Source organism: Metabacillus niabensis (genome assembly GCF_902829255.1).
Classification (GTDB): Bacteria; Bacillota; Bacilli; order Bacillales; family Bacillaceae; genus Metabacillus; species Metabacillus niabensis.
In genome coordinates, this window is record NZ_CADEPK010000299.1 from 1 (window position 1) to 41,394 (window position 41,394).

The window sequence follows — 41,394 nt, forward strand, 5'->3', positions numbered from 1 at the left end:
ATCAGATGATTACTAGAAATTCTTTCTATTAGTTGATTTTGTTTGTTTTGCATTTTAAAATTCATGGTAAGGGTTCCTCCTAGGATTTTGAGTTAGAGTGGTGTCTATACTCATATCTTACTGAGGAACCCTATTTTTATCAAAGCTTAAAAATAACGATCTACAGGAATGCTAAAGGAGCAGAGAGGTTAAACGGGAAATCATAAATAAACTTAGTAAAGGAACACTATACTGAGGTGGTTAAATGAAAAAGAAATTATTAAATATAATAATTTTAGGTTTTATACTTTCTGTATCCTCGTATTACTGTAATGCTTATGAATTACCTAATAATTTATTAAAGGAGGAATTAATTAAGCAATTGCAGGGACAAATTCCTGAAGTTGTAGGATTGAACTACGGGTAGCTTTAGTTAAATAGGACATAAGAGTTTTCAAAGCATGTTTAGCATACTTAATACTTTTGTGTTCAATTAGAGTACACCCTGTTAGTACATAGCAAAATATGATTATATCAACCTATTTGTCACCTCAGGAGTTATTTTTCATAAGTTTAGGTGATATTTTTCACTTTCAACATTAAATTCTTAGCTAGTTCCAATATAAAAGCATGTTTTGAAATATTAATTCAAAACATGCTCTAAAAAATAAACTCTTATTGTAACTGGGCCAGAGAGGAGAATTACATGTTTGGAGTTGTGTACTTTGAAGTCTTTTTACTCTCAGCTCTTTAGTTATCCTTACACCATTATTGATGATTTTAAAATGTATTTATTTTAAATGTTCTACATTTTTTATAAGCCTTGGTAAATGTCCGTAAGATGTATCTTATCAATAGATACAAAAGACTACTCAGAAAAAAGTTATAACCATGAATATCAACTAGGTAAGCATGATAAAAGTAACTAACTACCACTTCACATATTTATCAAAAAGTTGATCATTAAATTGATCTGCTCCATCTACATTCGAGCTTCTAAAAACTGGAGGTTGAAATCCTTCTTTAACTAATTGCTGTAGGGTTTCAACAATGAGTGCCTGGGCTAGAAAACATCCAATCGCATCAGATGTTGCTCCAGAATAAATATCAGTGTCTAAAATACGGAATCCTGCATCACCAATAACAGCACCATTATCGAGTACAACATCAGCAAGTTCATATAGTTTTTTTCCACTACTGTGTCTAGAGGTAACATCTTTCGAATGTTTCATGCTGGTCATGGCAATGATTTTCGCACCAATATTACGGGACTCTATGGCCATCTCTACCGGAACGATATTTCTCCCTGAATTTGAAACAATCATAATTACATCCTTGTCGGTTACTTGGTGCAAATTTAAATATGATTTACTTAGCCCTTCGATTCGCTCAAGGTAAGTACTTTTATTTGGACGTTCATGCAGCATCAGTTCAGGAGGTAAAATCGCTGTAACGAATGCGAGCCCGCCTGCCCGATTATAAATTTCTTCAGCAATCATATGGGAGTGCCCTGAGCCAAATACATAAAACCTGCCCCCATTCAAAATAGCTGTAGATATAACGTTTGCCCCCTCAATAATCGCTTGTTCTTGCGTCTCTTGAACTTCGAACAGAATATTATTAAAAAACCTGCAGTAATCGTTAAATTGTGATGTCATTGTTTATTTCCTCCTTAAATGGTATATAAATTTATTCAATAAAACCTGCTAAACTCTTTTTACAGCTTGGTCTCTAACCGTGAAATAATAAATTAAATTTACCATCCATAACGATGAGGACCCCATTTTTTTTCAATAATGGTTTGTTCGGCATATAGTAAAGTCTTTGAAGGTACATCTCTCTCAACTGCAACTCCAGATCCAATGATACAATTACTGCCTACCTTAATTCCTGGCATATATAAGCTTAAAATACCTGTACGTGTAAAATCCCCAAAGTAGACGGCATTTCCAAATTTCTCAGGAATTTCTTTACGACTGTTAACATTTTGAGTTTGAAGCTGGTCATCAAAACGAGTAATTCCTACAGTAACTCCCGCAGCTATATCTGTAGATTCACCAATAATTCCGAAAACTTCACCAAAATGAATGAAACTAACGTTATCAAAAGTAACGCCCTTGAACTCTGCACAATGTCCAATCCGATTTTTATGTCCAATTACGCTGTCTGGTCCAATCCGACAAAAGTTTTCTATCCGGCAATGGGAACCAATTACTACATTTCCTTCGATAACAACACCGTTATCTAGTGTGGTATAATCACCAATTATGGCATTTCCTTTAATCGTTACATATTTACCTATTTTTACATGCTTTCCAAGCTTTACATATCCCTGGATATCGGCTGTCTCATGAATTTCACACGTCTCATGAATTTCATTTTTATCGAGGACTTTTGTTATTTCGGATAAAGCTAAATGATTTGCCTGCATAAGGTGCCATGGTTTATCAATATCAATGGCTCCGTTTGTTATCGGATAAGATAAAACTTTGTATCCTTCTTCGACTAACCATTGCAAGCATTGCTCTAACTCAACTTCCTGCTGTGGCATAACTCCAGTAGGCACACTTTTCATGAAGCCTGGATTATGGATCAGCATTCTTTTAAGTGCAATAGTATTTAAAGCAAAAGCCCCCATTACTCTTTCTTGTACATAATGTGGACGAGGGTGTCCAAAAATATTATTAATTCGATGATCCTCTCCAATAGAGATTCCGAACCAATCCTGTGCGTGCTCGTTTTCTATTGGTTTTGATAATATAAGGGCATCCAAAGTGTCTGATTGCATTTGATAAGCATCAATAAAACTACTTAATCGTTCTTGGGTAATAAATAAGTCTCCATAAAAAATAAAGAGGTTGGGTTCCTGGAGATCTTGCACAACCTTTTCTAAAGAGTCTGCGGTCCCCTCCGTAGTAGAAAGTTCAATTATTTCAATCCCTTCAATCTCACAAAGAAGGGATTTAATCCTCCGCCCTAAATAACTTGTAGTAACAATAATTCGTTCAAACTCTAAACTCTTAAGATTATTTACTAAATGGACAATGTTTCCTTGGTTTGCTATTGGTAAGGCTGCTTTAGGCCAATATTCATTATATGGCCACATTTTTTTACCTTTTCCTGCAGCAAGTATAATGGCTGTTTTCAAAGTAATCACTCCAATTTTATTTAATAAATCGATCTTATTTAAAATAACCCTTTATAACGATTAACTAAAATACGTAAATACCACCTCCTAAAATTGGTATGTATCAATTCACTTTAAATATTATGAGTTTTTGGTTATAATGTCAATAGAGTGATTTAAAATATGGAGGAATGAAATTAAATGAACTTAAAAAAAATACCATTATATAAACAGCTTAAACAGAAAATAATCCATAAGATTGAAAGGGGGGAGTTGAAACCTGGTGATGCGTTACCCCCTGAAAGGGAGCTTGCGGAATTGTTTGAAATGAGTCGTGTGACCGTTAGACAAGCAATTTCAGAGCTTGTTAATGAATATGTTCTCGTTCGGAGGCATGGAAGTGGAACTTACGTAGCTGAAAATAAAATTCCGCATGGAAAAAAATTAAAAAGTTTTAGTGAAGATATGAGTTTAAGAGGAATGATGCCTGGGTCTAAGATTTGCGAGAAAAATATCATTACAAACCCCTCGGCAAATATGGCTGCTGAACTAAAGTCAGAGGGGAATTTGCTCATATTAAAACGTCTGCGATTAGCAGATCTCGAGCCCCTTGCGATTGAAACTACTATGCTGCCGATTGTTCGGTTCCCTGGAATTGAAAAAAGGGATTTTCAGAATGAGTCACTTTATCAAATTTTGGAAGATGAGTATAATATAAAAATTATAAAGGCTCAACAAAAAATTGTGGTAGGAATGCCTACCCCTCAGGAATCAGAATTACTTCAGATAAATTACACGACACCAGTTCTACGTTTAAGACAGGTAACTTTCGATCAAAATGATACTATTATTGAAATTGCTCATTCCGTTTATAGAGGAGATAGATATGATATTGAGACGGAAATTTATCGTTAATTACGGATTATTTATTGATCTGTTCAGATTGAAGACAAAAGGCATTTGGGAAAGCTCTCTTTCCAGAATGCCTTTTTGATTTTTGGATTTTTTCTTAAAATCTATCTTAAAGATAATTGTATATTCCATATTATTATATTCATGTTTACACATGAACCTTTCCTTTGTTTTTGGTCAAGTATATATAAGAAAGAGAAGGAGTAATACCATTCTCTATAAGAAAATTACAAATCATAGGATCTTTTAAGCCACGTCTGCGGCAACAGTTAAAGGTTTCTTTTCGTTATCTATACTCTCCTGATTTAATTCAGTTGAAGCTTGGCTTCATAAGCTCAAGTTTCTTTTCTTACCGTGTTCTTTTCAATTTTTTTATTAGTTCACCTCATGGCTCGTATACCAAATACATATTAAATGAAAATCAATTTAATCAATACAAGTATTGTTTCTTGTCATCATAATCCATCACCTCTAAATATCTCTTAATAAATATTGTAAATTAAATAGGGCTGTACGAATCATTTATTGATCCGTTTTTTTTTGAAAATTAATTGACAAAATTTTTAGATTACTATAAAGTTTAAATAAATTGGTATCTACCTCTATTTATAATGGTATTTACCAAAAAAATGGAGGTGATTTCTTATGTCAAATCAACTAAAGAAAAATGCAATTAGTCTTCCCGGTGCAATTGCCATGTCAATTGCAATAATGGCACCTGCTTCCGGAATGATGTTTGTTCCTCAAGTTGTAGCTCAGTCGGCAGGATCATCTGTTCCCCTGGTATATATTATCGCATTGATTGGTTCAATTTTCGTCGCTAATACTATCGTCCAATTTTCTAGGCGTATATCCCATGCTGGATCTTTCTTTGCCTACAATTCTGCCGGGCTAGGTCAAACTGTAGGATTTTTATCAGGCTGGTTACTTTTGAGTGGATACTTTGTTTTTTACCCTCAGAACATATTAGTCGCATCGTTTTTTAGTTCAAGGGTTTTAACTGAACATCTTGGAATTAATATTCATTGGGGAGTATTTTCAATCCTTTTCATCTTGATTATTTGGTATTTATCAACAAGGGGAATAAGTAGTTCCATGAAAGCTGATTTATATTTCGTTGGCGCGGAAATGTTTATCATCTTACTGGTGGTATTGGCTATTATTTTCCAGGGAGGGGCTGAAGGGAATACTTTTGATGTTTTAACGATTAAAGGGTCTCCTACTGGATGGAGCGGCATCTTTTTTGGAATGATTTTCGCCATGATGACATTCATAGGTTTTGAGTCAGCTGCTACAGTTGCAGAAGAAACCGCAAATCCTAAGAAAAACATCCCAAGGGCTATCTGGGGTTCGGTAATCGGCATGGGCCTGTTTTATATTCTAGTCACTTACGGAATGGCCATTGGATTTGGTCCCAATAACGGAGAGAAGTTTGCGCAATCTGTATTAGCTTTGAATTATTTAGCTGAAACATATGTCGGGGATTGGTTAAGAATAGCAGTTGATCTCGCTGGAATTGTGAGTGCTTTTGCCATAAGCCTTGCTCTAAATAATGCGACTGTTCGCGTAATTTATGCAATGGGCCGAGAAAATGTCCTTCCAAAGAAATTAGGAAAAACCCATGAACGATTTTCAACCCCAATTCATGCGATTAATGCTGTTGGTATATTCGCAACTCTTATTGCATTGACTATAGGATTTATTTTTGGTCCATATCCTGTTGGATATGGAGTATTGGGGTCTTTTGCAACCTTGCCTATTTTACTTCTTTATGTTCTTGCATCCGTTTCCTTGATGTGCTTTGTAAGAAAAAATCATCCTCTTGAATTTAGCTGGTGGTCACATGGAATCGCACCTTTAATCGGCGCTCTTTTGATGCTATTGCCGATTTATGGTTCTATATTTCCAATACCACCATGGCCCTATAATTTAATTCTATTGCTGGTTTTTATCTATATCCTTGTTGGGATTTTTATAGGATTAGTTCTTAATCGAAAAACAAAAAGTCTTTTAAACAATGTCGGTAAAGCTATTAGTTCAGAAGAATCTTAAAATTTAGAAAAGGTGATATAAATGACAACATTATATGGGGTAGTAGATATTGGTGGAACTAAAACATTAATAGGTATTGCTACTGAAAATGAGATTATTGAAACCATTTATTTAAAGACAAGTGATTTAAAATCGCCCGAAATGCTAATAGATACTCTAGTGGAAGAATTCGATAAATTAATATCCCAATCAAATTATAAAGATGAGGTTTTAAAATCTGTAGGTATTAGTGTTCCTGGGCCATTAAATAGAGAAGAAGGAATCATTCACTTCACAGGTAATCTAAATTGGTCTAATTTTCCGATTATTGAATATCTCCAAAAGAAGATGAATCAAATACCTGTAATTATTGATGATGATGCCAACGCTGCCGGTATTGGGGAAGCAGTTTACGGTGCTGGGAGAAGCTATAAGAATCAAATATATGTGACAATCAGTACTGGTATTGGAGGAGCTATCGTTATAGATGGACAAATTTATCGTGGAAGTCGGGATCTTGCTGGTGAAATAGGACATATGACAGTCGTACCAGACGGACCTCCGTGTTCCTGCGGAAATTTTGGATGTCTGGAAGCTCTAGCGTCTGGGACTGCAATTACACAAAAAGGACAGCAAATATTAATTCAGGAACAATCGAAAATTTTATCTAAAATAGTCGGTCAAAAAACATTAACGGCCGAAATGATTTTTGAAGCTGTAAGGCAAGGGGATAAAGCTTGCTACTCGATAATCCAACAAGTTTGTAGGTACTTAGGTATTGGACTAGCTAATCTAGTTCAAATTTTCAATCCTGAAACTATCATTTTAGGAGGGGGTATTATGAATCAATCTAGCCTTTTGATTCCTAAAATTGAAACCGAAATGAATAACCATCTATTTAAAGTACAACGAGGGCATGTAAATATTGAATTAGCTTCTCTTAATGGACAAAGTGGTTTATGGGGAGCTTTGCATCTTGCTAAAAATCATATTGCCTCTAAAGAGAGAGAATAGACATGTCATATTTAATCGTTAATGCCGATGACTTTGGTCTTTCAAGAGGGGTAAATTATGGTATTATCGAATCCCATAAAAACGGGATCGTAACATCTACAACATTGATGGTTAACATGCCAGCTGCGAAACATGCAGTAAGTTTGGCAAAAAAATTTCGCACTTTGGCGGTTGGAATTCACCTTAACCTTACAGTAGGTAAACCTATTCACCCAAATGTTCCATCATTAGTTAATGATAAAGGCTACTTCCATAGCAAGAAAGATATTTTAAATAAAGCCAATGTATTTGAAATTGAAAATGAATTTAGAGCTCAAATTAACGAGTTTTACCGCCTTGGATTGGACCCTACTCATTTAGACACTCACCATAATTTACATGGAACGGAACCGGTTAATTCTATTGTAAAGGTTTTGGCTGATGAGTATAAGTTGCCAGTTCGTCAATTATATAAAGATAAAAAATCCATGAATAAACTAGAGTTTTGTTCTAAATTTCATGGTGATGACGCTACTTATGAAACCTTATTGGATATTGTAGAGTGCGCAAGAATCAACCCTATAGAAATGATGTGTCATCCTGGATTTGTTGATCACCATCTATTAAAACACAGTTCTTACAACATACAAAGAATAAAGGAATTAGACATACTAACTAATTCATTGACAATAACTACAATTCAAAAAGCTAACATCAAGTTAAGAACCTTTAAGGATTTAGGATTCATATAATATAAGCAATGCAGTAACTCTTTAAATTACAAATATATTATTGTAAGTAGGGGTAGTACCAGCGAAGCTGTCACTACCCGCAATAAGGAAATGTCAAGGTTATAATAAGTTGTTTAAGTTTTAATACTTCCAACACACATACCCCCGTCCTATTTTGGATGGAGGTAAAATAAAGTTGTTAAATAACAATACTTTAGCAATACAGTCATTTAAAGATATTAATTTTATTTCATAATCGCGCCCGATTGCGGAATAGAGTAACTGGAGCTTTTAACTTTACTGCTTTTTATAAAGGGGTACAGCCAACATTTCGGAAATTTTGTACGCTAAGCAAATTTCAACCTAAAAAAGTCGGATTCTAGCACGCTAAGGAACCGACTTTTTATTTGGCTTGTTAAGCTGAAGCCTCCGTTAGTTGAATACCACACTATTCTTTAAAGGCACTTCCTGAGATATTGACTCTCTTTGATACAAAGAAATATACAAATACATAAACAAATAAACTTACAATTACAAGATTGAATAAATTAGCAGTAGAAGTATGCATGAACATTGCGAAATATAGAATAAAAAATTGTGCATACAGTATGACCAAGACAAACTTTAAGAAAGAATCTTTTATCTGAGATTTTGAAATAGGATAAAGTAATACACTTTGTTTCATTTCATGTTGTAAAGGAATTACCTGAAATCCAGTCATAAATAAAATAAGGAAATTAAAGATCCAACCACTTGCTGGCATAGCATAATTAACCAATATGCCAATTACAGTTAGTCTTAAATAAAGATAAAAGTAATTATTATATCTTACAAACAAGTGTGAGTATAAATATACGAATGTACTACTTTGACTATATGGGATACACCTTTTCAGAATCATAGTAAGCAAACATCTTTTCCGAAAAGAACGTTTCAGATTAGGGACATCCATGAAAATATTAATAAATTTAAAGTTACTTAATAAGGCACTTTCTTCTTCAACTATTAGCCACTGCCAATTCAGATTTCTTTTTTTTTCTATAAAATAAATTAAATAGACGAAATTTATACTCATTAAAACAAGCTCAAAAATCCAGTCATTATTAAACAAAAAGTAACTCATTAAATATATTGAAAAAAACCTATTTAGCCTATGTAACACAAATTGTACATGGTTCTTTAACCATTGTTCAATCCACTTCATTAAAATGTTATAAGCAGCAATCCCCACTATAAAAAAAAGAAAGAGAAGATTTATATTAGTTGTGTGCAAAAATAGGGATAAAAAAACAGTTATGAAACTTACCAATTTAATAGTATCAATAACAAAACTATATATAAGTGATTTAATAAAATACGGCTTTAATCCCCATTCTAATGGCAAAAAAAAGATTATATCTGCCCTTTTAACAAAAGTACGGACTTTTGTCTGTTTTAAAATGAAGGTTATAAATAGTGATAAGATTACTTCAACAGATATTTGAGGAGGTACCCACTGAAGAAATAAATTAAAATAATAAATAAAGATACTACTAATAATCAGAAAAAAATAAACAACATTCGCACCAATTATTGAATAGTACCTGAACATTTTTCTATAATATTCCTGAACCCTTAAACCCCATAATGTTTTTCTATCCATTAATACACCCATACCTTTATTGAATAATATCCCAATCTTTTATTAAAGTTAACATAAATATCCATTTCCCTTTCTACATAAAGATACCACAAACGACCGTTTATGGTACCGAAAAATATTTTTAAAAAAAACAACCTATTTCTATTAATTTATAGAACCAAAACTCATTCCCAAAATCAAAGTAACATTTTTAATAATCTAATACCGTTTTTGGTGCTAATATAGGGTTATAAACTACTTTTGCATGTGATGAATGGTGATATTTGGTTATGCACGTGTAAGTACGGAGGAACAAAACAACTTAGATATGCAAGTTGATGCCCTTACAAAATTGGAGTAGAAAAAATTTATAAAGAAAAATTGACCGGAGCTAGAAAAGATAGACCCCAACTAGAAGAACTTCTTAAAGTCTTACGCAGTGGCGACAAAATTGTTGGATATAAACTTGATCGTATTTCACGTTCTACAAAACATCTAATTGAACTTAGTGAATTATTCAATGATATGGACGTAGATTTTGTCTCTATTAATGACAGTATTGATACTTCAACTGCAATGGGGAAGTTTTTCTTTCGTACAATGGCAAATATTGCAGAGTTAGAACGAGATATTATTAGCGAGAGGACAAAATCAGGGCTTCAAGCAGCAAGATTCAAAGGAAGGAAAGGTGGCAGACCATCGCAGAAAAGGGACAAAGTTGAAATGGCGATAAAAATGTATAAAAGTAATAGAAGCAACGGGAATCGGCAAAACTTCACTGTATAGATATTTAGAAAAAGTAAATTAGACTCATACAAAAAGTATTTATAAGGATTGGTATAACTTGAGTGTGAAAGAACTGCTGACACCAGAACAGCGAAGGGAAATTTTAAACCTTAAGAATTTATCGGAATATGAATTTACTTCTTATTACAGTCTATCGGACTATGATATTGATGTTATAATTCGTCATAGAAGAGATCATAATCTATTGGGGTTCGCATTCAATTATGCATTCTTAGAAACCCCGGCTGCACGTTAATTAATATATTAGAAATACCCGATAACCTTATTAAATATGTAGTTAATCAAATTAATGTAGATCCTTAGGTTTACTCTTCATATGCTCAACGTGATACAACAAGGCGTGAGCATTTAGAAGAAATACGTCAAGTATATGGTTATAGAAAGTAAATAATTCTTACTCTTTTGTTGAATTTGGTTCATTTCTATATGCTTCAATTCTATGTTTGTATCACCAATATTTTTAATGTCCATACTGTACAAATTATATAAATCTGGATTTGTAGACTTTTAAATCCAGTATTATCTGGTTTCCCGATTACAACTTTCCATTGATTTGATGATGCTCCTTTTAACTATTGCACCCTATAGAGAAAATCGTATTAAACTGAGGGAGTTTAAGTGTATTACTTCACAATTGAATAAACCTTATATAAATATTTAGTGCAAAGTATCGATTAAAAAGATGCAAAATAACTTCAAAAGTGCCACTAAAGCATCTCATCTTGGAGATTTTTTAAAGTTGAGGTGTTTTTTTAATTGGATAAATATGTTAATCGCATAGGAGATTGTGAATAAATAAACATAAACTTATTAGTAGAATAGGTTAAAGGGGAGTTGTAGATGAAAATTATAAGAAATACTTTTCATGTTTTATTAATAGTCACTGCTGTTGTTGGATTAAATGCTTGCGGTGCCAAAGATCCAGTAAGTGAATTACAATCTAAAAAGTGGAATGTAGTTGCTACCAATGGGGAATCATATACTGCTGAGTTTGGTCCACTTGTATATGAGCTTGAAAAAAATGGCCATGAGTATAACCTTAAAGCAACAACCGAAACTATTAAAGAGAAAACTGGAGATTTGACGTTATCACCAAGCAAGGAATAAATGGCTACTTACAGAGTAAACAACTGCGTTTGCTCTTTATTATGGATATATAGTGAAAAAGAAAACAGTAGTTTTTGAAAATAGTTTTGTTCAAATTACGGTTTCTATTTTATAGGTGTCATAACTTAAAAGTTTTGATACTCTTTTTGTTGAACAGTTGTCATATCTAAGTGTCGTTAATAAGACTATTTTAAGGATTTTTTCCATAATGAAATACGGATATGTAAAGGTAACCACAACTTCACAAGATTTGGATTGAAAATGAAGGGAGCGATAAAATAATCTCTTAGAAGTTTATTGGAACGAAAGCAGAAGTCCAAAATTTAGTTCTGTCTTTACATGCATTGGTGCTATCCTTTTTAAGGAGAAGTGATAAACAGCTTTATAACAATAAAAATCCCATTTCACTAAATGCGAAATGGGATATGATTCAATATGCGCGCTCTCTATTTTATCTCATAAAGAGAACCCGTTCCTTACCTATATTACCTCTACAACCTCCCCAACTGTGAAGGTAGCATCTGGATCGAATGATTCAACGCATCAAGCTTGCTCTCAATTCGATTCAACAAATACAACGTCACCACAATTGGAAAGCCAACCTCGCCAATCACTGACAACCACTGCTCCATGTTTTCACCTCTTTTCATTGTTTTTGAGGGAGAGGGGACAGTCCCCCAACGTTAACCGTTGGGGACTGTCCCCACCACCACAAAAAGGCATGGGGGACTGTCCCCACCTCAAACAAACCTACTCATACCAAGGCTCCATCCCCACAACAGCTGAAAATTGCCGCAAAATGGGGACTGTCCCCATTAAATTGTGTCCCCATTAAATTGACCGCATTACATTAACGCGATATCTGTTACGTTGCGTTCAACAATTCTTGCGCCTTTTTTTGTTACGTAGTCGCCGTCTTTTGAAACGAAGACGTTTGAGGCGAGAATTTCGTCCATTGCGGTGTTTAAGGCTGCTTGGTCAACGGGTTCAGCTGGGGAGTCAATGCTGATTTTGACTGTTTTTCCAGCTGTGTTTAAAAATTGAAGTTCAAGAGTTTTTGCCATTGATGTTCCCTCCTTTCCTTATTTGAATTTCTTCATTTCCATTACGCATTGATTTGATTTGAATCATTGCGTTCCACATATAGAAGTGGTGCTGATTGTAAGCTTGCAATCGCTTGTGCAGCTTGCAGTAATTGGTCTGGAGTTGCACTTGTTTTCACATTGCTGTAGCTTTTGCGCTTTGTTTTCGCCTTTCCGTTCTCATCCACTCCCATATCGAAGACAAGGCTTAACTGAGTTTCTAATAAAGTTTCAATTGCCATTCTCTCTCACCTCCTTCACCTTCTATATATAGAGAAAGTGAACTAGGAGTAGCGGGAAAATAAAAAAAGATTTTAAAAAATTTCTCTTCATTTTAACGCTACTGCTCCCCTCGAAACTCCCTATTTATGAAATGAAGACTATTTTAAAAAAAGGAGCTAGTAAACATGGAAAAACTAAATCTCAAAACAATTAACAAGCATCAATCCTTCCAAACAGTCGAGGAGTTGGATGAAACAGTTCACAGGTTTTTGTCGAGACATGAAGCAAAATTGTCCTCTGGAACAAGGGCTGTTTTGCAATGCATTGTGGAGCACTCACGAAAGGTTATCGGTGTTTCATTTGCCAGCAACGATTACATTGCTGAACAGGCAAAGGTAAGTGTGAGAACAGTTATCCGTGCGGTTAAAATACTGCAGCAAAGGGGCATCATTAAAAAGATTCCGACAGTAAGAGCAAACGGAAAGCGAGCTACAAATATTTTAGTCATCCAGCCCTTCCAATCTTCCGAAAAAAAAACACCAATCAATAAAGAAGTAGACTAGAAACAATTCCTAACAAAATAACACATTCAAACATTTGAAGCTGTCTCAAAAGGGGCTAATGAATTCTTTGAGACAGCTTTATTTTTTTATAAAAAAATTTTAAAAACGACGCTACTCTCCGCTCCTTAACTCCCTATATATAGGTTGATAGAAGCTTTTCAAGTGAAGGACAAGCTACTGCAATTTCAAAAAAGGAGCTAAAGGGTATGGAAAAACTTACTTATGAAACAATCCAAAACTATCAATCTTTCGAAAGCACTGAAGAAATGGACAAGGCTGTACGTGGATTTCTATATAAGCATAAAGGGGAATTATCAGAAGGGGATCTGAAGGTGCTTCAGCAAATTTGGCGACATTCCGTTAAAGTCATTGGTGTTTCCTTTGCAAAATATGAGTATATCGCTGAGCAGGCGAATGTAAGTCGCCGAACTGCAATGCGTGCTGTGAAGAAATTTGTTGAGAAAGGACTCATGAAAAAAATTCCAACCGCGAGAATGAACGGCAAGCAAGGTGTGAATATCCTTGTCATTCAGCCCTTTGCATCTTTTGATTCTCTAAAAAATGATGTGTCACCGCATGCTGTCACTCCAGCTGACACTCCTAATAAAACAGAGAATAAGCAAGACTCACTCTGTGAGAAAGATCTAAAACCTAATAACGTAATAGAGCAAGTAGAGCCGTCATTAGAACAGCTAGATTCAAGCTACTTACCAGAATCTGTATCACCTAAATTTGTCGAAGCAGCAAAACCGTTCTTTCCTGCAATAGAAATTTATCGCCTTTGGCAACGAGTATTAATTGTCTATAGCAAAATGCAGCTGCAAAAGAATCTTGAGGACGTCATTGATAAGGTGATAGATGCTTTTAAACAAACGGTCTTTGCGAAAAAGCTTGGGAAAATCCGCTCAACATTTGCTGGGTATTTTTACACAATTCTCTATGCAAGCCTTGTTGTCGAAAAGCGCAAAGAAACAAAACACTTATTTTATAACTTTTTGAATGAGGGGGAATGATAAAAGTCTCCATGCATTTTTAGCAATTGTAATGAAAGAAGATAGTGTTCAAAGTGAATAGTCAAAGCATCGGAAATGCAAAATACATAATTAAACCGGGATTCAATCGATAAGCAGTCGGAGCTTTTGAGGCAATATACGTTTGCCATACAAACGTTAAAAAGAGAAAGGCTTTTTACCCTTCTCCCTGTGTATCGTCGTTTTTTCGCGGATATAAAATAAATTGCATCGTTGGATAGCTATATGCTTGTTCATATAAATCTTTTAATGTTTTACGCAGGGCATTCATCCTTTTTCTATCGGTTGCTTCAGCGAAGTAGTCTTTAAAAGGTGGCTTGTCCTCACAAATCGTAGCAATCGCGTGGTAATGCTTTTCATACCTTCGAACCTCAACCTCAATTTCATCTCCGCGCTCATTTTTAATTTGCTTAATCTCCCTTGAAAGATAATCCTGCATTTCCATTTGATTTCCCTCCTTCACTTTCTATCATTATGTAAATATTCATTTTCGACAATTTTCTTTCTCACTTATATAGTATTGGCTAAATCTTTTGCATGTCCTTTATGAAATAGATATTTACTTTTGGAAAAATAAAAAATCTCTATCTAGTGAAAACGACCTACCTTCCTAAAATAGGTAAATAGAGTGATTGAGCTTGCATAATAATGGAAGTAACATTTACCTATACCATATTCATGGCAGTTGACATGAAAAGGGAGAGTGTGAATTTATGCAAAATAAGTTTAAGCAACAACTAAAGGACTTAGTCCTGGAAAAGGTTAACCAGATTATTAAGACGTTAGATAAGGAAAAACAAATCGAATGCGGCCTTGTCATAAAGGACTTTTGCGAACGATTTGCCTTAGATGAACCAATCTTTCAACATTTATATGCTGCCTATAAAGAACAGATGACATCACTTGAGCTATATAGTCAGGAAATTGATATTTACTATCATCGTGAACATAACCTTCATACGTTAACATACTTAGAAAAATCTTTTACCTTAAATGACGAAACGTATGTTTACTTCCTTACGAGCTGTATTGAAATCGTACGGGAGGTTTTACCGTTAGGCACTGTTGTAGAGCTTGATGAGAATTACTTTAAACCGAGTCAGGAGCATGGTGTTCCCGCGAAAGTTGTCATAACAGGTAGATTTATTGCGCCAAAGGGCTATAAGACCTACTTCCCTTACTGTGGTGTCCTCTACCCATTCGGTGAAATGAGAAAGGATGCACAAATCCACTTCACCACACCTCTCATAAAAAATGTCATTCACCATGGCTATAAGGATGAGGCTGAGGAAGCACTGGAAATCATCATGAAAAAAGAGTTAATTATTGATAAAAACTTAAAATCTATTGAATTCTCTGTACAAGATATGCGGAAGCTCCAAAAGGAAATCGAATTAAAGCAAAATGCAGGTGAGCGATAATGGCTTTATATACCTATGATTTTTGTCACGATCTTCTATACGGTGGCTGGGATTCCGGCATCATCAATAACCTTGAGGACGCAAAGAGAGAAATTAAACAAAACTTCGAGGACATGGATCTCGAAAACGCCTCTGTCCAGGAGGAAATGCGTCAAATTATTGATGAAATGATCGCGGAACTTGACCAGTTAATTTCTACAATTAAGTCAGTCAATTTTAGATAAATTGAAGCTTCTATAATATAAGTATCTCATTTGTAGATCAAAACCTTAGGCAGTTATCTCCTACTTTACTTTTTACGATTCACATCTGTTTGAGGTGGAGTGGCCTACTGCCTTCCAATATTAAGGAAAGGACGTGCAAGTATTTGGCGAAACCAGATATTAAACTGGATATCAACGAGCTCCAGGCTGCATTGAACTCACTACAAAGCGGCATTGATGACTTTAAAAGCTACACAACAACCTTCCGAGATAGTACAAGAGACCAGTTAAAGAGCTTTAACTCCGACTTCATCGATAAGCTAGACGGTGTATTGGACAACATGAACGATGACATTAATACAAGTCTCTTAGAAAATTTGGAGTCGATTAAAAAGGTCGGAGAAAAGATAATTGAAGAAATGCAAAGTGCCGATGAACAAATAGGTCAGAAGATAAAGAGTGGTACATCATGAAACGTGATTTAAAAATCAATTACGGAATATTGGACGGGATTATTGAACAGCTCCACACATATAAAAATGCCCTCGATACGATGCACTCTTCATTAGAAACTCTAGTAAGCTTTATCCGGAACAACTACGCTGACAGCATCGACGCTTGGGATGATGTTGTCAAAGATTCAAAGAAGCATATAAAGGATTATCAAGGCCAAATCGGTGACCTTCTATCGTTATTTGAAGGCTATGTAGACGACACAACCGCTTATATAACACCACTTGCCCGAAATTCAATGATGCGAGTCGATCGCAATGATATTTGGGCCAACTTGTGCCAAGTAGAATCTGGGGTTACAAATAATGTCCCAAAGGCGATTAATATCACCTATAATACCCCGTTTTCCTTTGCCTTTTGGGAAGACCCAACGGATGAAGAAAAGGAAAGAAGTCGGGCAAATAAGGAAAAGCTTGAGTATATTCGTGGCGAGATTAAAGCATCAAAAAGTATCCTAGAAGGAAAAGTGGACGCCTTATGGAATCTATATGATAACAAAATTGTCCCATTTGAAAACACCGATGATGCCTACAATAACAAAGCCGCAGATGTTAAAGACAAATACACAGACTTCTTTGAAGGAGTAGTAGATGTCCTAAGCGGAATCGGGAATGCGGTATCAAGCTTCGTCGAAGGCTTAGTTGATGGTATCATTGATATTGTCGTTGGACTTGTTACAATTATTGTCGAGGCCGGAATCGTCGCTGTCTCCAATCAAATCCCAGACTTCGTTGAGCCAGACATTCTCAAGGACAAAGCGAACGAAATTAAGGATAAATACAGCGAAATGGTCGTAAATGCGGTTGAAGACCCATTCAGCATATTGGAATCACTCGGCCAAGGTGTTACCGATACAGCGGAAGAAGAAGGCATTATGTACATTGCTGGTAATGTGTCAACTTCGTTTATTCCGTATGTTGGTGTACTTGGGAAGGCCAAGTGGTTGAAGGCTGTTGATAATGGGAACGGACCGAAGACAAAGCCGGTATCAGATGGAATTCAAGCCAAAGTGAAGGACCTTGTAAATAATAACAAGGCGTTTGAAGGGATTAAGAATGGTGCTATCGAATTTGTAAGTGGTGTAAGAAATGGTGCGATTATCTTTTTTAATGGGGTGTTTAGAACTAATAATATAGAAGATAGACTGGCTACTGTAGGTGTACCTTCTGATATGAAAGTACCTTGGAATGTCTTGGATAATAAGACTATTCAGGATGACATAGTTGCCCCATTGAAAATGTTGTTTAGTAAAGAGAATGATGGGGGAAAAGTTAATAAGGATACAGTTCAAGGTGGAACTAATCTCACTGAACCTTCTTTACCTAGTGGAGGTAAACCCAAAGGGAATTATGGAGAAGGAGATTCCCATGGAATAAAGAAGCAAAATGAAACTGCTGATCTCTTGGCTGATGCGGGCTATGACATTGAGATGCTGGATGAAATTGATGGTGGAAATGGATATGGAAAACAAGATGGATCAAATCCAGATTTTCTAATTGAAGGGAACGTATTTGATTGTTATTCACCAAAACCAGATGGAAAGGTACAAAGTATAATAAAAGAAATAGCCGGTAAAACCAAAAAACAAACTGGACGAATCGTTTTATGCCTAGACAATTTTCCAGATGAGAAAGTTGCTGAGGTTACCGAAACAATTTTAAGAAAAGCAACCCCGAATGGAGATTTAAAAAGACTTGAAGAATTAATTCTAGTGAAGGATGGTAAGATTACAAGAGTATTTGGAGGGTAGAAGGATATGGACTGTACACTATTTTTAGTCACAGAATTGGACGAGGAAACACTGAAAAGAAAGATTTATAACATAATGTGTGAAGCAGTTGAAGATAAAGTGACTAACTACGAGAATTTTTCTCGTCTTAGCTGTAAATACTTCACACTTGATATTGAAACAGAGGATATTATTAGTCTTGATTTTTTAAAGGAAGAATACGGAATGGAAATTAATGCAGAGATTGGAATTCAACTATTTGGAAAATCATTTGAGGAAGGATTAGAAGTATTGTTTAAAATATTCGGCAATATTTTGAAGGAATTTAATCCTGACATGGTGTTTGTGGAAAATGGTACAGATCAATTATTTAGAAAAGAAAATGACACGGTGATTATAAATAAAAAATTGGATCAATATCAGGAAAAATATCTATCAAATGAGATAATTAGCTTACTAAAATTCCCATATATTTACCAAGACTTATCAAACTAAAACGAGGTCTTTTGGTGGTTACTCAGTATGGAATAAACCACTTTCCCTTTCATTATTACCAACATAAGCTTTGTTCTATCTGTAGGAATATTTCACCATTTTTTAATGTAGGTATAGAATGTCTAGAATAAATTTAACGGAACAGGACAATTATGGTCAGATATCACCATAATTGTCCTGTTTTTTGTATATAACTACTTAAGATGAAGATTGGCAAGAGGAAGACCATAAATTTTGTCCTTAATTATTAAGGTTGCATCAGAAATAGATCCTAACTTAGCATATACATGAGACACCTTGTTTTTAAAAGTAAAAATGGTGCAGTGGAAATCATAGTTAAAATAATAAGGAGTAGTTTTGATGAAAAACTATGTAGAAAATGTGACTAATAATGCGAAAGTTGCAATAGGATTAGCAGTAGCTGATAAAATGTTTGAACTACTTAATATAAATGATAATTATAAAGAATACAAAATGGGTAGAGAAGCATTAGATAATTGTTGGAAGTGGCTTGAAGGAGGAAATATAGAAGTTGATGTTTTATGTAACTACATAGATAGTGAGGATTATGAGGATATAGCTGAATTTGCCAACAGCGCGGAAAGCACAAAAGAAATATATGCTTGGTACGCTGCTTTATATGCTGTTTCATCTACAACCAGACAAGTCTACAGAAAAGAAGAAAACAACTACCCACCACAAATAGTAGAAAGTGTAGATGATGATACATTAATAACATTTGTTGAAGGTGCGGTTAAGTCTGAATTCTTAAAAATTGGGATTCTAGAGAAAGTGAAAAAATACTTACTAGAAAAGTATCCTGCTGGTAGTGATTTGGAAGATCTCACTATTACAAAAGAAGAAATTATGAAAATGGTAGATGATAATTATTAAAACATGTATTAGATTCGCCGTTGATGATTAAAGGAAAAAGACTAGAGTAAGGAAATAGATTAATTCACAAGGAGAATGCAATGATAAACCAAAAAAAGTTAGAAATGGCTTTTAACAGATATAGCAAAAATTTTGTGGATGGAATCAAATTTGAAGAAGTTAAAGAGAAATATCATGTCAGTAGGAGAAAGATTGAGAAAATTGTTGAACAAAATGATACAGAGAAAGATCACATACTATTAATAAATCTTAATAAAATTTTCTCCTATTACTTGTCACAATGGAAAAATGATGTATTAATCAGCGGTGGAAATAATGCAGAAGGATTAAAGAACATGCAGAAGGTCTTATTTTACCAGTGCATGGGGCAGGAGCTTTATACAACCAAGTATCCTGAGATGATTTTGGGATATACGTTTAGAGAGGTCGTCCTCACATTAGTTCATTTTGCAATGTATGGGTGGGAGAAAGAAGAAAAGATATTATATGATTTTATGGCTCATCACTTCGGTGGACATTTAATAGATGCCAATGAACAGAACAGACATATTTGGTTTCTGCTTGAGCTGTACTTGCAGTATAAAAATAAAACCATCATGGGAACGAATAAAAAATTGCATTTAGCCGTGAAAAATAAGTTTAAAGAAGCTAATCAGCGATGCGGCTCAATCCCTGATGACCTAAACATATATGATGAAGTGCTTGAACGTTGGTCGACTAGTGATTTAGAAGAAATAGAACAATTGATTTTGAAAATGTCTGAGTATCATTCTGTTTTAGCTTCTGAAATCGGAGAGCTAGGTGAATTTGGCGATTTCAGATACGGATTTTATCCTTTTGAAATCTTATTCTTGATCCATGTAAGGAAACAACTAGGGTTACCAGTACCTACTCAAATCGATCATTTTCTGATGAATACTCCAGAAGCGAAAATGGTGTTTGAAGAACGTGAGCCATACCCTGAATGGGACACCGCGCTTCAAATGGTCGATCAATTTTATCGTAAAAACTACCCGGAATATATTCCTAACAAGCATGAAGAGTTGTTTCAATAAAAGGGAGGAAGCTAATATGCCTGATCAAGGGATAGCGCAGGTTATTTTCCCTGATAGCAAGGAGTTGGAAACGTTATTGAATGAGCAAGGAAGTTACGACTTACACGAAGACCTATTAAAATATGGATTGACGACGAAAAAGTTTTTATACGTTGACTATAAAGGTGAGCAATACCAAGAAATTGTCAATTTTATTCTTGATTACGAATTTGCCGACCAAATTGAATTAGCAAAAAAAGAAGAACTCGAGAAATTAGAAGCATTTAATTATGAATATTTACCCGAAAAGATCAGGGAGGCCAACAAAATACTGTCACCTAAGGGGTATGGACTATTTTCATATCCGAATTCGGGCGACTTCTTCGCACTATTCATTGGGAAATTAGAAAACATAACAAAATGGCTGCAAGAAGAAGTGCTTCTCGATGATAGAATCCCTTTTCAAGAAAGGTGTATCAAGTATTACAGATAGATCTAAGATTGTACATCAATTCTTTTTATTTTTAGGCATCGTTATTTGAATTTTGACAAAGAAATAGATTTCTAGCTAAAGGAGTCGGGAAAATACTGCAGACCTTAATTATGGTGATTCTAGCTGCTTCTACTTCATAACAAATAATGATTAGGAAAAAATTGTTTAATTAATAATGATTGTAGTCCGGTTTTACATACTTAGAAAGGTTTTGAAGAGTGGATTACGGATGTTTTAGAAGAGGACTCAATTCTCAGTATTAAGGAGGATATACATGAAACCAGATTTTTTCACAATAACAATGTATCCAACAGTATCTTTTAATAAAGAGGAAGAATTAGGTCGTCTTTTGGATCTATTTGAGTCAAATGAAAAATTTGCTCCTACGCATTGGGGAAACTGTGAAACGGTACGAGTAGAGTATAACCGCCTGGAAATTTTAGAAAAAGTAATTTCGGAGCGTACAGTATCAGAAGTCTATTTATATCGTGATAAATCTGTGAGCTACACAGGACGATTTCAAGTTAACTGGAGTTATCGTTCATTTATGGAATTTGAATTTCATAAATCAATACCTGAAAAATTATGGCCTGCATTTTTTGATTTTTCCGATCAAATTGCAGAAATTGCCAAACCGAGTTACGGGGTAACTCAAATTTTTTGGCCTTTATCATATCCATGGAATACAGAACGTGAGCGATTACAAATGTGGATGGAAATATCCTCGCAACCTATACCAGTTAGGTTTTTTCCAAATGGCCCTTTAGGGGTAGGAGTTAGAACATACTTTAGTAGTCATATTTTAGAAATGTTTGATAGGGGATTTTTACTAAATAGCCCAGCTACAATATCAGAGCTTGATTGGGGAGGCATTGGTATTAATCTTTTACATAATCCATTAGAAGCCGATATTGATACGTTACTGGATAGTTGGTTATCTGTAATGGAATATTTGGAACCAGCTCAAATTATAGCTGTACCAAGTTTTGATGAGGATCGGATGGGTGTAACTTTTTCTCCAAATGTTGCTTGGAAGGATTATCTGAAAAGTTAATTGATAGGAGAGAATAATGAGTGAGAATATGGTGAAATTAGGGTCAAGGCAAAACGAGTTCTGTTAAGTGTTTTTTCACTTAGAAGACTTATCTTAAGGGTGACACAATGATAAAAAATTTTATAGTATTAGGAGTTAAAACTAATAATATTGATGAAGTAACAAATGATTTGGAAGAATTATTGCAAATTAAGTTTACAATACATGAGAGTAGTTATTGGGGTATATATAATCTGGCAAAAATATCTAAATCATCAGATATAAAACTTGGGTATAACTATGTAGATGAGGATTGGCGAGAGGAAGAGCATAAAGATTGTCCTCTACTAGTTGAATTAAATAATCTACAACAATCTGAAGAAACAATGAATGTAATTTGTCGAAAACTACCCTATATTATACCTCTAACTATTACAGTTATTGAACCTAATATTTCATCGAGGAAATACAAATTTATAGATGGAGAAGCAAAACTAGTTTATGAACATTTTTTTAGGTGAGAAAGTAAATACATTATTTTAGTATTCCCTTCGAAAAGGAGCAATTATGGTAAGTTAAAAGAAAACCATGATTGCCCCCTTTTTTATAGAATTTACATTTATTGGTGCTGTTCCATATAAGTAGTCTTTTATGTTTGTTCATTTTATTGTTCTACTTGCCATGGTTTTTGAACAGCATCAAATTGTCTAGGAGGCTTCATTGGAACGTAAGGAAAGAGCAGTAAAAATTTATGATTTAATAAAGAATGGCGATACAGAACAAGCGAAAGAGATAATGCTTACTGATAAGACTATGCTTGATTTTGTCACACCTTATGGAACGTGGCTGCATGTTGCGGCAAGAGCTGGTGAACTGGAAATGATAAAATTTCTTGTTGAATCTGGTATGGATATGAACATCAACGAAGGTGTACCGAAGTCTGCTCCTATTGCTCATGCAGCGAGTGAAGGTGAAATTCATATTGTAGAGTACTTACTTGAGTGCGGCGCAAGTCTTGATGTTAGTGAACCAAATAAAAATCCATTATTCTCAGCCATTTATGGTGGGCATCTCAATATTGTGAAAATGCTCGTTCAGAACGGTATTGATTATTCTGTTAAATACACAGGTGATGGGATGCAAGATATAGGAGCTTATGAATTTGCAATTGAGAGAGGCCAATTAGACATTGCGAATTATTTAAAAGATAAACTCGCGGAATATTAACTTTTTAGTCAAAAAGGGAAAAGTTATTAAATTTGGTACCCTAAATTGGAGGAATTATCATGAATAGTAGTCAGAATAACATCATCGTACTCCTACAGCAGCATCAATTATGGATTGATACAGTTGGAAAGCAAGGGTCTAAGTTAGTGCTTGATGAAGAAGATATGAGGAGCATTGATTTGAAAAATTATCCTTTAGATCAAGGATATATAACAGAATGCATGTTTCATAGTATGGACTTGCAAGGGAAGGACTTTCATTATTCGGTTTTATGCTCATCAAAGTTTATTTCTGCCAATTTAGATGGAGCTAATTTTTATAAATCTGACTTATCATATACAAATTTTTCAGGAGCAAATATGTGTCATACGAAGTTAGCGAAGGCGGATTGCTATGAAGCTAATTTTCAAGAAGCTGACCTTTCAAATTCAAATTTAATAGCATGCTTGTTTCATGATACAAATTTACAAAATGCTATTTTAAAAAATGCGGACCTAAGTGTAGCTTCCTTTAAAAATGTACTCCTAAATGGTGTGAATATGTCAGGTGTAAGGGGAATTGAGGAGGCAATGATAACAAGTATTAATATTGGCACTATTGATAATCCGAGTATTTTAAATAATGAGGAAGCTAAAAATTGGATGAAAGCACAAGCCGTTAAGTAAAATCAGCTGGCAGTATTTATATCAATTCCTAAGGGTGGAGACACAAGGATAGAGAAATATGTAAAAATAGGAATAAAGCAAGATGACATTGACAAAGTAACGAATGATGTTGAAGCATTGTTAAAAGTTCGTTTCACAAAACATGAGAGTAGTTACTGGGGGTTGTATAATTTGGTACAACTATCAGAATCAGAAGAGATAAAACTTGGATATAATTATGTAGATGATGATTGGAGAGAAGAGGATTATAAAGATTGTCCCTTGATATTAGAATTAAATAACTTGCAACAACCAGAAGAGATCGTGGACTCACTTTATAACAATCTTCCATATGTTATTCCTTTGTATATGAGAGTGATTACCCCAGGAGTTTCGTTAAAGAAGTATATTTTTGAAAATGGACATACGAAACTAGTTTATGAATATTTCAAGAAAAAATAAAATGGAAATAATTGGTAGACGATATACTAATTTGAAGAAGTCTTTTTTTAATATAGTCTCCTTTAAGATACCAGTAGAAAGTAATGCAGAGATTGAATTAGACATCATGCTTTTAATTTCAACGAGTGAAGGGTGCTAAACATGTATAAAGATTTAGATAACCTACTATCTGCCGAAACATCAGTAGATTCCTGGTATGACGATGGTTGTATGATTGCAAGTGAAATACTATCAGAGTTTAGCACAGAAGATTGGCAAGAGCTAGCACGAAAGGTCCTTACGAAACCTTTAGAATGGCAAAAGAAGCTAGCTTACTGTCTTGATAGCAATTGCACGAACTATGAACTTCAGATTCTATTATCATTACTAAATATTCAAGATGAAGAGCTATTTGTAATTTGTATTGATACACTAAGAAGCTATACAACACCAGAAAGTATAAAAATAATCGCAGAGAATCATATCATACTAAAACGAGTAAATGAATTAATCCCCAAATCAGGAGTAGCTGTTAAGAAAATTCTCGAAGATTTTCTTGTAAATATTCAACAATAGTTTTACTTACCTTAAGTCTATATAGTTTTTAGTAACCAAGGGTAGCTCGATGATTTCTTTATTAAAAGAGCGAGAAAACTTGTTTTACATTGAAGTTGTTTTAAAATGCTTTCTTTAAAATATAGATAGAAATGAGGAAATCTAATTGGATGCTGACATTAGAGTAAGTTCCTTACCATCTGAGAATCGTAAATTGTTTCAAAAGGTGAAACATCAGACACTATACAAAATGATAAGGTTTAGCTGGTGGGAGAGTCATGAAGCAATGGTGCAATGTGGAATTGCTGAAGAAGACGTATTCTCATTAACTGCAGGACATGTGTTAATGTATTTTCATTCTGGATTAGTTATAGGGGCAGCAAGTGACCCAGAGCGAAATTCAGTTCTTATTTGGGTGGAAAGAAATGACACAGGCTATGTATCTGATGATCCTATCGAAACTGATACTGATTTATTTTCGATTAATGCCTTGGATAAACAATATAGCAGCTCTTATTGGCGTCAAATCGTAGGGCATAGGATTGAAGAGATTAGTATTATTAAGAGTATTCCGCAAAATGCATTGCTTGCTGAATTGGCCAATGAGGTTGGTGTTGAGTTCGTTATGGATAATGGGGAAAAAATTATCCTGTCTCATGGTCTCCACAACAATTCGGACGATTTTTCAGTGATAACAGAGTCATATATAGATAGAAGAATATTAGAGAATTTAAAGTGGGAAAATTAAAGGATCAGAAAATAAATGCTATGGTGGACAACGATAATGATAATGAAAAAAATCGAACAAAAAGAGCTAGATTTATTGATAAGCGATCATAATAAATATATAGATTCTGCACAAAAAAATGAGCTAGAGGGCAAGAGGTTAATTTTAGATGAAATAGATTTCTCACAAAACGATCTATCAAGGTTAAACTTTGTAAATGTATATATAACAGGATGCATCTTTCATAATATGGTATTTGAGAATATCAATTTTGGAGGAGCAAAATTATATGATTGTAAATTAAGTAATATTACCTTTAGAAATGTAAACTTTGGGAAGGCTGTTCTGGATTTTAGTCACATCGAACATTCCACTTTTGAAAATTGTACACTTCGAAAAATAAACTCAAATGAAACGAAGTTTGAAAAGATATATTTTAATAGTTGTAAATTAGATGATGTATTTGCCTATAGTGTACTTAATGATGTGGAATATGAAAATTGTGAGATTAATGGAGTGGAATTTTGGGAATGCATCATTAACAATCTTAAATTTATAAACAGCGAATTTGATGTAAATGATAGTATAAAAAAGATTAACATAGGAACCCTTGAGCAACCAATAATCGTTAATGGAAACGAGGCTGTGAAGCTTTTTAAAGGGGCTGCGGAAGGTATATAGATCTTGACAGAATAGGAGATAATAATCGATTTGTATACAAATATATTCCTAGATTCTCATTTGGAGAAAAAGGAGATTATTGATATCGTTTCTAGGTTCGTTTGACAGAGTCAGTAAAATAGTACCTTTTACCCGACAAAGATATTGGTAAAATTTGTAGAATAAGATTCGATATTGGGGTGTTTTGCTAAGCATAATCATATATTCCCTTATTAAAAGAATTGGAGGATTTACATTTAATGGGTTTTTTTAATCGTTTTTTTAAGAAAGTGGAAGAAGTGAATAAAGGAGAAGCTGCTTTGTCAGAGCTTGAATCTGAGCTTTACATTGAGTCACCAGAGGAAGAAGCTAGGAATTACTGGGTGGAAATGGCACAGAATATTATTGTAAATGTCGTTAAGGCAACTGATAACTCTGTAGAGCGTGCCTTTGTCCTAGTAGATATGAGGGAACAGCCTTCTTTTGATATTTTTTATCAAATTGATGGCAGATTAGTGATGTGGAATCAGCTTGAAGATACTAGTATAAAAGAAAAGCTTGAAAATGAATTATTACCGCAAGCACCTGCTGTCGCTTCTGCTGTAAATGGCAATTTTGAAGAAGCTGAACACGTTAAGATTGCCTACGCTGAGCTGCAATTTGAGTGGGCAACTGGAGCTTGGTTTTCTCATATCATTTGGGAAGATGATGACAATGCAAAGCTAGCAAAGGAAGAAATCCTAAGTCAATGGTTCAATACTTTGAGTGCTGAAATTAAAACTCAACCATTAGATAGTGATGCCAAACTTTCATGGTATCCATGAAAATATGTGGACGGTTCTCATGCTTCTTTGGAAGTGAAAGAACCGTCCACATTTTGTCAAAGGGGGAATAAGTTGTGGAACGTCCAGGATCAGTATCTCTATGGTTGGGAAATTGTAAAAATGAAAACTTCCTAAGACAATATGTTGATATAAAACTTGATGAAACTGGTGAGAGAATTCCATCGACATTTATGAATGATTTTAAACTAGACTTTATCGAGTACAATCAAGATTTAGTAGAATGTACATTTATTGATCCCCCTACATCTTCCCTGTCAGAATTACTAAGGAATGCTTCATACTCGGATACAATAATTGATGAACTTGTAGATTTTTATGGCCCACACTTATCCGAACAATACAATGTTGCAATACGATTATATGACTTCGAATACCCGGAAACGATTGAGGAAGCCGCACTTGATGGTAAAAAACTGACTTTTATTGGTTCGGTAGTTTATGAGGAGTAAACTAAATATCGACATTTAAGAATAAAAATCATAAGAGTAGTTGGGGTTGGGAAAATGGATTATGAATTGGAAAGTCCATTACCTTATCAATTACTAGCAGACATGATTCGAAAACAATTAATCGAGGTTCTGAATCATAAAGTATCCATTCACATCGATGAAGAAGAAATCATAATCGGAACAGAATTTTTTTCGTTAGCTCTAGAAATAGATGATATTTCAGACATTACTTTTATTAAAGAGCATTATAAGCTAAATGTTAATGTTTGCATAAGAGTTCAACTGTTTAATCAAACGTTTGTTCAAGGTTTAGAGTACTTATTTAGGGTTATCGGGAAGCTTATGAAAAGAATGCCTGCGAATCTGTTATTTTTAGGCCGCGATATATGGTGGTCATTTTCCTGTTGTTAAATTGTTAGTAGAGAATCATATAGATGTATTTATAACATACTCTGGTGACAACATGAAGGAAATGGATGCGTATGCATTTGCCGTTGAAAGAGGACAAACAGAAATCGCAGAATATATAAAGGGAAAGATGGATGTAAAAGCATAGAAAGAACTTTTGAAAAAACAAGCAAAACATTTCAAGCTCTTTATTATATCTAGATTTTAAATTTACCTCCTATCACAAGAAATAAAGGATGCCGATATTCTAGCACCCCATACAACTGTACTTAGACAGAAAGCAAAACTCGCTTGCTCATATCTATTCCATTTTGATTCACGTTCAATTATTCATTGATTCTCTTTATTTGGCTTTGCCCAGATTAAATAAAGATACCCTAAGATTGCGCGTTCTTGCTTGGTTATGCTCAAATTGGATTGCTTGACTAGAGCTAGGATATCGCGGTTTTGGTGGCAGCCGAATGCTTTCACTGCGAGCTTATCAAATTTCTTTTGAATCCAAGCCAGTGTTGGGGTGGAAGATAAACCGTGTTCCATAAGTAAGATCTGTCCATTCGCTTTACACCATTTATTGAAAAGGTTTAATACATGAACTGGGTTTTCATAGCTACAAAAAGACCCAGATGACACAATCGTATCAAAGGAATTATCAGGAAATTCAAGGGACTCAACATCTGACACAATAAATTTTGCTCTAAAGCCGTAATCTTTTGCAGATTCCTCAGCATGTTCAATCATTTTAGGGCTGAAATCCACTCCTACATACTCAATATCTTTTGGGTAAAATGAGAAATTCATTCCTGCTCCAACCGCTACCTCAAGAGTGTCCCCTTTGACAGCTTGGAAAATGTGCCTTCTCCATTTGTTATTCTCTTGGTTTTTCCGCCTTTTCGAATATTTTACAGCTTGTTGGTTAAACTTTTGAATTAATTGTTTTTTCTCCACGATGTTTCATTCACCTCCTACTATCACTATATCAACAAATTTGCGCTGTTATCCGAATAAAAAAATTTTTTTCATTATCGTATGCAAACTTATATAAACAAAAAAATGCCTTTACCATCATAGGTAAACGCATCCTTGTTTGATTATTTGTTATCTGTTTTTTCATTCCAACAACTTCTTTCGGTCCGTTACAAGGGGAGGCTGCTCGAGCCATTCTTTTTCAATTAAAATGTCAAAGGTGTCCTTTGCGTAATTCATGACTTCTGCAATGATTTTGCTATATTGGGCTGTCAAATCGGTTCTCATTGTTACAGACATGGCGTGTGATATGAGGCTGATGTCTACCGAATTCAGCATGTTAATAAGAGCAAAAATTAGCTTATCGGAAAATGGTGAGACAGTGGAGGCAGTTACTTCCATCCCGACAGTAACTGTGCCAAGAAGATCCTCCGCCATCATTAAGTCGTTGAAGAATTGGATTTGTTTTTCACTAATCGATTTTCCCCTTAGTATGTGATTTTTTAGTTTCTTATCATTGATGACTTGGGCAAAGCCTAACATGATAATGACAGAGAAATAATTTCGCTCTATGTTAAAAAAGATCTCGGACAATTCGATTGCATTGAGTGGACGTTTTTTGCCAACGATTCCGTTAAGGAAGGAGCCTTTTTGAACGAACTCAATTTCCTTAGGGTATTCCATTTTAGGTGGGCGGTCATAAATTCCCTTTGAGAGCATTAATTTTACGGCTTTTCCAAACATCTCAGTTGTTGTATGTATACACTCAGTAAAGAAATCAAGGATGTCTAATCGAACATTATTAGAGGCAAAATAACTAAAGTTTATCATCCCAAGTCGATTTGTCATGTAAAGATAACTTAGTGTAAACACATCGTGAAAGAGCTGTGGGGCAGCCAAATTTACATCACCATCTGAAAAGCCTTCTGGTATCGGGAAATTCTCCTCGAGAAAGATTTGCTTTACCTTTTCTAATCTCCCTTCTGAAATATGCAATGCCTCTTTGGCAAGTGGCTTGATTTCCTCATCCTGAAGGTGATGCAGAAAATATGTTAAAAATTGAACATTCATACTCTCCTGATTAAAAATTCCCCAAAGCCCACCAATTTCTGTGCACGTTAATTTAATATTGTGTTGTTTATTATGTGGTTCCAATAACGATCCACTCCATCATTTTTAGTTATAGTATTGCAAACTCCAATCATTAATAATCTTTAATTTTTATTTTTTTAAATGGAGATTATTTTTAGGTATAATTTGAGCCAGTGTTTGCATTTTTAATGGGATCGTACAATGCGACAATTGGCTTGATGTCATGCATTTTGAAGGTGGACTCCTTTAAACTATCTTGATGGAATTGAAATGATTCTTTATTTTTAAGTGAAAAGCTGTTTTGTTTTTATTGGAATGTTTACATAGTTTTTGTAATGGCAAAAAAATGCCTCGTAAACCCTTGTTGGCGGAGCGAATATCGTTAATAATTAGTATGAGGTAAACTGGAAAAACATTGTAAAAAGATTGCGGATACCTCAGTCTTTATTTCTTATCATAATAGAATGAGAGGGCTTAAGATGAGTGTTTCAATTTATTACACAGCAACACGTAAACAAAAGCTAACGAAGGAAGAACAAGAGGCTATTCATCAATTCATTATTGATTATTCCGTTGATGAAGAAATCGAAAAATATATGAATACGGGTGAAGGATATAATTGGACTAGCTTTTATGTCTATGACAATGAAGATCCTACAGAAGCGGATGTTATATTTGAAGGTGCAACCCAGCTACCTGATAATAGCGAAGATGCGATGTGGGATGGTATTCAGCATTGGTCGGCTTTGCTTTCGCAAATTCGCTCTGTTGTCCCAGAGGCAAAGTGGCATGTACATGTAGATGACCATGAGCTTGTGTGGGATGAAGAGCATTTGGAATATGACCTATCGAAATAAATGGATGAAAGGCACTTGTTGCTTTGTGGAATAGTTTAGCTAATATAACATGAACCATCTATCAGCATGTAGGATAGATGGTTTTAAGGGAATAGTACGTTTATAAATCTACTTGTTAAAATACTGCTGAATGATTGAGGCAAATTCTTTCGTTGCTTCTTCATTTTTTACATTTAAATTTAAAACTAAGTTTCCTAAATAATCATCTGTTTCGAAAAGCTTTTGGTTGGTTTGATAAATATTCAACAAAATCGGATATTGCTTACCGACCTTTTCCATCTTCGTTTGAATTTTATATTCCTTTGTTCCGAAACCGAGTGAAGTATAAATTGCAAAAAATAGATCAAAAACTAAATCGAAAATAATCACATTTCATCAAATCCTAAATTAATTGGATCTAATGGTAATTGCTCCTGTGCTAGCATATTTGTTGAAGGAACCGATTGATCTACCTCTTCAAAAGCAAACCCGTCAGCCCATACCTTTCCTGTTCCGATTAATAGAACCCCAAAGTGTATTGAAACGCTGTCTTCAGGCACATCTAGCACGATAAAATAATAGTTCCAATCAGTTGTACCTTGGATTGGGCGATTGTCCATATTATCAAACTGGATCATATCACTAGAAGCATTATCAATTCGACACCATGCCCCACACTTTACAACTTCTTCAGTTTTTAAAAAACAGGAAACTTTAATCCGTTTTCCTTTCCATTTTTCCGCTGAAAAGCTTTGCATCATCGTGCCAAATTGTCCTTCCCCTGCGTCTCCAACAGACGCAAGTAAGCCCGAGCTTGTACCCGTATGAAATACTTGATTGTCGGCTTTCATTTCATAGAGATTCGGGTGTGAGCCACTTAAAACCCATCCTTTAATCAATTTTTGTTCACCCATATTTTCTTCCTCCGTCCTTTGTAGTGTTCGCATCAATTTACGATATTTTCCTGGTGGCATTTGATAGACTTCTTTAAAAGAACGAGTAAAAGCCTCTTGGGATTGAAATTGCAACTCAAAGGCTATTTGAATAATCGATTCATCTGAATATAACAAGTACATCGCAGCTGTCGCTAATCGACGTTTACGAATATACTCCCCGATGTTCATTCCTGTTTCTTGTTTGAAAACTCTCGATAAATGAAATTTAGAATAACCAATTTGAACTGCATAATCCTCTAATTGCCATTCTTCTAATAAATGCTCTTCTAAAAAAGAAATAACATCTCTAGTTACTTCGCTATACATGATGCTCACCTCACTTACTAAGTTTAGAGGGTTGTGAAAATATATTTTTGATAATAATTGCTATATATGAATTATTATTTTGTAATGTCGAAATATTCTTTCTTTTATTATACTAAGAAGTAAGGAAAAATGGTATGTAAGGAAGATGTCTTGCTAACTAATTACCTATCAGTCAATTTCCTTAATGATTCTTGCTGGATTTCCACCAACTACTACATTGTCTGGTACATCTTTTGTAACAACTGCACCTGAGGCGATAACAACATTGTTTCCTATCGTTACGCCTGGATTTACAATAGCACTTCCGCCAATCCACACATTGTTTCCAATTGTAATTGGTTTTCCATATTCTTTACCTGAATTACGTTCAATTGGATTAAGAGGGTGTGTTGCTGTATAGATTTGTACTCCTGGTCCAAGCATGCAATTATCGCCAAATCGGACTTCACATACATCTAAAATGGTACAGTCGAAGTTCGCAAAAAAGTTTTCTCCAACATAGGTGTTATAGCCATAATCAAAACGTATATTTGGCTCCATATATACATTATCTCCAGTTGAACCGAGCAATTCCTTTAATAAAATTGTTCGTAATTCCTTTTCAGATTCTAGTGTTTGATTATAGATTCTAATCTTACGTCCTGCTTCCAGATGTTCTTTTACTAATTCGGGGTCAGCTGGATTGTACATTTCACCAGCCAGCATTTTTTCTTTTTCTGTTTTCATCTATTGATTCTCCTTCTTATTAGTTTTTGCTTCTGATTGTTAATCGGATAGAAGTATTGTCTCCGAATAAAGGTAGAGGTACCTACTAGGATTACCTTCTTTTTAGTCTTATTAAATGCTTTTAAAAAGTATTTAAAAACTTTTTAAAAGCATTTAATAAGTTATGCTATTAATATATCATATAAAATTTACCAATACCATTACAGTTTAACGAAAGCGCCGTACAGTAAAGAAGGGGAAAATAGTATAACGTTGAATAATACACTAAATAAAAATTTTAAATGATCGGAAGCTACTAAAACAAAAGGAGCTATACAGATGAACTCTATATTTGTTTCCAAGCATAAAGATGAAATACTGAATCGGATTGATAGTTTAAGTGCAAATTCACAACCAATTTGGGGGAAGATGGATGTCGCCCAAATGCTATCCCATTGCTCATCCTTTCAAGATATTGCAATGGGATATTCGTTTCCGAAGAGAGGCTGGTTAGGGATAGTAGTAGGAGGATTCGCCAAACCTATTTTTTATAACGATAAGCCAGCACCAAAAAATATGTCGACAATTCCAACTATTTTAATAGCAGATAAAAGAGAGTTTGAAATCGAAAGAGAAAAACTAAAGCAAAAAATTATTACATTCCAAAAGAACGGCCCTGAAAAATGCACAAGTCATCCCCATCCCTTTTTTGGTAAACTCACTCCTGAGCAATGGGGAAAAGGAATCTACAAGCATCTTGATCATCATTTAAGACAATTTGGAGTGTAAACCTGACTTGCCTAGATGAATATCTTAAAATATTCTTTATTACATATTAGAGATTGATGAGGAACCTGTCGTTATTAGACGAATCGTTAAAAATAACGTTATGGAAATGGTGGATTACTTATATGACGGGAAGGAACTGTTGAATACTAAGTGTACTGACTAGAGGAAGCTGAATCATAGGCTAATATGTTTTTATTTACCCCTTGACGAAGAAAGAAACAAAAAAGACCTTATTCAGGTCTTTGGTTACTCAAGAAGAATTCTCTTATCTCACTTGGAGATAGTCCTAATTCAAGAGCTAGCAAAAGTAATTCCGTCCATTCTGGGTCAAGTTTCTTACTTTCGAGTGTACTGATCACTCATTATACCTCCTAAAGTAATGTTTTTTTCTAGTTCTAATTATGCGTCATCGACTAATATGGAGAAAGAGCATTAGGAATTAATTTAGTTACAATTACTTGTTTTGATAGGATGACTTATGCACTATTAAAAATTTTATACATATGGAGAAATGAACTATGTAAAAATTGTACAGGCATATTGGGGTGAATAGTATTCCCTAGTAAATGCGTGTCATTAGCAAAATTCACTAAAAAACCCACTACAAAGTAATCTAGTTATATATTATTTTGCAATTTGAACTTATGGAGTAATATTCATTTGCATAAACCATTCTTTCATAGCCATAACAATTGTTTCAATTTGCTTGCTCTCTGAGATCGTTGGTTTTTGGTCTCCATCCTGCATGCCGTATGAACCGAATTGGCTGTGGTTTCCTCCATTTATACTGACAAAAGCTGTGTCTTTAGGAAGGTTTTTTTTCGATTTCTCCCATTGCTTCTTGTTTAGAACTCCGTCATTGGTACCAGTAAGTTGCAGCACAGATAGATTTGTATCTTTGAGAGCGCCGTCTTCATCTGCATATGAAGCGAGAAAAAATACTCCTTTAAGCTTTTCGGTATGTTCAACCGCATACCTTGAAGCAAAAACGCCTCCTAACGAATGTCCGCCGATGACATAGGATTCCTTTGGGTATTCGGCAAGGAAAGAGTCTGCCTTATTTTGTCCGAAGATTGAAAGGTTTAACGGCATATTTGCAATATAGACTCGATGACCAGATTTAGCTAGCTCCCTTGCTAGAGGGGAATAGCTGATTGGCTCGACTAATCCTCCTGGATAAAAGATGATATTGGGCTCTTTTATTTGTTGATCATCAGTAGATTCAAATTTATACCCATCCTTTACCTCAGTCACCCGAACCTTGCTATCACTTTGAAAGTCAGAAAGTGCTTGTTCCGACGGTTGGTATGTTACAGAATTCAAGTATATAAACAACGATGCTAGAGCGAGAAGTATGAATAAACATGCGCCAAGGATTATTTTAAACCTTAAGCTTTTATGCCTGATTTTTAACATGACAATAGCTAACCCCGTTTCTATTACAGTGAAATAAAAATACTATTTTATGACGCTACTGGTTTGCTTAGTCTCCACACTAAATAACTCATGTAGGATAAAAGACCAAAAAGGACAGCAATGCTCGTTACATGAGCGAGCACGACGAACATATACACCTCTGGATTGTCCATTGTGAACATTAGACTAGCGCCAGATGCAACTTGAAACAAAATGAGTGCAACAGATGAGTATCCGAGAATTCTAAGCTCACGAATGTTCCAATAGAAACGAAATAGAAGCCAGCAAAGGATAAGAATGAAAATGACAAGGATGAGACCAGCGAGTCGGTGGAGAAAGGCGATTCCTACCGCACCTGTTAAACCTGGAAAAATCACTCCATTGCAAAGTGGAAAACCAGAGCATGCTGCTGCCGAGTTTGTATGACTTACAAATGCTCCCGTATAGACGACTACATAAGAATAAACAGTCGTTATCCAAACATAGTTACGAAGACGATTACTTGTTCTCGGCATTTGGTTAAATAAAGCTAATCCTCCTAATTTCTCTTCCTGTCTTGCTCCAAGACTCGTCATTAAAGAGCAGGCAAGTGATATAAAAGCAAAGCCTAAATGTAAAGCCATAACTGGTGGGGACTGAGTAAACACGACAGCGAGAGCACCCATTATTCCTTGAATGCTCACGAAAACAACCGTTAAGACTGCAAATAAGATTAAATCTTTACGATGTCGATAGTAAATCACAAATAAAATAAGTGTGATGATCGAAAGAATGCCTGCTGTCGAGCTAACTAGTCGATGTGTATATTCAATAATGGAAGCGAGTGTATGGGCAGGAACAAATTTTCCATGACATAAAGGCCATTCGTTCCCACAGCCGAGTCCTGATTCGGTACGAGTGACAACTCCACCTCCAAATGTTGCGAAAAACATAAAAATTGTAGTTAGATAACTTAACTTTTTCATTCGCTTGATACCTCACGATTAATGATAGGATTGTTTGAAGTCCATTAAATTATATTTACTGGTAAGTATAATTACAAGTTGATTTTGATAAATACGAGCATTTGTCATAAAATGTTCATGGAGGGAATTATGAAAAATCATACGAATAGAGTACCAGGTAGACCAAAACACGATAAAGAATGTGAGCCCATACATGATCTGATTATTCGAACTGCATCCAAGCTTTTTATGGAGAAAGGGTATGAACAAGTGTCCTTGCAACAAATTGCCAACGCTTGCAATGTATCAAAACCATCCATCTATTATCATTTCACAAGTAAGCCGGAACTATTTAAAGCTTCTGTGACGACAATGTTAAATAATGTGTATGAAAAAATAAAGTATTTACTTCGTGAAGCTGAGAGTATAGAGTCAGGGCTAGTGCGTGTAGCTGAGGCAAGGCTAGCGAATCCACATGCCGAGCTGCAAACGATTATAAATGAGGCAGAGGGTAACTTAAACGAAGAACAAATTCAAGAGATTAGAGAGGCAGAACTACAGATTTATCGGTTATTAGCTGATTATTTCGAGGGTGCAATGGACAAACAGTTTTTTAGAAAAAATGATCCGATGCTTCTTGCTCAGCTTTTCTCATCTATGCTCTTGATTGGAAATAGAAAAGAAACAATGAGCCAATATGAATCAAGCTATGATGTGGGAAAAAAACTAGTGGACATATTTCTGCACGGAACAACGGAGCGATGAAGCTACCTGTATTGAATAAAAAGTTTACAAGAAGTCGATTTCTAAATGAATTAGATTATTTTAAGAGCTGATTGGTTCTAACATGATTTTACTGGTGCCAAGGCTTCGTCATTAGCTCATCTTATTGAATTGACAAATTAAACAATAATTCACAACCAAGTTGCGGGAAGATGAATGTTGCACAAATGTAGGTACATTGCTCTTCCTTTCAAGATATCAAATATAAAGATAGGCAATCTTTTTTGTGCACATCGTTTACTATGTAACCTTGATTTTCTACCAACTATCCTGCCAGTTAGTCTAATAGTAAAACGATATGCACTCGTTATTTAAGCGGTGGTGGAAATTATACCAGGTAAGCGCTTATTTAATCCTTGCCTCAGATAAACGTTTCACAATCTCAGATACCGTTTCTTCAGGAGTCATATCCGACGAATCTAGCCAAAGTCCTATTCTTGGGTTTTCATTGATAAGTACGTCATAAAGAGATTTAACGTGCCAAGTAGTATAGCCTGACTTATTTCGCTTTTTCTCTCTTTCAATGACTTCTTCGACGCTTGGATTTAGTGTTATAAAGTAAATGGGAGTAGATTCGAATTCGTTTAAAAAAGAAGCGGTCTCTTTTCCTAAATAAGTATCTTGGACAACTACTGAAAACCCTGCATTATAATACATTTCAGTCACGTTTGCTGCCATTTTATAACGAAGTCGCAATTGCTCAACGGCACTTTGAGAATAATCTGGCGTCATCTCGAGCTTCCCAGTTACGATCATTTTTCGAAAAGTATCTCCTCGCACATGAACACCTTTTTCAAACTTCTCAGCTAATATTTGTGCGATGGTTGATTTTCCTGCTGCCATTATTCCCGTTATAATATAAATTCCTTTTTCAAGAGTCATCATTTATAGCCCCTTATCATCTTTTTAATACTAGGTTAAATCTGTTTCTTTTTCATATAGTTTGATATGATTACCGCTTACGCCATATACGAGACCACTATTTCGCCAGCCATATTTTTCATAATAATCCTCAAGATCTGTTGATAAATAAAGCTTATCGAATCCTTTTTTCGCTGCTTCTTGTAAACTATGTTGAAGGAGCTTCGAGCCTATTTCTCTTCCTCTAAACTCTTCATTAACGTAAAGGCAAGCAAGCCATGGGCATAGATCCTGGCGGCTATTCAGGTCATTTCTTAATAATGCATATGTACCAATGATCTGTCCATTTTCTATTGCCACATAAAACCTTGGGATATCTGATGAAGTAGTGCAAGAATGAACGATAGCGTCTTCATAAAATTTGTAATTGTTCTCGTTTCCCCATTGTTTCCAAAATACTTGAACTGCTTTATCAAAAAGGCTATTTCTATCCTTTAATTCAACAATTTCCATACAAATTCCCCATTCCACACATTAAAATATAAAAGCTATATAACGAAGATTTTTAAATACAAATTCGATTCCTCTTTCATAACAAGTTCATTTAATAAGAATCTTATGCTCGACTCCAAATTCTTTTAACTTCTTTTAAATTCTTTTTCTCAAACGTTAATCTATAAATATCCGGCATCTCAAGGTCCTGCCAAAAGTTAAAATGATATTTTTTATCAAAATAATTCATCATAAGTACCATAATATTCCCGTGCGTTCCTACAACAATATTTTTTTCTTCATGCGTTACTAATACTTTTAAAATGGCTGTTATTCCACGCTTTTGAGCTATTTGATTAGATTCTCCACCTTCGAAGGAAAAGGTCGGATCCTCCCATACCTTTTTAATAGCTGTTTGAAAGTCCTCAGGGAGAGGCTTTGTGGATAAGGTCCGTTCCTTAAAGCCGTCCTCAAGGATAATCTCTTTCCCTAAGAAGTTTGCAATACCCTCGACTGTTTGAATCGCTCTTTTGTATGGACTAGAAATAATCTGATCGACCTTTTCTTTCCAGAGTATGTTGCTAATTCTTTCAGCATCGGCGAGACCCTTAGCGGATAGAGGTCTTCCTAATTCATCAGGGGTATATGTAGAATGGGCGTGTCGTACAAGGTAGATATTCGTTGGCAATATTGTCCTCTCCCATATCGTCTTTTTTAAGCTATACCTTTAGTATTCTTCTTCTTTTCCGAACATCCTGCATGATAGGAAAATAGAAAAAGCGATGCTTCGTTATGAAGTATCGCTTCCTGTTACTGAATAACTGTACAAGCTTTTTCGATTAATTGGGAGTTTAGTAAAAGTATATCCTTTGCTTAATGGCAAAGAATGTACCTAATCATGACGTCTCACTACTCTCTTTTTGGAACCAAGACTTTAGTAGCTCTTGCTCCTTATCCCGAGAAATCCCCGCTCTTCGTTCTGTATCCTGCCTATCCTTCTCCCATTGATAAACATCATGTATTGTTTCTTCAAGAGGGCGGAAGGAAAGTCCAGCGGCAACAGCCTTTTCTATGCTGATACGAAACGATCCTTTCCACGGTTCTTTTTCTCCTTCTAACGGATAGTGTTCAGGAATCCATAATGGCATTTCTGTCCATGGCTGTATTTTATGCTCTAATACGAATTGTTCATCTGCCCATACAAACTCCGTATCACTGTTTGTAACAGCTTTACAGGTATTTAATAGCTCTGCCATAGTCAATTCATAATCAGGCCCAGTTACATTAAACGTTCCTGCTTTTCTCGTTTCTGCCATATTGAATACCCATGTTGCGAGATCCTTTATATCAATCAATTGAACCAAAGGATTTGGACTTCCTGGTACCATGATTTTTCCGCCTTGTGCTACCCGCTGCACCCAGTACGGCAGTCGATCTGTATAGTCAAACGGTCCGACAAGCTGCCCTGCTCTAATATGCAAAACACGCCCTGGCCAATGCTTCTCAGCTTCAGCTTCACATAGTACCTTCAGCGCACCGTAATACTCGTAAGGAGAAATTGACCCTTCCTCAACAGCTTTCAATTTATCTTTTGGTAACGATTGCAAAAGATAGTCCTCCGTAATATTGTGTGGAATCCAATCTTTATAAACAGAGATGCTTGAGATGTACGTATAATACTCAATATTATCCCCAAGTACAGCCGCAGCCTTTTTGATTTGATGAGGAGCGAATCCACAAGTATCTATTGCAACATCCCATTTTCGATTTTTCAAAAGTGATAAATCACCGTCTCGATCGCCGATTAAATGCTCCACTTCAGGAAATATCTCTTTATTTGTACCCCGATTAAATAAGGTGACTTCATGTCCTTTTTTCAATGCTTCCGCAACTAATGCTTTTCCTAGAAAACGAGTGCCACCAATTATAAGAACTTTCATCGATTTCCTCCATTCATTTTTATTAACCGACAAAAATGCCTTTCGTTTTATATAACGTTTACTCCTATATAAAAAGTTATGGGGAGTATAAAAGTTTTTTAAGTCTTTCTTTAATCGATTAACACTCAGACTATTAGAGGGGAGAGATTACAATGAAATGCATATATCCCTGTTAATAAAACTTTTTAGAAATATCTATTGAATCTTCCCTTGCGTCACATTTTAAACTTAAAACTATAAAAATGATCTAGGTTGTGGAAGGCTGGTGAATTAATTGGATAAAGCGACATTTGGTTTTAAGTCACCCTCTTATAAGGCTCATTTTTAGGTGTATTTCAATTCAATCATTCTTGATATTATCCGTATTCTGAGAGGAAAATAGAAACGATTCTATCTGTTTAATCGAGCAATTATTTTTCGCCTATTTTTTTATATTTTTTATACAAAAAAACAATCATGACTATGCTAAACGTAATCATAATAGAGTATTTTAAAATCATTAAGAAAAAGTCGGGATACGGAATTTCCTCAGCCGAATTCATTCCATTTACATCTGTCGTCATCCTTACTCTATCGATAAATGCTAGCAATACTAAATATGTAGTTATAAATGAATAAATAGCAGTTTTCACTAAAAGTCGTTCCATTTAGATCACCTCTAATATTGGTCTTTTGCTACTTCAACATATCCCACCCGTACGAAATTAACCTTTTTTGTTAAATGCTTTACCTAATTTTTGTGAGAAATAATAGGCTAAAGAGGCTGTGAGCAAAATTATTAGATATGGATATCCAGTATCAATACCAAAGGAAACTTCTTGTTGATAACTATTTATTGATGGAACATTAGGGGTATAAAATGCGGTTAATAGCAATCCTGATAAAATTTCGAATAATATAAGGAATAGAGCAAAACTACCTATGAATACTAAATATTTTTTCAAAATGATCCCTCCGTTTTTTATTAATAGATAGCCTTCTTATATAACTGCCGTTTATGCTTCTACTTAATTAACGAAATGAAAGTCAAAAAGTTGCAACCTGGCAAGGATTATCCTGAATTTTTTACCGTAAAAACTGTTGTTTATTGTTAAAGTTAAATATTGGATAAATCATGTATAAACAATAAAAAACAAATGCCAAACCCTTGAATATATTGGGTTTGGCATATTTACTTACTTTTAAAAATTACAATGATGTTAACTAGTTTTGTATAGATTATTCAAATCATGTTAATTATAACTACGACTAAACCAATTCCTCCTAAAAATGAATAGAGGTATCCAATAATAAAACTATTTCTATTCTTAAATTCTTTAAATACTAAATAATAT

The 41,394-nt window shown here is 34.8% G+C and carries 51 protein-coding genes and 3 pseudogenes; 33 read left to right on the top strand and 21 right to left on the bottom strand.

Annotated elements, in window-relative coordinates:
• Positions 1 to 244: 244 nt before the first annotated feature.
• A complete protein-coding gene (locus HU235_RS17105) occupies positions 245 to 406 on the top strand; it encodes a hypothetical protein (RefSeq protein ID WP_174880987.1) in 162 nt (53 codons plus the stop codon).
• Between the two features lie 502 nt (positions 407 to 908).
• Here the strand turns inward: HU235_RS17105 and HU235_RS17110 are convergent.
• Both HU235_RS17110 and HU235_RS17115 read right to left on the bottom strand, forming a co-directional pair.
• Positions 909 to 1,637: an SIS domain-containing protein gene (locus HU235_RS17110; protein WP_174880988.1), complete on the bottom strand. Its 729-nt coding sequence runs from the start codon at positions 1,635 to 1,637 to the stop codon at positions 909 to 911.
• A 98-nt stretch (positions 1,638 to 1,735) separates the two neighbouring features.
• On the bottom strand, positions 1,736 to 3,127 hold the full coding sequence (locus HU235_RS17115; RefSeq protein WP_174880989.1) for a sugar phosphate nucleotidyltransferase: 1,392 nt from the start codon (positions 3,125 to 3,127) through the stop codon (positions 1,736 to 1,738).
• A gap of 180 nt (positions 3,128 to 3,307) precedes the next feature.
• On the opposite strand from HU235_RS17115, the gene HU235_RS17120 reads away from it, so the two are divergent.
• The 4 genes from HU235_RS17120 (at position 3,308) to chbG (ending at position 7,794) form a co-directional block, all read left to right on the top strand.
• A complete protein-coding gene (locus HU235_RS17120) occupies positions 3,308 to 4,021 on the top strand; it encodes a GntR family transcriptional regulator (protein ID WP_174880990.1) in 714 nt (237 codons plus the stop codon).
• Between the two features lie 642 nt (positions 4,022 to 4,663).
• Positions 4,664 to 6,070 (top strand): APC family permease, encoded by a 1,407-nt coding sequence (locus HU235_RS17125; RefSeq protein WP_174880991.1) that lies wholly within the window; start codon positions 4,664 to 4,666, stop codon positions 6,068 to 6,070.
• Between the two features lie 21 nt (positions 6,071 to 6,091).
• Entirely contained in the window at positions 6,092 to 7,063 is a 972-nt protein-coding gene (locus HU235_RS17130) for an ROK family protein (protein WP_174880992.1), read from the top strand.
• A 2-nt stretch (positions 7,064 to 7,065) separates the two neighbouring features.
• Positions 7,066 to 7,794: a chitin disaccharide deacetylase gene (gene chbG / locus HU235_RS17135; RefSeq protein ID WP_174880993.1), complete on the top strand. Its 729-nt coding sequence runs from the start codon at positions 7,066 to 7,068 to the stop codon at positions 7,792 to 7,794.
• A 427-nt stretch (positions 7,795 to 8,221) separates the two neighbouring features.
• Here chbG and HU235_RS25545 read toward each other — a convergent pair whose 3' ends face one another.
• Complete coding sequence (locus tag HU235_RS25545; protein WP_379000791.1) at positions 8,222 to 9,427, bottom strand: ABC transporter permease; 1,206 nt, start codon at positions 9,425 to 9,427, stop codon at positions 8,222 to 8,224.
• A 244-nt stretch (positions 9,428 to 9,671) separates the two neighbouring features.
• On the opposite strand from HU235_RS25545, the pseudogene HU235_RS17145 reads away from it, so the two are divergent.
• The 3 genes and pseudogenes from HU235_RS17145 to HU235_RS17155 all read left to right on the top strand — a co-directional run bounded on the left by HU235_RS17145 (position 9,672) and on the right by HU235_RS17155 (position 11,308).
• Positions 9,672 to 10,202 (top strand): annotated as a pseudogene (locus HU235_RS17145) (recombinase family protein).
• A 42-nt stretch (positions 10,203 to 10,244) separates the two neighbouring features.
• Positions 10,245 to 10,504 (top strand): annotated as a pseudogene (locus HU235_RS25550) (DUF4158 domain-containing protein).
• Positions 10,505 to 11,041: 537 nt separating this feature from the next.
• Entirely contained in the window at positions 11,042 to 11,308 is a 267-nt protein-coding gene (locus tag HU235_RS17155) for a hypothetical protein (protein WP_174880996.1), read from the top strand.
• Positions 11,309 to 11,799: 491 nt separating this feature from the next.
• Here the strand turns inward: HU235_RS17155 and HU235_RS17160 are convergent, their stop codons facing one another.
• The 3 genes from HU235_RS17160 to HU235_RS17170 all read right to left on the bottom strand — a co-directional run bounded on the left by HU235_RS17160 (position 11,800) and on the right by HU235_RS17170 (position 12,632).
• On the bottom strand, positions 11,800 to 11,940 hold the full coding sequence (locus HU235_RS17160) for a YvrJ family protein (RefSeq protein ID WP_095303289.1): 141 nt from the start codon (positions 11,938 to 11,940) through the stop codon (positions 11,800 to 11,802).
• A 213-nt stretch (positions 11,941 to 12,153) separates the two neighbouring features.
• Positions 12,154 to 12,372 (bottom strand): DUF2922 domain-containing protein, encoded by a 219-nt coding sequence (locus HU235_RS17165; RefSeq protein WP_095303286.1) that lies wholly within the window; start codon positions 12,370 to 12,372, stop codon positions 12,154 to 12,156.
• A gap of 41 nt (positions 12,373 to 12,413) precedes the next feature.
• Positions 12,414 to 12,632, bottom strand: coding sequence for a DUF1659 domain-containing protein (locus tag HU235_RS17170; RefSeq protein WP_174880997.1), 219 nt, complete (start codon positions 12,630 to 12,632; stop codon positions 12,414 to 12,416).
• A gap of 165 nt (positions 12,633 to 12,797) precedes the next feature.
• Here HU235_RS17170 and HU235_RS17175 point away from each other — a divergent pair, with 165 nt between their 5' ends.
• Together HU235_RS17175 and HU235_RS17180 are read left to right on the top strand one after the other, a co-directional pair.
• The gene (locus HU235_RS17175; protein ID WP_174880998.1) at positions 12,798 to 13,175 is read left to right on the top strand and encodes a helix-turn-helix domain-containing protein; all 378 of its coding nucleotides are present in this window, start codon (positions 12,798 to 12,800) and stop codon (positions 13,173 to 13,175) included.
• A gap of 206 nt (positions 13,176 to 13,381) precedes the next feature.
• A complete protein-coding gene (locus tag HU235_RS17180) occupies positions 13,382 to 14,188 on the top strand; it encodes a helix-turn-helix domain-containing protein (protein WP_174880999.1) in 807 nt (268 codons plus the stop codon).
• Between the two features lie 175 nt (positions 14,189 to 14,363).
• Here the strand turns inward: HU235_RS17180 and HU235_RS17185 are convergent, their stop codons facing one another.
• On the bottom strand, positions 14,364 to 14,651 hold the full coding sequence (locus HU235_RS17185) for a hypothetical protein (RefSeq protein WP_174881000.1): 288 nt from the start codon (positions 14,649 to 14,651) through the stop codon (positions 14,364 to 14,366).
• A gap of 268 nt (positions 14,652 to 14,919) precedes the next feature.
• On the opposite strand from HU235_RS17185, the gene HU235_RS17190 reads away from it, so the two are divergent.
• The 20 genes and pseudogenes from HU235_RS17190 to HU235_RS17285 form a co-directional block, all read left to right on the top strand.
• Positions 14,920 to 15,627 (top strand): DUF4176 domain-containing protein, encoded by a 708-nt coding sequence (locus HU235_RS17190; RefSeq protein ID WP_174881001.1) that lies wholly within the window; start codon positions 14,920 to 14,922, stop codon positions 15,625 to 15,627.
• Positions 15,627 to 15,851, top strand: coding sequence for a hypothetical protein (locus HU235_RS17195; RefSeq protein WP_095303281.1), 225 nt, complete (start codon positions 15,627 to 15,629; stop codon positions 15,849 to 15,851). The genes HU235_RS17190 and HU235_RS17195 overlap by 1 nt, the downstream gene beginning before the upstream one ends.
• Positions 15,852 to 15,994: 143 nt before the next feature.
• Positions 15,995 to 16,303 carry a hypothetical protein gene (locus HU235_RS17200; RefSeq protein WP_095303280.1) on the top strand — a complete coding sequence of 103 codons (309 nt, stop codon included), beginning with the start codon at positions 15,995 to 15,997 and terminating at the stop codon, positions 16,301 to 16,303.
• Positions 16,300 to 18,093 carry a CdiA C-terminal domain-containing protein gene (locus tag HU235_RS17205; RefSeq protein WP_174881002.1) on the top strand — a complete coding sequence of 598 codons (1,794 nt, stop codon included), beginning with the start codon at positions 16,300 to 16,302 and terminating at the stop codon, positions 18,091 to 18,093. The genes HU235_RS17200 and HU235_RS17205 overlap by 4 nt, the downstream gene beginning before the upstream one ends.
• A gap of 6 nt (positions 18,094 to 18,099) precedes the next feature.
• The gene (locus HU235_RS17210; RefSeq protein ID WP_174881003.1) at positions 18,100 to 18,567 is read left to right on the top strand and encodes a hypothetical protein; all 468 of its coding nucleotides are present in this window, start codon (positions 18,100 to 18,102) and stop codon (positions 18,565 to 18,567) included.
• Between the two features lie 360 nt (positions 18,568 to 18,927).
• On the top strand, positions 18,928 to 19,461 hold the full coding sequence (locus HU235_RS17215; RefSeq protein ID WP_174881004.1) for an Imm6 family immunity protein: 534 nt from the start codon (positions 18,928 to 18,930) through the stop codon (positions 19,459 to 19,461).
• 80 nt (positions 19,462 to 19,541) lie between these two features.
• On the top strand, positions 19,542 to 20,516 hold the full coding sequence (locus tag HU235_RS17220) for a hypothetical protein (protein ID WP_174881005.1): 975 nt from the start codon (positions 19,542 to 19,544) through the stop codon (positions 20,514 to 20,516).
• Positions 20,517 to 20,532: 16 nt separating this feature from the next.
• A complete protein-coding gene (locus tag HU235_RS17225) occupies positions 20,533 to 20,988 on the top strand; it encodes a hypothetical protein (RefSeq protein WP_174881006.1) in 456 nt (151 codons plus the stop codon).
• A gap of 274 nt (positions 20,989 to 21,262) precedes the next feature.
• On the top strand, positions 21,263 to 22,042 hold the full coding sequence (locus HU235_RS17230) for a hypothetical protein (protein ID WP_174881007.1): 780 nt from the start codon (positions 21,263 to 21,265) through the stop codon (positions 22,040 to 22,042).
• A 107-nt stretch (positions 22,043 to 22,149) separates the two neighbouring features.
• Entirely contained in the window at positions 22,150 to 22,542 is a 393-nt protein-coding gene (locus HU235_RS17235) for a hypothetical protein (RefSeq protein ID WP_174881008.1), read from the top strand.
• Positions 22,543 to 22,741: 199 nt separating this feature from the next.
• Entirely contained in the window at positions 22,742 to 23,248 is a 507-nt protein-coding gene (locus tag HU235_RS17240; protein ID WP_174881009.1) for an ankyrin repeat domain-containing protein, read from the top strand.
• A 59-nt stretch (positions 23,249 to 23,307) separates the two neighbouring features.
• Positions 23,308 to 23,913, top strand: coding sequence for a pentapeptide repeat-containing protein (locus tag HU235_RS17245; protein ID WP_174881010.1), 606 nt, complete (start codon positions 23,308 to 23,310; stop codon positions 23,911 to 23,913).
• Positions 23,914 to 24,084: 171 nt separating this feature from the next.
• Complete coding sequence (locus tag HU235_RS17250) at positions 24,085 to 24,354, top strand: hypothetical protein (RefSeq protein ID WP_174881011.1); 270 nt, start codon at positions 24,085 to 24,087, stop codon at positions 24,352 to 24,354.
• A gap of 141 nt (positions 24,355 to 24,495) precedes the next feature.
• Positions 24,496 to 24,909: a hypothetical protein gene (locus HU235_RS17255; protein ID WP_174881012.1), complete on the top strand. Its 414-nt coding sequence runs from the start codon at positions 24,496 to 24,498 to the stop codon at positions 24,907 to 24,909.
• Between the two features lie 145 nt (positions 24,910 to 25,054).
• Complete coding sequence (locus HU235_RS17260) at positions 25,055 to 25,636, top strand: hypothetical protein (protein WP_233452255.1); 582 nt, start codon at positions 25,055 to 25,057, stop codon at positions 25,634 to 25,636.
• Positions 25,637 to 25,672: 36 nt separating this feature from the next.
• Positions 25,673 to 26,296, top strand: a complete 624-nt coding sequence (locus tag HU235_RS17265; protein ID WP_174881013.1) for a pentapeptide repeat-containing protein — start codon at positions 25,673 to 25,675, stop codon at positions 26,294 to 26,296.
• Between the two features lie 239 nt (positions 26,297 to 26,535).
• Positions 26,536 to 27,099: a hypothetical protein gene (locus HU235_RS17270; protein WP_174881014.1), complete on the top strand. Its 564-nt coding sequence runs from the start codon at positions 26,536 to 26,538 to the stop codon at positions 27,097 to 27,099.
• Positions 27,100 to 27,173: 74 nt separating this feature from the next.
• Positions 27,174 to 27,569: an immunity 22 family protein gene (locus HU235_RS17275; protein ID WP_174881015.1), complete on the top strand. Its 396-nt coding sequence runs from the start codon at positions 27,174 to 27,176 to the stop codon at positions 27,567 to 27,569.
• 54 nt (positions 27,570 to 27,623) lie between these two features.
• Positions 27,624 to 27,980: a hypothetical protein gene (locus tag HU235_RS17280; protein WP_174881016.1), complete on the top strand. Its 357-nt coding sequence runs from the start codon at positions 27,624 to 27,626 to the stop codon at positions 27,978 to 27,980.
• A pseudogene (locus tag HU235_RS17285) lies at positions 27,946 to 28,125 on the top strand (ankyrin repeat domain-containing protein); the annotation flags it as partial. The gene HU235_RS17280 and the pseudogene HU235_RS17285, both read left to right, overlap by 35 nt.
• Before the next feature lie 182 nt (positions 28,126 to 28,307).
• Here the strand turns inward: HU235_RS17285 and HU235_RS17290 are convergent.
• Both HU235_RS17290 and HU235_RS17295 read right to left on the bottom strand, forming a co-directional pair.
• A complete protein-coding gene (locus HU235_RS17290; protein WP_174881017.1) occupies positions 28,308 to 28,922 on the bottom strand; it encodes a class I SAM-dependent methyltransferase in 615 nt (204 codons plus the stop codon).
• A gap of 162 nt (positions 28,923 to 29,084) precedes the next feature.
• The gene (locus HU235_RS17295; protein ID WP_174881018.1) at positions 29,085 to 30,095 is read right to left on the bottom strand and encodes a DUF3231 family protein; all 1,011 of its coding nucleotides are present in this window, start codon (positions 30,093 to 30,095) and stop codon (positions 29,085 to 29,087) included.
• 416 nt (positions 30,096 to 30,511) lie between these two features.
• Here HU235_RS17295 and HU235_RS17300 point away from each other — a divergent pair, with 416 nt between their 5' ends.
• Positions 30,512 to 30,889 carry a hypothetical protein gene (locus HU235_RS17300; protein ID WP_174881019.1) on the top strand — a complete coding sequence of 126 codons (378 nt, stop codon included), beginning with the start codon at positions 30,512 to 30,514 and terminating at the stop codon, positions 30,887 to 30,889.
• 108 nt (positions 30,890 to 30,997) lie between these two features.
• On the opposite strand, the gene HU235_RS17305 is transcribed toward HU235_RS17300, so the two are convergent.
• From HU235_RS17305 to HU235_RS17315, 3 genes are all read right to left on the bottom strand, one after another.
• Positions 30,998 to 31,258 carry a hypothetical protein gene (locus tag HU235_RS17305; RefSeq protein ID WP_095303038.1) on the bottom strand — a complete coding sequence of 87 codons (261 nt, stop codon included), beginning with the start codon at positions 31,256 to 31,258 and terminating at the stop codon, positions 30,998 to 31,000.
• Positions 31,255 to 32,130 (bottom strand): helix-turn-helix transcriptional regulator, encoded by an 876-nt coding sequence (locus HU235_RS17310; RefSeq protein WP_095303037.1) that lies wholly within the window; start codon positions 32,128 to 32,130, stop codon positions 31,255 to 31,257. The genes HU235_RS17305 and HU235_RS17310 overlap by 4 nt, the downstream gene beginning before the upstream one ends.
• Before the next feature lie 168 nt (positions 32,131 to 32,298).
• Entirely contained in the window at positions 32,299 to 32,856 is a 558-nt protein-coding gene (locus tag HU235_RS17315; RefSeq protein WP_174881020.1) for a sugar O-acetyltransferase, read from the bottom strand.
• A gap of 318 nt (positions 32,857 to 33,174) precedes the next feature.
• Here HU235_RS17315 and HU235_RS17320 point away from each other — a divergent pair, with 318 nt between their 5' ends.
• Positions 33,175 to 33,624: a DUF1569 domain-containing protein gene (locus tag HU235_RS17320; protein WP_174881021.1), complete on the top strand. Its 450-nt coding sequence runs from the start codon at positions 33,175 to 33,177 to the stop codon at positions 33,622 to 33,624.
• Positions 33,625 to 33,854: 230 nt separating this feature from the next.
• Here HU235_RS17320 and sinI read toward each other — a convergent pair whose 3' ends face one another.
• From sinI to HU235_RS17335, 3 genes are all read right to left on the bottom strand, one after another.
• Complete coding sequence (sinI, locus tag HU235_RS17325) at positions 33,855 to 33,983, bottom strand: DNA-binding anti-repressor SinI (RefSeq protein ID WP_095303034.1); 129 nt, start codon at positions 33,981 to 33,983, stop codon at positions 33,855 to 33,857.
• 283 nt (positions 33,984 to 34,266) lie between these two features.
• Entirely contained in the window at positions 34,267 to 34,947 is a 681-nt protein-coding gene (locus tag HU235_RS17330; RefSeq protein WP_233452256.1) for an alpha/beta hydrolase, read from the bottom strand.
• Between the two features lie 140 nt (positions 34,948 to 35,087).
• Entirely contained in the window at positions 35,088 to 36,005 is a 918-nt protein-coding gene (locus HU235_RS17335; protein WP_174881023.1) for a COX15/CtaA family protein, read from the bottom strand.
• Positions 36,006 to 36,134: 129 nt separating this feature from the next.
• Between HU235_RS17335 and HU235_RS17340 the strand changes: the two genes are divergently transcribed.
• A complete protein-coding gene (locus HU235_RS17340) occupies positions 36,135 to 36,749 on the top strand; it encodes a TetR/AcrR family transcriptional regulator (protein WP_174881024.1) in 615 nt (204 codons plus the stop codon).
• A gap of 363 nt (positions 36,750 to 37,112) precedes the next feature.
• On the opposite strand, the gene HU235_RS17345 is transcribed toward HU235_RS17340, so the two are convergent.
• The 6 genes from HU235_RS17345 to HU235_RS17370 all read right to left on the bottom strand — a co-directional run bounded on the left by HU235_RS17345 (position 37,113) and on the right by HU235_RS17370 (position 41,004).
• A complete protein-coding gene (locus tag HU235_RS17345) occupies positions 37,113 to 37,649 on the bottom strand; it encodes an AAA family ATPase (protein WP_174881025.1) in 537 nt (178 codons plus the stop codon).
• Positions 37,650 to 37,679: 30 nt separating this feature from the next.
• Positions 37,680 to 38,141, bottom strand: a complete 462-nt coding sequence (locus HU235_RS17350) for a GNAT family N-acetyltransferase (protein WP_145583194.1) — start codon at positions 38,139 to 38,141, stop codon at positions 37,680 to 37,682.
• 103 nt (positions 38,142 to 38,244) lie between these two features.
• Entirely contained in the window at positions 38,245 to 38,808 is a 564-nt protein-coding gene (locus HU235_RS17355) for a histidine phosphatase family protein (protein ID WP_174881026.1), read from the bottom strand.
• A gap of 208 nt (positions 38,809 to 39,016) precedes the next feature.
• Positions 39,017 to 40,060 carry an SDR family oxidoreductase gene (locus tag HU235_RS17360; RefSeq protein ID WP_174881027.1) on the bottom strand — a complete coding sequence of 348 codons (1,044 nt, stop codon included), beginning with the start codon at positions 40,058 to 40,060 and terminating at the stop codon, positions 39,017 to 39,019.
• A 410-nt stretch (positions 40,061 to 40,470) separates the two neighbouring features.
• Entirely contained in the window at positions 40,471 to 40,707 is a 237-nt protein-coding gene (locus HU235_RS17365) for a hypothetical protein (protein ID WP_174881028.1), read from the bottom strand.
• A gap of 57 nt (positions 40,708 to 40,764) precedes the next feature.
• Positions 40,765 to 41,004 carry a hypothetical protein gene (locus tag HU235_RS17370; RefSeq protein ID WP_174881029.1) on the bottom strand — a complete coding sequence of 80 codons (240 nt, stop codon included), beginning with the start codon at positions 41,002 to 41,004 and terminating at the stop codon, positions 40,765 to 40,767.
• Positions 41,005 to 41,394: the final 390 nt, after the last annotated feature.

Bases quoted from the DNA above. Each gene is read 5' to 3' on its own strand.
- HU235_RS17105 (WP_174880987.1), top strand. From the start codon at position 245: ATGAAAAAGAAATTATTAAATATAATAATTTTAGGTTTTATACTTTCT.
- HU235_RS17110 (WP_174880988.1), bottom strand. From the start codon at position 1,637: ATGACATCACAATTTAACGATTACTGCAGGTTTTTTAATAATATTCTG.
- HU235_RS17120 (WP_174880990.1), top strand. From the start codon at position 3,308: ATGAACTTAAAAAAAATACCATTATATAAACAGCTTAAACAGAAAATA.
- HU235_RS17125 (WP_174880991.1), top strand. From the start codon at position 4,664: ATGTCAAATCAACTAAAGAAAAATGCAATTAGTCTTCCCGGTGCAATT.
- HU235_RS17130 (WP_174880992.1), top strand. From the start codon at position 6,092: ATGACAACATTATATGGGGTAGTAGATATTGGTGGAACTAAAACATTA.
- chbG (WP_174880993.1), top strand. From the start codon at position 7,066: ATGTCATATTTAATCGTTAATGCCGATGACTTTGGTCTTTCAAGAGGG.
- HU235_RS25545 (WP_379000791.1), bottom strand. From the start codon at position 9,427: ATGGGTGTATTAATGGATAGAAAAACATTATGGGGTTTAAGGGTTCAG.
- HU235_RS17155 (WP_174880996.1), top strand. From the start codon at position 11,042: ATGAAAATTATAAGAAATACTTTTCATGTTTTATTAATAGTCACTGCT.
- HU235_RS17160 (WP_095303289.1), bottom strand. From the start codon at position 11,940: ATGGAGCAGTGGTTGTCAGTGATTGGCGAGGTTGGCTTTCCAATTGTG.
- HU235_RS17165 (WP_095303286.1), bottom strand. From the start codon at position 12,372: ATGGCAAAAACTCTTGAACTTCAATTTTTAAACACAGCTGGAAAAACA.
- HU235_RS17170 (WP_174880997.1), bottom strand. From the start codon at position 12,632: ATGGCAATTGAAACTTTATTAGAAACTCAGTTAAGCCTTGTCTTCGAT.
- HU235_RS17175 (WP_174880998.1), top strand. From the start codon at position 12,798: ATGGAAAAACTAAATCTCAAAACAATTAACAAGCATCAATCCTTCCAA.
- HU235_RS17180 (WP_174880999.1), top strand. From the start codon at position 13,382: ATGGAAAAACTTACTTATGAAACAATCCAAAACTATCAATCTTTCGAA.
- HU235_RS17185 (WP_174881000.1), bottom strand. From the start codon at position 14,651: ATGGAAATGCAGGATTATCTTTCAAGGGAGATTAAGCAAATTAAAAAT.
- HU235_RS17190 (WP_174881001.1), top strand. From the start codon at position 14,920: ATGCAAAATAAGTTTAAGCAACAACTAAAGGACTTAGTCCTGGAAAAG.
- HU235_RS17195 (WP_095303281.1), top strand. From the start codon at position 15,627: ATGGCTTTATATACCTATGATTTTTGTCACGATCTTCTATACGGTGGC.
- HU235_RS17205 (WP_174881002.1), top strand. From the start codon at position 16,300: ATGAAACGTGATTTAAAAATCAATTACGGAATATTGGACGGGATTATT.
- HU235_RS17210 (WP_174881003.1), top strand. From the start codon at position 18,100: ATGGACTGTACACTATTTTTAGTCACAGAATTGGACGAGGAAACACTG.
- HU235_RS17215 (WP_174881004.1), top strand. From the start codon at position 18,928: ATGAAAAACTATGTAGAAAATGTGACTAATAATGCGAAAGTTGCAATA.
- HU235_RS17220 (WP_174881005.1), top strand. From the start codon at position 19,542: ATGATAAACCAAAAAAAGTTAGAAATGGCTTTTAACAGATATAGCAAA.
- HU235_RS17225 (WP_174881006.1), top strand. From the start codon at position 20,533: ATGCCTGATCAAGGGATAGCGCAGGTTATTTTCCCTGATAGCAAGGAG.
- HU235_RS17230 (WP_174881007.1), top strand. From the start codon at position 21,263: ATGAAACCAGATTTTTTCACAATAACAATGTATCCAACAGTATCTTTT.
- HU235_RS17235 (WP_174881008.1), top strand. From the start codon at position 22,150: ATGATAAAAAATTTTATAGTATTAGGAGTTAAAACTAATAATATTGAT.
- HU235_RS17245 (WP_174881010.1), top strand. From the start codon at position 23,308: ATGAATAGTAGTCAGAATAACATCATCGTACTCCTACAGCAGCATCAA.
- HU235_RS17255 (WP_174881012.1), top strand. From the start codon at position 24,496: ATGTATAAAGATTTAGATAACCTACTATCTGCCGAAACATCAGTAGAT.
- HU235_RS17265 (WP_174881013.1), top strand. From the start codon at position 25,673: ATGATAATGAAAAAAATCGAACAAAAAGAGCTAGATTTATTGATAAGC.
- HU235_RS17270 (WP_174881014.1), top strand. From the start codon at position 26,536: ATGGGTTTTTTTAATCGTTTTTTTAAGAAAGTGGAAGAAGTGAATAAA.
- HU235_RS17280 (WP_174881016.1), top strand. From the start codon at position 27,624: ATGGATTATGAATTGGAAAGTCCATTACCTTATCAATTACTAGCAGAC.
- HU235_RS17300 (WP_174881019.1), top strand. From the start codon at position 30,512: ATGAGTGTTTCAATTTATTACACAGCAACACGTAAACAAAAGCTAACG.
- HU235_RS17310 (WP_095303037.1), bottom strand. From the start codon at position 32,130: ATGTATAGCGAAGTAACTAGAGATGTTATTTCTTTTTTAGAAGAGCAT.
- HU235_RS17315 (WP_174881020.1), bottom strand. From the start codon at position 32,856: ATGAAAACAGAAAAAGAAAAAATGCTGGCTGGTGAAATGTACAATCCA.
- HU235_RS17320 (WP_174881021.1), top strand. From the start codon at position 33,175: ATGAACTCTATATTTGTTTCCAAGCATAAAGATGAAATACTGAATCGG.
- HU235_RS17335 (WP_174881023.1), bottom strand. From the start codon at position 36,005: ATGAAAAAGTTAAGTTATCTAACTACAATTTTTATGTTTTTCGCAACA.
- HU235_RS17340 (WP_174881024.1), top strand. From the start codon at position 36,135: ATGAAAAATCATACGAATAGAGTACCAGGTAGACCAAAACACGATAAA.
- HU235_RS17345 (WP_174881025.1), bottom strand. From the start codon at position 37,649: ATGACTCTTGAAAAAGGAATTTATATTATAACGGGAATAATGGCAGCA.
- HU235_RS17350 (WP_145583194.1), bottom strand. From the start codon at position 38,141: ATGGAAATTGTTGAATTAAAGGATAGAAATAGCCTTTTTGATAAAGCA.
- HU235_RS17360 (WP_174881027.1), bottom strand. From the start codon at position 40,060: ATGAAAGTTCTTATAATTGGTGGCACTCGTTTTCTAGGAAAAGCATTA.
- HU235_RS17365 (WP_174881028.1), bottom strand. From the start codon at position 40,707: ATGGAACGACTTTTAGTGAAAACTGCTATTTATTCATTTATAACTACA.